The organism is Marinobacterium nitratireducens (assembly GCF_014645375.1).
Taxonomy (GTDB): Bacteria; Pseudomonadota; Gammaproteobacteria; order Pseudomonadales; family Balneatricaceae; genus Marinobacterium_A; species Marinobacterium_A nitratireducens.
Genome location: NZ_BMLT01000014.1, coordinates 1 through 55,415, shown reverse-complemented (window position 1 = coordinate 55,415; position 55,415 = coordinate 1). Strand labels below are relative to the sequence as shown.

Sequence of the window (55,415 nt, the reverse complement as noted above, 5' to 3'; positions counted from 1 at the left end):
GACGTCCGGGCGCAGGTACTTGACGTAGACGGCAATGCCGGCGATCAGACCGCCGCCGCCGACCGGCACGAAGATGGCCTCGATCGGGCCGCTGTCCTGATGCAGCAGCTCCATCCCGATGGTGCCCTGTCCGGCGATGACGTCGGGGTCGTCGTAGGGAGGCACGTAGGTCAGTCCCTTTTCCCTGACGAGCTTCTCGGCATGCGACTTGGCTTCCTCGAAACTGTCGCCGTGCAGCACCACCTTGCCGCCCATGGCCTTGACGTTGCTGACCTTGATCTCCGGCGTGGTCTTGGGCATCACGATGGTCGCCTTGACCGACATGTGACGCGCCGAGAAGGCCAGTCCCTGGGCGTGGTTGCCGGCAGATGCCGTGACCACGCCCCGTGCCTTTTCGTCCTCGCTGAGCTGCGCCATCTTGTTGTAGGCGCCACGCAGCTTGAACGAGAAAACCGGTTGCAGGTCTTCGCGTTTCAGCATTACCCGGTTGCCCAACCGCTCCGACAGGCTGCGGGCATGGTCCAGCGGAGTTTCTATCGCGACGTCGTAAACGCGCGCTTCGAGAATCTTCTTGATGTAAGGGTGCGCCATAGGGGGGGAAGCCTTTCGTTGGATCGCACAGCAGCCGGACCGCCGCTGCAAATAGCAGGAAATGGTATAAGCTGACATTGCTTTCGTCTACAAGCGCACGGGCGCTATGCGTATAATTTGCGCGCCCGATGGCGGGCGCAGCGTAAACGAAACACTCTGGCCGGCAGTTGCCGCCGGCTCTATTCAGGCAGACGGATTGAAGCGGATGACGCAGGATGAAATGAAAAAGGCGGTCGCGCAGGCGGCCGTGGAGCTGATCAGGAGCCGGCTCAGTGCCGATTCGATTGTCGGTGTGGGCACCGGCTCGACCGCCAATTTCTTTATCGATGCCCTGGCGGAGCTCAAGCACCTCTTCGATGGTGCCGTCGCCAGCTCCGAAGCCACCGCCGAGCGGCTGAAGGGGCACGGTATCCCGGTCTATGACCTAAACAGCGTATCCGGCCTCGACCTTTACATCGATGGCGCCGACGAGTTCGATGCCGGCCTCAACCTGGTCAAGGGTGGTGGCGGCGCGCTGACGCGGGAGAAGATCGTCGCTGCGGCGGCCAAGGAGTTCGTCTGCATCGTCGATGCCTCCAAGCGGGTGGATGTGCTGGGGGCTTTTCCGCTGCCGGTCGAGGTGATTCCGATGGCACGTTCGCTGGTGGCGCGGGAACTGGTGAAACTGGGTGGGCAGCCGGAGTTGCGCGAGGGTTTCGTCACCGATAACGGCAACCTGATCCTGGATGTCTATAACCTGGAGATCCGAGAGCCCAAGGCGCTCGAGGCAGAACTGAACAATATCGTCGGCGTTGTCACCAACGGCCTTTTTGCCCGTCGTGGCGCCGATGTGGTGCTGATGGGAACGGAGAACGGCGTCGAGAAGGTGTTGCCGTAAAGGAGGCGCCCAGCGGGCGCCATAACAGGCTTGTCGCTTGCAGCCTCAAGCCTGTCGCGTGATTTCGCTTACCACTGCACGATCTTGGTCAGTGCAATGCTGACCGGCATGGTGATCCAGAGCAGTGCCAGGATATTAACGAAAAGCCAGCCGAAGCCGGCAGGATCGCGGAAGTTCGCGTCGTGCTGAGCCATGATTTTCACCCTGATAATAGTTGTTGAACAGCATAGAAAGGCCGGGATTTTACCAGCAAAGCCAAAGGCCGGCTATTCCCTGCACAGCTCCAATCCGCCGCCTCACCCGTAGCTATACTCAGTGAACTGCAAGGAATTGACGGACCACAGGGCTATGAAAGCGATCAAGTGGGGACTGGGGATATTTCTGGGGCTGCTGCTGATACTGCAGACCGCGCCCTATATCGTCAGGGATCAGGCGGTCATCTGGCTGCATCAGCAGGGGGCCGAGGACGCGGGTCTCAAGGCGCTGAAGCTCAAGTGGTGGCGGGGCCGGGTCGAAGTGGACCGCCTGTACGCCCGGGCGCCGGGCCGTCTGCCGCTCGATATCGGCAAGCTGGTACTGGATATCGACCTTTCAGCGTTGTTCGATCAGCGCCTGCTGGTCAGCGAGCTGTCACTGGCGGACGTCGATTCCGGGGTGCGCCTGCGCGATGACCAGCTCTGGTTCGGTCCGGTCAATGTCACCGCTTTGCAGGGACCGGCGGAGGAGCCCGAAGACAGCGAAGCCGGGTCCGCTGAACCGACGGCCTGGCGCTTCGGTATCGACAGGGTCCGTATCGACCGCTTCGACTGGCGTACCGAACTGCCCGACCAGTCGCATCACCTCGAGCTGACCCTCGCCGAGCTGAACGAACTCTACCAGTGGCGCGACCAGGAGCGCAGCCGGCTGCGCCTGCAGGGGCGTCTGAACGGCGCCCCGCTGGATCTCGATACCGAGTCGGTGCCGCTGCCGGCCGACAAGACCTCCGAGATGCAGCTGGCACTGCAGGGTTTCCCGATCGAGTCGGTCACTGCGGCCTTCGTGCCCGGGCTAAGCGCAGAGCTTTCATTCCAGCTGAGCCTCTCCGCGGAGTTGATCGGCAGCGACGGCAGCGTGCAGCCCAAAGGCCAGATCCGTCTGGACAATCTCAGTTACGACAGTGAAACCTTGAAGCTCGACAACCAGAGTCTGAGCTGGGATGGCGAGATCGGCCTGGAGCTCGAGGGGTTGCTGCCGCACCGGTTGAACATGACCGGAGCCATTGCGGTAGCGCCGCTGACGCTTGAGCAGCCCGGGCAGCTTGAGGCTAAGTTGCAGCAATTCAGCTGGAATGGCGACCTCAATCTGGACTTTGCCAGCAGCGCGCTGCCCCAGACGCTGACGATGAAGGGGGAGCTGGCGTTGCAACAACCGCGTTTCGCTCAGACTTCCGGTCTGGATACGGGGCTGGAAAACCTGAGCTGGAATGGCGACCTGGCTCTGACGTTCGATTCCGGCGCACTGCCACAGGCGCTGACGATGACGGCTGCCGTCGAGATCGCACAGCCGGCCGTTCGACAGGCGTCCGGGCTCGATGCGGGCCTCGAGCGGTTCGGCTGGAACGGAGACATCGGGCTTGAATTCGCCAGTGGTGCGCCTGCCAGTGTCGAGCTGGACGGGGATCTGGCGCTCGATGGCAACCGCGTCAACCTGCCGGAGACAATCGATGGCACTCTGGCCCGCCTGAACTGGAAAGGACGCCTGGCGCTGGCACTCGCCGAAGGGGCGCCCTCGGGCCTTCAGGCCAGCGGCGGCCTCGGGCTTGGCGACACGCAGCTGAGCCTGCCGGGAACCGGCCAGGTGGGTTTGCAGCAGGGGCGCTGGGACGGCGACCTGGATCTGTCTTTCGGCGCCGGCGCGCCGCAGGATCTGGCGCTGTCGGGGGATCTGAATTTCGGAACGCCGCGCCTGCAGCTGTCGGCGCAGCAACTGCAGGCGGGGCTGGCATCGCTGGGCTGGTCCGGATCGGTGAAGCTGCATCTGCCCGAGGCGGCCAGACAGCTCGAGGCCAACGGCACACTGCAGGCGGCCACCCTCAGTGCGCAGTCGCCCCAGTTCGAGGCGTCGCTTGGCGAGCTGAGCTGGCAGGGCGGAACGCGGCTGGTGCAGCAGAGCCTTTCGGCCGAGGGCAATCTCGCGGCTTCGACGCTGGCGTTCAGTCAGCCAAAGCGGCTGAATGCGAGCCTGGCATCGCTCAGTGGCAGTCTGCAGCTCGAGAGCCCGGATCTGGCGGCCTTCGATGCCGAGGTTCCGGCTTTCGCGGCCAGCGGGCTGGACGTCAAGGGGGGGCAGGGCGGTTATCCTCTGGCAACCTTCAAGGCTCTGAACCTGGAAAGCCTCAGCCTGCAGGCCTCGCAGAATCTGGATCTGAAGGCGTTGCGCCTGGAGGGGCTTCGGGTGGCGCAGGCCGGCAAGCAGCCCCTGACCAGGGTCGGCCAGATCCGGCTCAGCGGTTTGCAGTTCGAAAACGGCAAGCAGGCCCGGATTTCGCGCCTGACCCTCAGCGACAGCAGTTCCCTGATCCGCCTCGACAAGGAGGGGCTGCCGGTGGATATCAATGTGCTGACGGCGGTGCTCGACGAGGTTAGCGGTGGCGGCGGTGAGGCCCGCGGGCAGGGGGCAGCCGCTTCGGCGGGTGCCGAAACGGATTCGGCGCTGGCATGGCAGGTCGACCGGCTGGAGCTTGGCGGTGAAAACCAGATCAACTTCGAAGACGCCTCCACCGACCCCGAATTCACGACCGATATGGACATCAGCCGGTTCCAGGTGGAGCGTATCGGCAGCCTCAATACCGAGCCCAGTCCCTTCGAGCTCAAGGCCCGTATCAACGAGTTCAGCGAGCTGGATGCCTCCGGGGCGGTGAACCTGATCGGCGGTGTCAGCGACGGCGAGTGGCAGGCGACCCTGAAAGGCGTCGAGCTGCCGTTCATCAGCCCCTACAGCATTCGCTACACAGGCTACTACATCGACAGCGGTCAGCTGTCTGTCGAGGCGAAAGGCAGTCTCACCGACCGTCAGCTCGATGGTACCAACAACATCCGGCTCAACCGGGTCGCGGTGAACCGGATCGACGCCGAACGCAGCGCCGAGCTCACCCAGCAGCTGTCGATGCCGCTGGAGACCGCTCTGGCCGTGCTGCAGGACGATGATCAGAACATCGAGCTCGACGTGCCGATCAGCGGTTCGCTCGACAGTCCCGATTTCGGTTACCAGAGCGTGATCAACATCATCGTCGAGAAAGGCGTCAAGACCGCGGCGATGGGATTTCTCAGCAACGCGCTGCAGCCTTACGGTGCGCTGATCACGCTGGCCGGGATGGCGGCCGATGCCAGCAGGAGCGGCAGTGCCATCGAGCTGGAACCGATCCCGTTCGAGCCGGGCAGCGCCGAGCTTGGCACTGCCTCGGACGACTATCTGAACAAGATCGCCGGCCTGCTCAAGGAACGCGAAACTCTGCGGCTGAACCTCTGTGGTCAGGCCGTGCTCAGCGACCGTGGCGTGCTCGAGCCGGAGTTGCGGGCGGAGATCCAGCAGGCCCGTCAGTCGCCGGAGGAGGCCGATGTGCAGACGGAACTGAAAAACCGGCTGCAGAAGCTCGCGGATGCCCGCGCTGCGGCGGTCAAGGATTACCTCGACGATCAGGTGGATGGCGAACGGCTGTTTCTGTGTTTCTCCCGCCTGACGCTCGATAAACCCGACGCCGAACCGGTGGTGTTCCTCGGATTCTAAGGCAGTCCTGAACAGGTCCCGCGCGATCGCGCGGGACCTGTTGATGGTGCTAGCCCGCCTTCAGCAAGCCGAAACAGCGCGCCTGGTCCAGCGGCCGGCGTACCAGGGCGCCGAGGGCCAGAAACAGTAGCGCGGACAGCGGCGGCAGCAGCAGCCAGCTCAAGGGGTGCAGGGTGACAGGCGCCTGCAGCATCCGGGTATGGATCAGCGCCAGTACAGCCTCGCTGCACAGCGCCGCCAGCAGGCCGCAGATCAGTCCCAGGCACAGCAGCTCCAGCAGGTCCAGCTGGCGGCTCTGGCGCGGCGAGGCGCCGAGTGTCTGCAGCAGCGCGCTTTCGTATCGTCGCCGTTCCAGTTCCTGCATCAGCGTCACCAGCAACAGCAGCAGGCCGGCCAGCAGAGTCAGCAGCAGGATCAGGCTGGAGCTGTCGATCAGGCGTTCGATCAGAGACTGCGCCTGGTTCAGCAACTGGTCGATATCGATCAGGGTCAGCGTCGGAAACTCCTTGAGCAGCACCCGGGCCAGCCCGCGCTGATCGCCGTCGAGTCGCATCGCGGTGATGTAGGTCGCGGGCATCCGGTCCAGGGCGCCGGGTGAGAAAATAACGTAAAAGTTGGGCTGGAAGGATTCCCATTCAACCGTGCGGATGCTGCTGACCCGCGCTTCTATCTCCTGGGCGCCGATCTGGAAGCCGACCCGGTCTCCCAGACCGACGCCGAGCGCGGTGGCCAGATCCTGCTCCACCGATATCAGCGCGGCGTCGGAGGTATCCGGCGGCCACCAGTCTCCTTCCGGCAGGGCGTTGTTGTCCGGCAGTGACCCGCTCCAGGTCAGGTTCAGCTCGCGGCGCAGGGCGTTGTGCCGTCGCTGCTCTTCGCTCAGTGACAACTCGGCCAGTGGCGTGCCGTTGCGGCTGGTGATGCGGCCCCGCACCATCGGATAGAGGGTTGGCGTAAGCTCCTGCCCGGCCAGGAAGCTGTCGAGCCGCTCGCGCTCCCAGGGCTGGATATTGATCAGAAAATAGTTCGGCGTGTCGGGCGGGAACTGGCTGCGCCATTGCTGCAGCAGGTCGCCGCGGGCGATCAGCAGGGTCGCCATCAGGGTCAGCAGCAGCGTCATGGTGGCCCCCTGCAGGCGGTGCCAACGGCGCTGCTGGCGCACCCGCAGTGCCAGCAGCCGGCCCAGGCGCAGCCGTTCGCGCAGCGCTGTCGCCAGGCGCTGCAGCAGCCACTGCACGGCCAGGCCGACCATCAGGCCGCTCAGGGTCAGGGTACCCAGCAGCATCACCGCCATGGCGACCGAGTCGACGTACAGGCTCATCAGCGCCGCCAGCAGCAGCAGGCCGACCAGGTAGGTCAGCCTGATCCGGGAGCCCGACGGCAGTCGGGTTTCGCGAAACAGCGCCGCCACCGACACCCGGCTGAGACGGTAAAAGGCCGGCAGCCCCAGGGTGGCGAGCAGTAGCAGGCCGATAAGCGCGCCGCTGGCAATGGAGGCGAAGCCGGCCTGCGGCACCGGTTGCGGTAGCAGGTCGCCGACCAGGCCGACCAGCAGTTGCTGCAGCGCGACCGCCAGCAGGGTGCCGGTCAGCGCGCAGGCGACCCAGCCGAACAGCAGCTGGTAGGCGTAGAGCCCCAGCAGCTTGCGGCTGTCGAGGCCGAGGCTCAGCAGCAGCGCGGCCCTGGCGTGCTGGGCGGCATTGTAGCGTCGCAGGCTCAGGGTAATCGTCAGTGCGCCCAGCAGCAGCGCGAACAGCGCGCTGAGTCGCAGGTACAGCTCGGCGTTGCGCAGCGCGCGTCCGGTCATCGGCTGATCGGAATTCAGCGAATACAGACGCTGGTCGCTGCGCAGGTTCGCCGAAAGCGTCTGCTCCAGCGCCGCAATCGCGGCAGCCGGACCGGCGAACAGCTGGCGGTACTGCACCCGGCTGCCCGGTGCTATCACCCCGGTGGCGTCGAGTTCGTTGGCGCGCATGATCAGCCCGGGGCTGAAGGCGCGAAAGCCGCTGCCGCGGTCGGGGGAGCTGATCAGCCGGTGTGTCAGGCGCAGCTCGCTGTAGCCGAGCTGGATGCTGTCGCCCGGTTCGACCTGCAGCATCTCGAACACCCGCGGTTCGGCCCAGGCGGTGCCGGGCTCCGGAATCGCCGGGTGCTGCGCCGGCTCGGTGATGATTTCGCCGCGTAACGGGTAAGGAGCGTCGACCGCGCGCACCGAGGTCAGCAGCATCTCGTCGCCGGCCTCGATCATGGTCGGGAACTGCGCCACCCGGCTGCTGCGCACCCCGGTGTCGGCGGCTATGTTCACCGGCTCCTCGGAGCGCAGCACCAGGTCGGCGCCGAGCAGTTCCGCGGTGCGGCGGTTGAGGCTCTGCTCGAGACGGTCGCCGAGCTGGGTCAGCAGCGAGATCAGCGTGATGGCGACCAGCAGCGCGGCCAGCAAGGCTCGCCACTCCGGGCTGCGCAGACTGCGCCGTGCCTGGCGGCGGGCGAGATTCAGCACGATGCTGTTCATGCCGGCTGTACCTCCTGCAGCTGCCCCTGGCGCAGCCGCAGGCGCCGGCTGCAGCGGTCGGCCAGCTGGGCATCATGGGTGATCAGGATCAGGGTGGTACCCTGCTGCGCGTTGAGCGCGAACAGCTGGTCGACGATCCCGGCACCGGTATCGCTGTCGAGGTTGCCGGTCGGTTCGTCGGCGAACAGGATCTCGGGGCCGGTGGCGAAGGCGCGGGCGATGGCCACGCGCTGCTGTTCGCCTCCGGACAGCTGCGCGGGCAGGTGATCGGCCCGGTCGCTGAGGCCCACCCGCTCGAGCCATTGCCGGGCGGTGTCGGCTGCGTTCCGGTCGCCGCGTATATCCAGCGGCAGGCATACGTTGTCGAGGGCGCTGAGCTCGGGCAGCAGATGAAATGACTGAAACACGAAACTCACCGACCGGCTGCGCAGCAGGGCGCGGTCGCTTTCGCTGAGCTGTGCCAGGTCGTGGCCGGACAGCCGGATCTCGCCACTGCTGGGCTGGTCCAGGCCGGCCAGCAGACTCAGGAGGGTTGACTTGCCGGCCCCGGAGGGGCCGATAATGGCAACGCTCTCGCCCCGGCTGACCTCGAGGTCCAGCTGCTCGAACAGCTTGAGCTCTCCGGCCTGGGTATGGAACTTTTTGCCGACCCTACGGGCCGAAACGACTACCTGGTCTGGATGAGGAATGTCCATGTTCCGCCTTGTGTGTATGTTGTTCCTGTTGCTGACGCCGGCCATCGGTTCGGCGCAGTCGGTACTGGTTCTTGGCGACAGTCTGTCCGCCGCCTATGGTATGCCGGCCAGTCAGGGCTGGGTGGCGCTGCTGCAGCAGCGCCTCGACCAAAGCCTGCCCGGCACCGAGGTCGTCAACGCCAGCATCAGCGGCGAGACCACCCAGGGGGGGCTTACGCGGTTGCCGGATCTGCTCGAGCGTCACCGGCCGGCGCTGGTGCTGGTCGAGCTCGGCGCCAACGATGGTCTGCGCGGTACCCCGTTGCCTGCTATACGGCAGAACCTCGAGCAGCTGATCAGTCGCAGCCAGTCGACAGGCGCGCAGGTGCTGATGATCGGCATGCACCTGCCACCCAACTACGGCCCCCGCTACAGCCAGGGCTTTTACGCGCTTTTTGCCGAAGTATCAGAGTCCTATGGGGTGCCCAGGGTTCCCTTCCTGCTGGAAGGCGTGGCCCTGGAGCCGGAACTGATGCAGGACGACGGTCTGCACCCGAACGCCGCTGCCCAGCCCCGCCTGCTGGAGAACGTCTGGCCGCACCTGGAGCCGCTGTTGCCGGTCCCGGAGGCGGCGACAGGCGTAACGCAGGCGGATTGAAAGCTTTAAGGCGTAGCCTTTGCCGGCCTTCGCGACAGCGGCAAGCAGAACCGGGAAAAACGTAAATCGGATGGGTGGAGCGACGCTCGGTACGGCGTATCCGTCACTGCTGCGGCGAGGGCGTCGTGCAACCCATCTTGGGCGTCGGTTCGGCACTATGCATGTAGCTGATTCCTTGATGGGTTCCCTGATATTTGCTCCTGCAATATCAGGATTCCCACAGGCCCCAGTAGTTGCGCCGCGTCAACCTCGCTGAAAGCGTTAAGCAGGGTGCCAATGCGGCTCCACCTATCCTGCTTTTGGCCCCTGGTTTCACGCTAATCTGCGAACAGATACAAAAAAGGCACCCGGAGGTGCCTTTTTTCATACTGTCGACTGAAGCTTAGCCTGCCAGGTTGGCGTTGACGAAGTCCCAGTTGACCAGCGCCCAGAAGGCTTTCAGGTAGTCCGGACGCACATTGCGGTAGTCGATGTAGTAGGCGTGTTCCCACAGGTCGACGGTCAGCAGTGCGGTCTGGCCGGAGGTCATCGGCGTGGCGGCGTTGCTGGTGTTGACGATTTCCAGGGAACCGTCGGAGTTCTTGACCAGCCAGGTCCAGGAGGAACCGAAGTTGTTGACGGCCTTGTCGTTGAACTCTTCCTGGAATTTCTCGAAGGAGCCCCACTTGGCGTTGATGGCGTCGGCCACGGCGCCCTTGGCCTCACCACCGCCGTTCGGCGACAGGCAGTGCCAGTAGAAGGTGTGGTTCCAGACCTGCGCGGCGTTGTTGAAAACCGGGCCGGCCGGAGCGGACTTGATGATGTCTTCCAGCGACTTGCCTTCGTACTCGGAGCCCGGTACCAGACCGTTCAGCTTGACCACGTAGGTGTTGTGGTGTTTGCCGTGATGGTATTCCAGGGTCTCTTCGGAGATGTGCGGCTCGAGAGCGTTTTTGGCGTAAGGCAGCGGCGGTAGTTCAAAGCTCATAAGTAATCCCCTTTTTAAATTCGACATTTGTCGAGCTGTCGATTCGGCAGAGCAGAGACTATAGCACCCTTGTCCGGCCTTTTCATGGGACAAAAAGTAGTGGCTTTCGCCGTTGCTGCGCGCCGTTACAGAGCCCTGTGGCGGCGTGCAAACAGCCGTTTGACAGCCGCCTGGGGCAGGCTAGTCTGCTTAAGAGCCATGACCGCCGATCAGCCGTCTGCAAGCGGGTCGTGGCCGGCGCGGGCAGGGTGCCGACAGGCTCTCGGGACCGCCCCCGGGCAATGCAGTAGCGACTCCGTGCGGTTTCAGGGTGCCGGAGCGTCTTGGCCGGACCCTTTGACGAATCATGGAGGTACTGCAGATGAAAACCTTACGCAGCGCAGCTTGCCTGCTGGTGCTGGCCGGCAGTATGCAGGCGCAGCCAGGTCTTGCTTTCGACGTTAACACCGGCAAGGCGCCGACAGAGGTCGTGATTCCGAATGTGATACCCGTCATATACGGGTCGGTTTCGCCGACCGCCGGTGACGCGCCGCTGGTGCTGCGAATCACCACGCTGGTCACCAACAGCTGGTTCGACGCCATCGCGCCCTACCACCCGACCGCTGTCGGCGCCTATTCGAACCTGCCGCGCCAGGCACCGGAAGCGGCAACGGATGCCAACCGCAATGTCGCGATTATTTACGCCTCCTACCGCGTACTCAACAGTCTGCTGCCGCAGCACAAGGCAACCTGGGACGCGATGTTGATCGGGGCCGGTCTCGACCCGGACGACGACAGCCAGGACCCGAACACCCCGATCGGTATTGGCAACCTTGCGGGGATGGCCGTTGCTGCGGCGCGGGAGCGCGACGGCATGAATCAGCTGGGTGACGAGGGTGGCCGCACCTACAATCGCCAGCCCTATGCCGACTACACCGGATACGCTCCGGTCAACAGCGCCTACGAGTTGCGCAACCCGTCGCGCTGGCAACCGGCGATCGTGACCTCCGGCAGCGGCATTTTCCGGGTGCAGCAGTTCGTCACGCCACAGCTGCGCAAGACAGAACCCTATTCCTACGACAACCCGCAGGTGTTCCAGACGCCGGTCCCCTTCGCCAGCAACGCCAGTCACCGGCAGGCGTACCGGGCCCAGGCGGACGAGGTGCTGGCGGTTTCGGCAAACCTGACCGACCTGCAGAAAATGACCGCCGAGCTGTTCGACGACAAGCTGCGCAGCCTCGGCTTTTCGGCGCTTTTCGCATCCCAGACCCGGGGGTTGTCGCTGGAGCAACTGGTACAGTACGACTTCGTCACCAATATGGCGGCATTCGACACCGCGATCGCGATCTGGAACGAGAAGCACCGCTATGACGCGGTGCGGCCCTTCAGCGCCATCCGCTACCTCTACGGCGACCGGCCGGTGACGGCCTGGGGCGGCCCGGGCATGGGCACGGTGGACGAGCTGCCGGCATCGCAGTGGACCAGCTATCTTAAGGTCGCCGACCATCCGGAGTACCCGTCGGCCTCGGCGAGCTTCTGCGCCGCCCATGCCGAGGCGAGCAGGCTTTATCTGGGAGACGATGATCTGGGCTGGGCGATCCCGGTGGCTGCGGGCACCTCGCTGGTCGAGCCTGGCGTTACGCCGCAGGCGCCGCTGGCGATAGAGTTTCCGACCTGGACGCAGTTCGAGCGCGACTGCGGCCAGAGCCGGCTCTGGGGCGGGGTGCACTTCCAGGCGTCGATCACCGCCGGCCAGGCGGTGGGGAATGAGATCGGCGGTCTGGCCTACGACTATATGATGCAGCTGCTGAGTGGCGTTTCCGAGTGACCAGAGCCGCCGCCGGCGCAATGCCGGCGGCGGCCGGGTCAGCGGTTTTGGTCGCCGGGCTCTTTGCCGAGAAAGGTGCGCGCCATATACAGGGCGGCGATGGCGCGTCCCTCGCTGAACTCCTCGCGCTCAATCAGCGTCTCGAGATCCGCCAGCGGCCAGTGCACCAGCTCCAGCGGCTCGGGCTCGTCTCCTTCGAGGCGGCTCGGGTACAGGTCCCGTGCCAGCAGTACCTCCATGCGATGGCCCATATAGTTGGGCGCGCCGGTCATCTGCTTGAGATGATCGAGCCGGCGGGTGCCGAACCCCGCTTCCTCCTGCAACTCCCGGTGAGCCGCCTGCTGGGCGTTTTCGCCCGGATCGATCAGTCCCTTGGGGAGGGTCAGGGTGTAATCCTCGAGACCGGCGGCGTATTCGCGGATCAGGATCACCTCGCCGGACTCGAGTACCGGCACGATCATCACCGCGCCGCGGCCCCGGCTGGCAAGCCGCTCGTAAGTGCGTTCGACACCGTTGGAAAAGCGCAGCTGCAGCGTCTCGACATGGAAGAGGCGGCTGCGCGCGACGGTGGAAACCTTCAAAATCTCAGGCTTTACGGGCATACTGAATCTCCGGGAATCTGCCAAGCGTCTCTGGTGTTACAGTGGTGTAAAGCTTGCAGGTTCCAAAGCTGTACACTGACCCGGATATCACCGCCCAATGCTTGACTGGCGCAATATCGATACCGTCCTGCTCGATATGGACGGCACCCTGCTGGATCTTCATTTCGATTCCTACTTCTGGCTCGAGCATCTGCCGCAGCGCTACGCCGAGCTGCACCAGCTGGAACCGCAGGCGGCCCGGGAATGGCTGCATCAGCGTATCATACGCGAGCAGGGCACGCTCAACTGGTATTGCCTCGACTACTGGAGCGAGCAGCTGGGGGTCGATATCACCGCGCTCAAGCACGAAGTCGCCGGGCGCATTGCCTTCCGGCCGCAGGTGAAAGACTTTCTTGTGCGGCTGCGTCGGCAGGGCATGCGATCGGTCATCGTCACCAATGCCCACCGCGGCAGCCTCGGTCTCAAACTGCAGGAAACCGGCCTCGACCAGCGGGTCGACGCCATCGTCTGCTCGCACGACTTCGGGCTGCCGAAGGAAGATGTGGCTTTCTGGCAGCGGCTGCAGGAAATCGAACCGTTCAATCCCGCCAGAACCCTGCTGGTGGATGACAGCCTGCCGGTGCTGCGGTCGGCGCAGCGGTACGGTATCGGTTATCTGCTGTCGATTGTGCAGCCCGACAGCCAGGCGGCGCCGCGCAGCATCGATGAGTTCCGGGCCATCGACAGTTTCGACGATCTCTTTCCCGTTGACGGTGGCGGGCAGTGACAACCGTCCCGTTACCCGATTCAAAAGGTTTTCAGTTCGATGAGTGAGTCCCGAGAAGACAAGGTCCGGCTGGACAAATGGCTCTGGGCGGCCCGGTTCTACCGTACCCGCGCGATCGCCAAGGACATGATCGAAGGCGGCAAGGTGCATTACAACGGCCAGCGCAGCAAGTGCAGCAAGATCGTCGAAGTCGGCGCGCTGCTGCAGATTCGCCAAGGCTTCGACGAGCGGGAGGTCGAGGTGCTGCAAGTCTCCGATCAGCGTCGCGGCGCTCCGCAAGCGCAGTTGCTGTACCGCGAAACCGAAGCCAGCATCGAGCGGCGCGAGAAAGCCGCAGCGGAACGCAAGGCGCTTGGCGGCAGCAGTCTTAATCCGCGCCACCGGCCCAACAAGAAGGACCGGCGCCAGATCCGCGGTTTCAAGGACCAATGGTAATGGCCTTGGGCTGCCAGGCAGGCACTTGCATTGATCAGTCGGGCCAATGATGGGTTACGCCGCCGGTGACCACCACTCAGGTATATAATGCCGTGCCCGTGGCGGCTTCACCCATCCTACCCCCTTTCCATACATGTTAAACTCCCCTCCAAACGTTACCTGCCGGCGCGGCGGTTGCCAGTGCCCTCCCGTGAGATGAATACCGATGAGCAATCCCGATCAGATACAGCGTGTGCTGTTTGAGAAACTCGATATCCGTGGCGTCCTGGTGGGCCTGGAAGAATCCTACCTGCAGGTGCTCGAGCGCCACGACTATCCGCCGGTGGTGCAGCGTGTGCTCGGTGAAATGCTGGCGGCGGTCAGTCTGCTTGCCTCGACGCTGAAGTTCGACGGACGGCTGGTACTGCAGGCGGCCGGTGACGGCGCGCTGTCGATGCTGATGGCGGAGTGCAGCCATCAGCACGACCTGAGGGCGCTGGCCCGCTTTGAAGGCGAGGTCCCCGAGGACGTGCCTTTCTCTCAGCTGCTCAAGAATGGCCGCCTGGCGCTGACCATCGAGCCGGATCAGGGACGCCGCTATCAGGGCGTGGTGCCGCTCGAGGGCGATACGCTGGCGAGCTGCCTGGAGGGATACTTCGGCCAGTCGGAACAGCTGCCGACGCAGGTGCACCTGGCGGCGGACGGCCAGCGTGCGGCGGGTTTTCTGCTGCAGGTCATGCCGGCGGCCGGAACCGGCGAGGAGGACTGGTCGCATATCAGTCAGCTGGGAGCGACGCTCGCGGCCGAGGAGCTGCTGCAGCTGGACAACGAAACGCTGATGTACCGGATGTTCCACGAGGAACACTGCCGCCTGTTCGAAGCGGAAAAGATGCGTTTTCACTGCGATTGCAGCCGCGAGCGCAGCGGCAACGCCCTGCAGTTCCTGACCGAGGAAGAGCTGCTGGCGATCGTCGAGGAGGAGGGCGAAGTGGGTGTCAGCTGTCAGTTCTGCAACCAGCATTACGGTTTCGACGCGGCCGATATCCGAACCATGTTTTCCAATTCTGCCAATGTTCCGCGCTCGGATCAGTTGCACTAAACCGGGCGCGGGAGGGCACGGCCCGAGGACCGGTGGTAAGGCTGTTAATTTTTGTGCGATAATTCGCCTCCCCTGAAAAAGCACGATAAAGCGAAAGGGGCGCGCACTAGGGTCTTTCATCTGCAAGACAGGTAACGTTATTGGCGCCTATGCCAAGGGAATCCAGTAATGACCAAAGAAACTGAGAATACCGTACACCTCAACCTGAGCCGGGCGGAACTGGTTGAACAGGCAATCGCACGTGGTGAGGGCCAGCTGGCCGACACCGGCGCGCTTGTCGTCACCACTGGTAAGCGCACCGGGCGCTCGCCGATGGACCGTTTTATCGTCAAGGAACCGAGTACCGCTGACGAGATCGACTGGGGCAATATCAACCGTCCGTTCGACGCGGACAAATTCGATGCCCTCTGGGAGCGCGTTGAGGACTACCTGGCCGGCCGCGAGAGCTTCGTCTCCCACGTCCACGTCGGGGCCGACCACAGCCACTACCTGCCGGTCAAAATGACCACCGAGACTGCGTGGCAGAATCTCTTTGGCCAGAATCTTTTCATCCGTCCGCACGATTACAATCCCAAGTCCAAGGAAGAGTGGCAGATCCTCAATGTCGCCGGCTTCCCTTGCGATCCGGAGCGCGACGGCACCAACACCGATGGCTGCGTCATCCTCAACTTCGCCAAGCGCAAGGTGCTGATCGCCGGCATGCGTTACGCCGGTGAAATGAAGAAGGCGATGTTCTCGGTGCAGAACTTCCTGCTGCCGGAAAAGGATGTCCTGCCGATGCACTGCTCGGCCAATATCGGCGAAGATGGCAGCACCACTCTGTTCTTCGGCCTGTCCGGTACCGGCAAGACCACGCTGTCGGCCGACCCTGAACGTTACCTGATCGGCGATGACGAGCACGGTTGGGGCAAGGGCGTCGTCTTCAATATCGAAGGCGGCTGCTATGCCAAAACCATCAACCTGAGCAAGAAGAACGAGCCGATCATCTGGGACGCTATCCGTTTCGGTGCCATCGTCGAAAACGTCAAGCTGGACGGCAAGCGCCACGCCGACTACAACGACGTATCGCTGACCGAAAACGGCCGTTGCGCCTACCCGCTCGAGCACGTTGAAAAGCGCTCCGCCACCAACATGGGCGATGAGCCGGACGCCATTATCTTCCTGACCTGCGACCTGACCGGCGTACTGCCGCCGGTGTCGATCCTGAGCAAGGAAGCGGCGGCGTATCACTTCCTGTCCGGTTACACCGCGCTGGTGGGTTCGACCGAAGTTGGCGCAGGTCCCGGCATCAAGTCGACCTTCTCCACCTGCTTCGGCGCGCCGTTCTTCCCGCGCCCGGCCCGCGTTTACGCGGACCTGCTGATCAAGCGTATCGAGGAGTTCGGCTCCCGCGTCTACCTGGTCAACACCGGCTGGACCGGCGGTTCCTACGGTAGCGGCGAGCGTTTCAGCATTCCGACTACCCGCAGCATCATTTCGGCAATCCAGAGCGGTGCTCTGGTCGATATCGAGACCGAGTCACTGGAAGGGCTCAACCTCGAGGTGCCGAAGTCGGTACCGGGCGTCGACACCAAGCTGCTGAACCCGCGCAACACCTGGAGCGACAAGGGCGCCTACGACGCCACCGCCAAGGACCTGATCGGTCAGTTCGTCGAGAACTTCAAGAAGTTCGAAGGCGTGTCCGAGTCGATCGTCGCGGCAGGCCCGAAGCAGTAAGGCTTTAAGCGCTGTACAGGCTAAAAAAACCCGCAGTGACCTGAGTCTCTGCGGGTTTTTTGGATCTGAAAGATCGTTACGCGTAACTTGTCACCCGTCACCCGTCACCCGTCACCCGTCACCCGTCACCCGTCACCCGTCACCCTGTATGCCGGGCGGCCCGTTACGCCACCTGCAACTTGAGATTGAATGCCTTGAGATAGTCGGCTTCCTGCTCGAGGTCGGCCTTGGTGAGCGGGTGGTTATCGAGCCAGCCGCGGGGGAAGCTCAGGTACAGGCGTTTGGCGGCGAACTCGAGGCGAAACTCGGGCAGGCGGGCGCTGCTGCGGTTGCGGTGCAGCAGGGCCGCGAGGCGCAGCAGCACGGTCAGGCGGCGACAGGTCTCCTGTTTGCTCTTGGGCAGCAGCTTGAACTCGTCCTTGGGGATCTTGCGGCGGTGGCTGCGCACCAGCAGCGCCAGTTGCAGGCGGTCGAGGTCGGTAAATCCGGCCATGTCGGAGTACTGCAGCAGGTAAGCGCTGTGCTTGTGGTAGCCCGAGTGAGACAGCGACAGCCCGACCTCGTGGGTGGCGGCGGCCCAGCGCAGCATCTGGCGCTGATGGGGCTGGTCCAGCTGCCAGGGCGCCTGGAGCTGATCCAGCGCCCTGAGCGCGGTTCGTTCCACCCGTTCGGCCTGGTGGCGGTCGACGTGGTAGCGGCGCGTCAGGGCATCGAGGCTGCGTTCACGGATGTCTTCATGGTGCAGCCGGCCGACCATTTCGTACAGCAGTCCCTCGCGCAGAGCACCGTCGGAATATTCCATTTCGTCTATCCCCAGAGAGTCGAAGGCGGCGCAGAGGATGGCCAGGCCCGCCGGCAGCACGGGCCGGCGTTCGAGCTTCACTTCCGTTATTTCGTCGACTCTGCGGTAGCCGAGAATACGCTGCCTGAGCTTGTGCAGCGCCTGGGCGCTGATACGTTCTTCGGTGTAGCCCAGGCTGACGCAGGCGTTGCGTATCGCCTTGATGGTGCCGGATGAGCCGACGCAGTGCGACCAGCCGAGGCGCCGGTAACGTTTCTGGATCGACAGCAGTTCGCGAAGGGCGGCGTAGGTCGCCTTCTGGAAGGCTTCTTCGCTGATATCGCCGCTGGCGAAAAAGCGCTGGGTGAAGCTTACGCACCCCATCTCCAGGCTCTCCAGTTCGCGTGGAGCGACGCCGCGGCCGACGATGAATTCGGTGCTGCCGCCGCCGATATCGATCACCAGCCGTCGGCCGTCGACCGGTGGCAGCGACTGCGAAACGCCGAGGTAAATCAGGCGCGCTTCCTCGCGGCCCGATATCACTTCCAGCGGCGTACCCAGCACCTCTTCGGCGCGCTCCAGAAACTCGCGCCGGTTGACCGCCTCGCGCAGGGCGTTGGTTCCGACGATGCGCACCGACTGCCGCGGAAGGTCACGCACGCGCTGAGCGAAGCGGGCAAGGCACTCCAGACCACGCAGCTGGGCCGCCTCGCTGAGCCGTTTGTCGGCGTCCAGGCCGGCCGCCAGCTGCACTTTCTCGGACATGATATCGAGCGGTTTGAACTCGCCATCCCGGAGTTGTCCAACCACCATGTGAAAGCTGTTGGAACCCAGGTCTATGGCGGCAAGTTCGGAGGGCTTCTGAACAGGTAGAGCGGAGTCCGGTGCGTCATTCATAGTGCTGGCCTGTTACATTCCCTTAACCAAAATCGATAAAGAGTATTAATCGAGTGTTGCAGAATTAATACGCCGGTTGGTTCAGTAGCCTGTCAGAGTATTTTGTCGCGCCAGTCGATGCAACTGGTCGCGAATTGGCCGCAGAGTTCACTTTTTTTTCGGCGCAATGGTATCATCGTCATCCAGTTGACGAGGTCGCGGTGTATCGAGCCCTGATTGCAGGAGGTTCCAGCCCGCGATTTCCACAAAAGCGCTAATCAGAACGCACCCTGTGTGTTTGGAGAAAGAACCCAATGAGCGAAAACATCGTTAACGTCACCGATGCATCTTTCGAAGAGGAAGTGCTCAAAGCAGAGAGCGCGGTACTGGTTGATTACTGGGCTGAGTGGTGCGGTCCCTGCAAGATGATTGCCCCGGTGCTGGAAGAGATTGCCAAGGATTACGAAGGCAAGCTGAAAGTCTGCAAGCTCAACATCGATGAGAATAATGAGACTCCGCCGAAATTCGGTATTCGCGGTATCCCGACCCTGATGCTGTTCAAGGGCGGTAACGTCGAAGCCACCAAGGTCGGTGCCCTGTCGAAGTCTCAGCTGGCGGCCTTCATCGACGCCAACCTCTGATAACAGGAGAGGAGGGAAGGAAGCCGTCCACCCCCGGCCGGGTATTTTCTTTCCCTCCAGTCTGGACAGTCGCGATTCAAGCCTTTATATTGTTTGCGACTGCTGGGTACTTGTCGCCCCCCTGACAAGCTTCCGAATCCCAGTCGATATTCCTGATTTTCTCCCGTTTTCCACCCTCAACGGTCTCCTTGACCCCTTTTCCAAAGCATATGAATCTTACCGAGCTGAAAACAAAAAGCGTTCCGGAGCTTCTGGAAATCGCGAAAGATATGGGCATGGACAATCTTGCCCGCTCCCGCAAACAGGACGTGATCTTCGCCATTCTGAAGAAGCACGCCAAGAGCGGTGAGGATATCTACGGAGATGGCGTGCTGGAAATTTTGCAGGACGGCTTCGGCTTCCTCCGCTCCGCAGACTCTTCCTACCTTGCCGGCCCTGACGACATTTACGTTTCCCCCAGCCAGATCCGCCGCTTCAACCTCCGCACCGGCGATACCATTTCCGGTAAGATTCGACCGCCCAAGGACGGCGAACGCTACTTCGCGTTGCTCAAGGTCAACGAGATCAACTACGATAAGCCGGAAAACGCCAAGAACAAGATTCTGTTCGAAAACCTGACGCCGCTGTTCCCGCAGCAGCGCCTGCGTATGGAAATCGGCAACGGCAGTACCGAGGACCTGACCGCACGCGTCATCGACCTGGTCTGCCCGATGGGCAAGGGGCAGCGCGCCCTGATCGTGTCGCCGCCGAAGGCCGGTAAGACGCTGATGCTGCAGAACATCGCCAACAGCATCACCCGCAACAACCCGGAATGCCACCTGATCGTGCTGCTGATCGACGAGCGTCCCGAGGAAGTCACCGAGATGCAGCGCACCGTTCGCGGTGAAGTGGTTGCCTCGACGTTCGACGAACCGCCGTCACGCCACGTCCAGGTCGCCGAAATGGTGCTGGAAAAGGCCAAGCGCCTGACCGAGCACAAGAAAGACGTCGTCATTCTGCTCGACTCCATCACCCGTCTCGCCCGCGCCTACAACACCGTGATCCCGTCTTCGGGCAAGGTGCTGACCGGTGGTGTCGACGCCCACGCGCTGGAGCGTCCGAAGCGTTTCTTCGGTGCTGCGCGAAATATCGAGGAGGGCGGCAGCCTGACCATCATCGCCACTGCCCTGGTCGATACCGGCTCCAAGATGGACGAGGTGATCTACGAGGAGTTCAAGGGTACCGGTAACTCCGAGGTACACCTGGACCGCAAGGTGGCCGAGAAGCGCATCTTCCCGGCGATCAACATCCGCCGCTCCGGCACCCGTCGTGAAGACCTGCTGGCGACCGAGGAGGAGATGCAGCGCATGTGGATCCTGCGTCGCCTGCTGGACCCGATGGAAGACACCGCCGCTACCGAATTCGTTATCGACAAACTCAAGGACTTCAAGACCAACAACGAGTTCTTCCTGTCGATGAAACGGGCCTGATGGTTTAATCGGCAATGAGAAAGGGTGAGCAGCTGCTTACCCTTTTTTATGATGGGTGAAAAGTGACATGTTACATGTGACAAGTGACGTGTTACCCGTCACCCGTTACCTGTAACCCTAAACCGGAAAGCGTCGTCCTGCGGCGCGCCAACGTCTATGTCCTCACCCAAATACAAGGATCTGCGCGACTTCATCGCCATGCTCGAGTCGCGCGGCGAGCTCAAGCGCATCAGGGAAGCCATCGATCCCAACCTCGAAATGACCGAGATCTGCGACCGCACGCTGCGGGCCGGCGGGCCGGCGTTGCTGTTCGAGAATCCCAAAGGTTATGACCATCCGGTACTGGCCAACCTGTTCGGCACCCCGGAGCGGGTCGCGCTGGGCATGGGCGAGGAGTCGGTCACGGCACTGCGCGAGGTTGGCAAGCTGCTGGCTCAGCTCAAGGAGCCGGAGCCGCCCAAGGGAATGAAGGATGCCTGGGAGAAGCTGCCGATCTTCAGGCAGGTACTCAATATGGGGCCCAAGGTGGTGAAAAGCGCGCCCTGCCAGACCCATGTTCTGGAGGGCGACGACGTCGACCTCTACCGGCTGCCCATCCAGACCTGCTGGCCCGGCGATGCCGGCCCGCTGGTGACCTGGCCGCTGGTGATCACCCGGGGGCCGAACAAGCCCCGGCAGAACCTCGGCATCTACCGCCAGCAGTTGATTGGCCGCAACAAGCTGATCATGCGCTGGCTGGCTCACCGCGGCGGTGCGCTGGATTTCCGCGAGTGGAAAGAGCAGCACCCGGGCGAGCCGTTCCCGGTGGCGGTTGCGCTGGGCGCGGATCCGGCGACCATTCTCGGCGCTGTCACGCCGGTACCGGATACCCTGTCCGAGTATGCGTTTGCGGGCTTGCTGCGCGGCGGCAAGACCGAACTGGTGAAGTGTCTGGGCAGCGATCTGCAGGTGCCGGCGAGCGCGGAGTTCATCCTCGAGGGTTATATCGATCCCGACGAGATGGCCGACGAGGGGCCCTTTGGCGATCACACCGGCTACTATAATGAGGTGGACCGTTTTCCGGTGTTTACCGTAGAGCGCATAACTCACCGTAACCGGCCGATCTATCACAGCACCTACACCGGCCGGCCGCCGGATGAACCGGCGATTCTCGGCGTGGCCCTGAACGAGGTGTTCGTGCCGATTCTGCAGAAGCAGTTCCCGGAGATCGTGGACTTCTATCTGCCGCCGGAGGGCTGTTCGTACCGGATGGCCGTGGTGACGATGAAAAAGCAGTATCCGGGGCACGCCAAGAGGGTCATGCTCGGTGTCTGGTCGTTCCTGCGTCAGTTCATGTACACCAAGTTCGTCATCGTCTGCGACGATGACGTCGATGCCCGGGACTGGAAGGATGTCATCTGGGCGATCACCACCCGCATGGACCCCCAGCGCGACACCGTCATGATCGACAATACCCCGATTGATTACCTCGACTTCGCGTCGCCGGTATCGGGGCTTGGCTCCAAGATGGGAATGGACGCCACGAACAAGTGGCCCGGCGAGACCAGCCGCGAGTGGGGCGAGCCGATCCGAATGGACGATGCCGTGAAGCGGCGGGTCGATGAAATCTGGGACAGCCTGGGGATTTTCGAGGGCCGTTAGCCGCCAGCGCTGGTCCGCAGCGGCACACCGCTGCTCGATAGCTATCAGATTCAAGATGAAGGGATTGAAGCTCCCTGGAGAGGTATCCGTGAAAAAGCTGAACTCCGATATTACCTCGGTCGAGGTGCTCACCTCCGATGTCTACCGCGTCCGCCTGCACCTGCCGGCCGCCGGGACCGAGGCGGTGAACTTCCATGCCGGGCAGTATCTGGACCTGTTCCTGCCGGACGGCAGGAAAGCCTCCTTTTCCATCGCCTCGGCGCCTGATCAGGGGCGTGATCTGGAACTGCACATCCGGCGCATGCCGGATAGCGAAATGTCCTGCGCGGTCATGGATTACCTGCAGCACAACAAGACGGTCGAACTGGAGCTGCCCAAGGGCAATTGCTGGCTCGACGCCTCGGGTCTGGCGCCCGAGAGCCGGCTGGTGTTCGCCGCTGCCAGCACCGGTTTCTCGCAGATCAAGAGCATGGTCGAGCATCTGCTGGCGAACCAGGTGATGAACCACATCCGCATCTACTGGGGCGCGCGGGATGCCCGTGACCTCTATCACCTGGCGTTGCCGGAGCAGTGGGCGCGGGAACACGCCAATGTCCATTTTGTGCCGGTTGTCAGCGAGCCGGAATTGTCGCCGGACTGGATCGGTCGTACCGGAGTGCTGCCGCAGGCCATTCTCGAGGATCTGGATCACTTCGAGGACACCCAGATCTACGCCAGCGGCTCGCCGGCCATGGTTTATGCGCTGCTGGATGCCTGTGAGGCGCACGGGATGGTCGAGTCGCAGCTGCACTCCGATGTATTCGCCTACGCGCCGCGCCCGGGTAAAGGTTAACCTCGGCCGGCGCGCCTCGCATTGCAAAACAAAAGCCGCTCGAGGGCGGCTTTTGTTTTGGGCGGCGATTCCGGGGCCTGGGACTCAGGCGGTTCAACAGCAGTCGGAACGGACAGGTTCGGGCACTACTGCAGCATACGCAGTATCTGGTCCTTCAGCTGTACCCGGCGTAACTTCATCTGCTCAAAATTTTCATCCGAGGTGGGAATGTTGCGCATCTCGAGACCGCGTACGCTGTGGTCGAGCTTATGGTATTCACTGGCCAGTCTGGCAAAGTTTTCGTCTTCATGCTTCAGCTGCCGGATGCGGTCGGCATACTGGGGAAAGTCGTTGTAGAGACTATGGTTAATGTCGGACATAGAGCGCACTCCATCGGTTAGCCCGGTTCGTGCCGCAGGAGGTCGAATCCGACCTCCCATGTATTCAGTCTAGGCAGAGCCGTGCGGCCTTGCCATGAGCGTTGCCCAAGAGTGAATTCCTCATCCGTCTAATGCCGTGTTCTTTTCCCGGCGTGCCCTAAGCTTAGAGGGCCTGCGAACGACCCCCGGCTGGCCTCGCCGGGCTTGAACCCTGCGTCTGCCGGCCAAACGGCATCGGGGCCTGTTCGCAGAAACCTCCAAGCGCCGGAGCTTTACCATGGACAAGCGACATTTCCCGCCTGACAAGATTCGCAATATCGGCATCATCGCGCATATAGATGCGGGCAAGACCACGGCCACCGAGCGCATGCTGTTTTACAGCGGCTTTGCGCACAAGCTCGGTTCAGTGGACGAGGGCACGACCATCACCGACTGGATGGAGCAGGAGCGTGAGCGCGGTATCACCATCGTATCCGCCGCCATCACCACCCAGTGGCGCGAGCACCAGATCAATATCATCGATACCCCGGGACACATCGACTTCACCGCCGAGGTGCAGCGCGCGCTGCGCGTGCTCGACGGCGGTGTGGTGGTGTTCGACGGCGTTCACGGCGTCGAATCCCAGAGCGAGACGGTCTGGCGCCAGGCCGAGCGTTACCGTGTGCCGCGTATCTGCTTCATCAACAAGATGGACCGCACCGGCGCCGATTTCGACCATGCATTGCAGACGATTCGCGAGCGCCTGCATGCGCAGCCGGTACCGCTCAATATCCCGATGGGCGCGGAGCACGACTTCGCGGGTGTCATCGACCTGATGACAATGGAGGCGATCCGCTGGAGCGACGACCTGGGCGCCAGCCCGGAGCGCGAGCCGATCCCGGAGGCGCTGCGAGAGAGGGCGCAGGCCGCCCGCTCGAATCTGCTCGAGGCGATTTGTGAAACCGATGACACTCTGCTCGAGCGCTATCTGGGTGAAGAGCCCATCGAAGCCGGGGAGTGGGGCGCAGCCCTGCGTCGGGCGACCATCGACAATCGTCTCTATCCGGTGCTCTGCGGCGCAGCCCTGCGCAATGTCGGTATTCAGCCGCTGCTCGATGCGGTGGTGGATTTGCTGCCATCGCCGGAGGATCGCAAGGAAGTGGTCGGGCACCATCCGCAGACCGGAGAGGAGGAGCACTGGCCGCTGCAGCTCGACGAGCCATTGTGCGCACTGGTGTTCAAGACGGTGACCGACCCCTATGCCGGGCAGATGGCCTATGTGCGGGTGTATTCCGGACAGCTCAAAAGCGGCGACCAGGCATACAACCCTCGCACCGGGCGCAAGACGCGGATCGGGCGTCTGGTGCGGGTGTTTGCCGACCGGCGCGAGGATATCGACAGCATACCCGCCGGCGAGATCGACGCTGTGGTTGGGCTCAAGGATGCGCATACCGGCGATACCCTGTGCGCGCTGGACCACCCATTGGTGCTGGAATCGATCCAGTTTCCGGAGCCGGTCCTGAATATCGCCATCGAGCCGGTCGCCACCCGCGACAGAGACGAGCTCGATCGTGCCCTGCATCAGTTGATGGAGGAAGATCCGACCTTTCATGTTCATGTCGACGAGGACAGCGGCCAGACGATTCTGTCCGGGATGGGGGAGCTGCATCTCGAAATTCTGATCAACCGTATCGAACGCGAGCACCAGGTCCGGGTGCGCAGCGGTGTGCCGCGTGTGAGCTACAAGGAGACGGTGCTGGCACCCGTCAGCCGCGTCGAGGGACGCTACGTGCACCAGAGCGGCGGGCACGGCCAGTACGGGCATGTCTATCTCGATCTCAAGCCGGGCGAGCCGGGCTCGGGAGTCGTCTTCTCGCAGCGGATCAAAGGCGGTGTAATACCCAGCGCCTTTATCCCCGCTGTCGAGAAGGGCGTTATCGAGGCGGCGCAGTCCGGGTTGATAGGCGGGCAGGAGATCACCGATGTCGAGGTGGTGCTGGTCGATGGCTCGACGCATCCGGTCGACTCCAGCGAACTGGCGTTCAAGAACGCCGGGGCCCAGGCGTTCAGGGAAGCGGTAAGGCAGGCAGGTCCCAGGTTGCTCGAGCCGGTCTGCAAGGTGCAGGTGGAGACGCCCGAGGAAAATCTCGGCGACGTCCTCGGGCAACTCAATGCGCGTCGCTGCGAGGTGCGCAGCACCGAGCCCCGCTCGGACGGCAGTCACGACATCCAGGGCATGGTGCCGCTGTCCGAGATGTTCGGCTACGCCACCGTCCTGCGCTCGGCGACCCAGGGGCGGGCTCTGTTCACGCTGGAGTTCGATCACTACAGTCCGGTGCCGGACAAGGTGATGGAAAAACTGCAATTGACCTGATAGCCGATCTGGCGGCCGTGTTGGTCGATGCTTGGTTGCGGTTGGCAGGTGGTTGGGCCTGTGTTGGGTTACGGTCCTTCGGACCTAGACCCAACCTACGGGCGATCCGTTCTACGTAGGTTGGGTTAGACGCGCGGGGCAGGGCGCGTCGGGATTGCGCGAATTTCGGGCGCATCGTAACCCAACATGGGTCAATCCGACAGCGGTGCCGGTCGAGACCCCATGGTGGGTTACGGTGCGCGTGCAGACCGCTGCCGGGCGATGTATTTGCGGGTTGCGCATCTAACCCACCCTGCGGGTGATGTGTCCGATGTAGGGTGGGTTAGACGCGCAGGACAGGGCTCGTCGGGATTGCACGAATTTCGGGCGCATCGTAACCCACCATGGGTTTTATCCGGCGCTAAAGCCGATTGAGATCCCAGACTTCTTCCGGTGCGCAGCTGATCGGGCCGTGGCGTCGGTTGCGCATCAGCGCCATGAACTGGTCGTGGTTCAGGTGCACCAGGTGACGGTGGTCGCCGGCCTCGATATAGATGTCGCGATCGCCCGACAGGCTTTCGTCCCACACCAGCTCCAGCCCGAACGGCTGCCCGAGTGCGGGTATGGCGCCGGGCTCGCAGTCGCGAAACAACGGTGCCAGTTCGGATTCCTTCGCCAGTACCAGGCGCCGTCCCAGCAGTTGTTCCACTTCGCTGACCACCAGCCGGTTCATGGCCGGTATCACGGCCATCACGTAGTGATCCTGGTCGTGCAGGACCACGGCCTTGGCGACTTCGCGCAGCGGCAGGTGCGACGCATAGGCGGAGGCAACCGCCGATGTGGTGTAGCCGTGCTCGATCAGATCGTAGCCCGGGGTTTTGCTATCCAGGTAGCGGGTAAGCGTTGCAGATACAGTAGTCATCACAACCTCCTCGGCATCGGCCGGGAAAATGGACTACTGGAAGTATAAGAGAGCCTGCGGATAAGTCCCAATCCGAAGCCCTGGAGGAGTCGGCAACCGAACCGTGGGTGGTTCGGTTGCCGTGGCCGGTCCGGGCGATGCCGCTCAGGCCCGTTCGGGGGACTCTTCCTTGTTGCTGTCCGGCATCGGCAGGCTGGGCAGGCCCGTGCCCGATACCTCAACGCCGGCCTGAAGCATGTCCAGCACCCGCTCATTTTCGCCCAGGTGCTGCAGCAGGCGGCAGAGTTCGGCATAGGCCTCTGCGGACGGGCGCCGTGCGATGCTTTGTTCGAAGTAGTCGATGGCCTTGCCCCAATGCTGGTTGCGCATCGACAACCGGCCCAGTGCCAGCAGCAGCTCCGGGTTCTCAGGCTGACTCTTGAGCCACTTCTTGGCGCTTTCGAGCTGCTTGTGGCTGTCCTCGCCCTGCAGGCGGCCGTACAGGTTGACCAGACTGTCGCTCCAGCTGCGGTTGATCTGCTCGCGCAGAACAGGCTCCGCCCGGGACTCGCCGCCCAGAGCCACCAGCTGTGCGACGTATTGACGGATCAGCGCTTCGTCGCTGCCCAGGCGCGATGGAACCGTCTGCCAGGTCTTGTTGAGCGCCTGCAGGCGGGTCGCGTCGTCGGCTTCGGCCGGCATCAGGAGCTGGCTGTTCTGCAGCAACTCGTCGTAGCAGCGGCGCTCGAGCGTTTCCAGTCGTTCCGTCGGCAGTACCTGGTGCTTGCGCAGGTCGGGTAGCAGCTCGCTCAGGGCCTGCCAGTCGCCGAGCTGCTGCAGGCAGTCCTGCAGCAGACGCAGGACCTGGGTATGCTTCGGCGCGCGCTGGCGCAGCGGCTCCAGCGTTTCTCGGCAGGCCTTGAAGTCGCCACGCTCCAGCTGCATCTGCGCCTGACTCAGGGCGATGGAGGTCGCGGCTTCGGGGTTTCTGGCGCGTGCCTGTTCGTGCAGCTCGTCGGCGGCCTTGGCATCACCCTGCTCCTGGGCGGCGCGGGCTGCGCCCAGGTAGTTGATCAGGGGCAGTTCGGCGCGGGGCGCAGCCTGACCGAGATAGCGCTGGGCCTTCCACCAGTTGCCATCGGCCAGGGCGTTGAGTCCCTTCAGGGTCTTGCGCTGAGCGCTGCGCGAGGCGCGGCGGTCGTTCCAGTTGCGCAGCTGGGTGGTGGGTACGCGGGCCCGGGCCAGCAGGTTCAGCGCCAGGTGGAGGAGGCCGAAAGCCAGCACGGCGATGACCAGCAGTACCCAGAGGCTGGTTTCGATGGTGGTGCTGTCATAGGCGACCAGAACGTAGCCCGGGTCCTGAACCATCTTCTCACCGACCCAGGCGCCGACGAACAGTACGATAAACAGCAGAAGGAGGCGTCTTTTCATCTCAGGCGGCTCCTTCCTGTTTCAGCTTGATCATCTGCTCCAGGTAGGCCTTGAGGGCGTTCAGGGAGCCTGAAATATCCGGCAGTTCCGGCGCCACCTCGAGCTGCTTGAGTTCGGCGATACCGCGCAGCAGGGCATTGGTGGTGGCGTCCTGGGGCTCGAAATAGGTGTCGATCCAGTTCTCGGCCTTGGTCAGTGCGCTGTCGTAGGCGTTCTGCTTGCGCTGCAGCAGGGCCAGCTGGGCCTGCTCGAGCATCAGGTGCAGGTTCTGCTGCAGGAAGAAGTGGTTTTCCGGCGACAGCAACGGTTCGACGGGCTCGTCGCGATGCTGGATTACCACCAGCTGCTCGAGCTTGCCCATGGCGTTGTTCCAGGAGGTCGCCAGGCCCTGGCTCCAGGACTCGGAAACACCATCGGGCGTGATGTCGCTGAGCAGGTCCGGCAGCTGGCGCTGTTCGGTGACGGGAATCAGACGCAGATTGTCGATCTGGGCGCTGAGGGCGCCGAGTTGCAGGTAGGCGCCCTCGGTGTCGAGTCGGGGAACCGCCTCGAGTGCGGCAATATCGGCGGCCAGCGCCTTGCGCACCTCGTAGATGGAGACATCGTCGGTTTCCCTGAGGATCTGGTCGGCGGATTTGAGCAGCGTCAGCGCGCCGACAGGGGTCTGTTCCATCAGAACCCGCTGGTTGGCGAGTCGCAGCAGGTACTCGACCTCGGCCATCAGCCAGTCCTTGCGGCTGGTGTTCTGCTGTGACATCACCTGCTGCATGCTCTGGGTCAGGCGTTGCTGCAGTTCGTCGATATTGCGCTTGTCGGCTTCGGCCTGGCTGCTGATCGTGTCGAGCTGCCGCTTGACGTTGCCAAGCGCCTCGTCGATCCGGTCGCTGCTTTCGTCCTGTGACTGGTCGATGCGGCTGCCGACATCCTGAATCTGCGCGTCGTACTGAGCGCGCCACTGCCAGCCCTGCCAGGCCAGCGCGGCGCCGCCGCCGAGCGCCACAATCGAAAGCACCAGCGCCACCTTGCCGGGCCAGCCGGCTGGCGGTTTGTCGTTTTTCTTGTTGCCTCCGCCGCTGGCGGGGCCCTTGGGCTTGCTGCCGGAGGTCTTGTCTTTCTCAGGGGACGGGACCTCGGTGGCCTCCCCGTCGATGATCTCGGGGTCGCGTTGCTGTGTTTTCTTGTTCCCAGTTTCGCTCATCAGTCTTGTTCCGAGTCGTGTTGAGCCAGTAGCGCCGCGATCATGCTGCGATCGTCGGGGCCGCCGGCAAGTCGTGTCCTTTTGAAGCCGGCCCCGGCTGCCCGCTGGGCAATGCGCTGGCTTGGCACTACCAGCAGGCAGTCGCGCAATCGGCTGGCTGTGTCTGTGCCGTCGAGCAACCGGACCAGGTTGTCCAGGCTTTCGCCGCTGGTGATCAGGATAGCGGATAAGGGGCGGCCATAAATAGTACTTTCGAGAACCTCCGGTTCCGGATCGGGTGCGGCCCGGCGATAGAGGCAGGCGTAGTCGACCCGCGCGCCGCGGGCGCTCAGGTCGCTGGCGAGCTTGTCTCGCCCGCTGTCGCCGCGCACGATCAGGATACGCTCGCCGGCGACCTGACGCAGTGCATCGGAGCTCAGCAGGGCTTCGGAGTCGTAGCCGTCGGGGCTGTGACGAGCCTGGATGCCGTACCCCGCGAGCGTTGCCGCGGTGCTGGCGCCGATCGCCAGCCAGTCGATGCCGACCGGCAGCTGGGGCCAGTAGTCGTCGATCAGCTCCGCGCCAAGGCGGGCCGCGTTGGCGCTGACGAAGATCACCGCGCGGTAGAGGTCGAGGTCGAGGATGCAGCGGCGTGCGTCGGCGAACGCCGGGTCCGCCTCCGTCAGCGGTTCGATCTCGAGTAAGGGCAGCAGCACCGGTTCCGCGCCGAGCTCGCGCAGGCGCCGGGCCTGGCCGTCGGCCTGGTGGCGAGGCCGGGTGACCAGCACCCGCTGGCCCGCGAGATTAGGCTCCGGCGTCATTGTCGCCGTAGACCGCGGCCAGGATACGATCGGCGCCGGCGTCGAGCAGGCGCTCGGCGAGGGTCACGCCCAGCGCCTCGCCGTCTTCGGGCAGACCGCGAATCTCGTCGTACAGCACTTCGCTGCCGTCCGGGCGCGCCACCAGGCCGCGCAGCCAGAGTTCGTCGCCGGCGTCGTTGAGCAGCGCGAAGCAGGCGATCGGCACCTGACAGCCGCCTTCCAGGCGGCGGTTCATCGCGCGCTCGGCCAGGACGCACAGGGCTGTGGGCCGGTGATGCAGCGGCGCCAGCAGCTTGCGGGTCTGCTCATCCTCGACACGGCACTCGATGCCGACGGCGCCCTGACCGCCTGCCGGCAGGCTCTGTTCGGGTGCAAGCTCCATGCGGATGCGCTCCTGCAGCTCCAGTCGCAGCAGCCCGGCAGTGGCCAGGATGATGGCGTCGTACTCGCCGTCGTCGAGCTTGCGCAGGCGGGTCTGGACGTTGCCGCGCAGGCTGCGCACCACAAGATCCGGGCGTGCCGCGCGCACCTGTGATTCGCGCCGCAGCGACGAGGTCCCGACCACGGCGCCGGCCGGCAGCTCGTCGAGGCTGGCGTAGCGGTTGGAAACGAAGGCGTCGGTCGGGGTTTCGCGCGGGCAGATGACCGCGAGGCCGAGCCCCGCGGGGAACTCCATCGGCACGTCCTTCATCGAGTGCACGGCGATATCGGCGCTGCCCTCGAGCATGGCGTTTTCCAGCTCCTTGACGAACAGCCCCTTGCCACCGACCTTGGCGAGCGGGGTGTCGAGGATCTTGTCGCCACGGGTGGTGAAGCCGATCAGCTCGACCTTGATGCCGGGGTGATGGCGCTCCAGTTCGGCCTTGACGTATTCGGCCTGCCACAGGGCCAGCAGGCTCTTGCGTGTGGCGATGCGTATTGTCTGTGTAGTCATCGGATTCTCTTGGCGGCCGCTCGGAGGCCTAAACAGGGTTTTGGCGGATTGTAACAGATCGTGCGGCGCGGCTGGACCGGTCGCCGCATGCCACGGTGAAGCGCGGTCAAAGATGGTATAATCCGCCGCAGTTTTCGTTCCGGTGACCCGGCCGGCGCGCCGGTGATCAGTCCAGTCAGAGGTTTTTCCGATGAGCAACAAGACCAACCAGCAGTGGGGCGGCCGTTTCAGCGAGCCGACCGACGCCTTCGTCGCCCGTTTTACCGCCTCGGTCGAATTCGACCAGCGCATGTACCTGCAGGATATCCAGGGTTCGATCGCCCACGCCAAAATGCTGGCGAGCGCCGGCGTGCTGACCGGGCAGGAGCGCGACGATATCATCCGGGGGCTTGGCGAAATCCGCGTCGAGATCGAGCGCGGCGAATTCGAGTGGTCGGTCGAGCTGGAAGACGTGCACATGAACATCGAGGCGGCGCTGACCAAGAAGATCGGCATCACCGGCAAGAAACTGCATACCGGGCGTTCGCGCAACGACCAGGTCGCCACCGATATCCGCCTCTACGTGCGCGACGAAATCGACCGCATCCTGGCGGAAATCAGCCGTCTGCAGCAGGGCCTGCTCGGCGTCGCCGAGCGCGAGGCGGATACCATCATGCCCGGCTTCACCCATCTGCAGACCGCGCAGCCGGTCACCTTCGGACATCACCTGATGGCCTGGTTCGAGATGCTGAGCCGCGACTACGAGCGCTTTGTCGATTGCCGCAAGCGCGTCAACGTGATGCCGCTGGGCGCCGCGGCGCTGGCCGGCACCACCTATCCGATCGATCGTGCCATGACCTGCGAACTGCTGAACTTCTCGGCACCGGCCGGCAATTCGCTCGATGCCGTGTCCGATCGTGATTTCGCCATCGAGTTCTGCGCTGCGGCCAGCCTGCTGCTGATGCACATGACCCGGATGTCGGAAGAGCTGGTGCTCTGGACCTCGGCGCAGTTCGACTTCATCGACCTGCCGGACCGCTTCTGCACCGGGTCGTCGATCATGCCGCAGAAGAAGAACCCGGACGTGCCTGAACTGGTGCGGGGCAAGAGCGGCCGGGTCTACGGTCACCTGATGTCGCTGCTGACGCTGATGAAGTCGCAGCCGCTGGCCTACAACAAGGACAATCAGGAAGACAAGGAACCGCTGTTCGACGCCATCGATACCGTCAAGGGCTGCCTGCGTGCCTTTGCCGACATGGTGCCGGCACTGGCGGCCAAGGCCGACAGCATGCGCGCTGCGGCGATGCGCGGTTTTTCCACCGCCACCGATCTGGCGGACTACCTGGTACGCAAGGGTGTGGCCTTCCGCGACGCCCACGAGATCGTCGGCAAGTCGGTGGCCTTCGGTATCGCCGAGAAACGGGACCTGAGCGAGATGACGCTGGCAGAACTGCAGCAGTTCTCCGACGTTATCGGCGAGGACGTGTTCGAGGTGCTGACGCTGGAAGGCTCGGTGGCGGCACGCAACCATATCGGCGGCACCGCGCCGGATCAGGTGCGGGCGGCGGTCGTTCGCGGCCGTGAGCTGCTCGCCGGCCGCGGCGACGCGGAGTAAATCCGGTTGGCGGGGCGCCTTTCCTGTGGGAGCGGCGCCCTCGCCGCGAATAACCTGCCGAGGCCGCAAAGCTTCGCCGCGAGGGAAGTGCCCGTAAGTTTGGGTACGCGGCTCCCACGGCGTCACTTCTCACCTCAATTCAAGGTGATATCCACCATCAGATCGCTGGCGATATCCTCCAGCGCCTGCTGCAGTTCGCCCAGGTCGAGGTCGGCCGGCGCCATCAGGCTGGCCTCGGCCTTGAACAGCTCTTCGCCGGACATGGACCCCGAGGTCAGCTCGGTGCGCAGCCGCTCGACATTGATATGGCGCGCGGCCAGTGCCTGCGAAATCTCGCGCACGATGCCGGGCTTGTCGTGACCGACCAGGTCGAGCCGGATCGGCTGCAGTGCGGCGCTGTCGCCGGCTTCGTCACTGCGCTCGGCGGTGACCCTGAGCCCCTTGTCCTGCAGACCCGCCAGCGCCTGCTCGAGCGCCTCGACGCCTTCGGCCGGTACCGTAACCACAAGAATGCCGGCGAACTTGCCGGCCAGCCGGGACATGCCCGACTCGAGCCAGTTGCCGCCGTTGTCGGCGATGGTCTGGGACAACAGTTCGACCAGACCGGGCTTGTCCGGGCCGATGACGGTCAACACCAAAGATGTCATCATTTTCTACTCCTGTATGAATGGGCGGGAGTCTGCCGTCCGCCCTGAGGCGGGCGCGGACCTCCGGTGTCGATCGGCCTGTCCCCCGCCGGCGATTGCCGGCGCCCGATCCTGTGAGGCAGTTTGTCGGCTTTGGCCAGCGGGCGCAAGGACTCCTGACGTTAGATCCCCCAGCACTGATAGCATAGGCTCTGGCAACGGGAACTGCGGTTGCAACGGATAGCTGCAAAAGGAAAACGCGATGATACAAATGCTGTCGATGTTGTGGCCGGTATTCGCCTTGCTGATGCTCGGGGTGCTGGCCCGGCGTCTGGACTTTCCCGGCGAGGCTTTCTGGCCACTGGCGGAGAAGGCGACCTATTTCGTGCTGTTCCCGGTGTTGCTGGTATCGCGACTGAGCCAGGCCGACATTTCCGGCGTGTCGGTCGCGGCAATCGGCACCGGGGTGCTGTTGCTGCTGCTGGCGGGTTCGGCCTGTTGCTATCTGCTGCGTCCGCTGTTGCGCCTGCCGGGGCCCTCCTTTACCTCCTTTTATCAGGGCGCGATGCGCTTCAATACCTATGTCGGACTGGCGGCGGTGGCGGCGATCCATGGCGCCACCGGGGTGGCGGTTTCGGCGGTGGTCATTGCCTTCATGATCCCTATGCTGAATGTGCTCTGCGTGCTGGTGCTGTCCTACCATGCCGGCGCCTCGGCCGGGCTTGGTCCGGTGCTGCACAACCTGATCCGCAATCCGCTGATACTCGCCTGCCTGCTGGGCATGCTGCTGAACTACAGCGGTATCGGCATGCCGGCGCCGTTGCGGCCGGTGGCGGAGCTGCTGGGGCAGATGGCGCTGCCGCTGGGCTTGCTGGCGGTTGGCGCGGGGCTCAGCCTGCGGGCGCTGCGCCAGGTGGGGCCGGCGCTGCTGGCGTCGTCGTCAATCAAGCTGCTGCTGTTTCCGCTGCTGGCGCTGGGTATCGCCCGGCTGCTGGGACTGAGCGCGCTCGGTGGCTCGCTGCTGGTGCTGTTCGCCTCGATGCCCACCGCCAGCTCAGCCTACATTCTGGCCCGCCAGCTCGGTGGCGACGCACCGATGATGGCGGCGATCATCACCGGGCAGACGCTGCTGTCGGCGCTGACGATTCCACTGATGCTGGGCTGGCTGGTCAGCTGAGTGGCAGGACAACAGATTAAGGTTTTGCGCCAAGTAGCCGATAAATAATCCATAAATTCTTGTCGCCAGCTGTTGCATTCCTGTCGCATTGTGGAACACTACGTGGCAGCCGGCGACAGCCCCGATTCGGGGCATGCAGCCGTGCGCCCACCAACAAGAAACTCTATTCGAGGATAAAGCGGCATTATGAAGAAGGGTCCGGATCTGATGATGGTGATCGTTCTGGTCTTTGTCGTTGGTTCTGTCATGACCGGCGTATCGCAAAGCGACATTCAGTTCGCCGCGCTGGTCGAGCAGGTCTTCAACAACAGCTGAGCGATCAGCGGCGAAAGCCGTAACGCGCCCTGTCTGTCACTATGCCCGCAAGCGGAATGTCCCAGCTTGCAACGGGCAGCTTCTCTACTCTCTGAAAATCGTGCGCCAACCCGATCAGTGCAGGCCCCTGGGGTCCCTTGCGCTGCTTGAAGGCGAAGGTGCGGTCGTAGTAGCCGCCGCCCATGCCCATGCGCGCGCCGTCGGCGTCAAAGGCGACCAGTGGCAGCAGCACCAGATCCAGCCCCATCGCCGGGCGCCGGGGCGAGGCGCTGACTTTCGGCTCCAGAATGCGATAGATGTTGCGATGCATCGGCGTATTGCGGGTGTAGGGCACGAACCAGAGCCGGTTGTGACGAATCGGATGCAGCACCGGCAGGTAAGTGCGCTTGCCCTGGCGCCAGCAGAACTCGATCAGCGGTGTCGGGTCGATTTCGCCGTCGTTGGGCAGGTAGAGGGCGATGTCGCGGGCGCGATGAAACATCGGCATGGCGGTCAGCCGGCGCAGAAGTTCGCGCGAGGCCTCGCGTTGCTGGCGTGGGCTCAGGGCGCGACGAAGGCGGCGCATTTGCCGGCGCAGCTGCTGGCGTTGGTCGGTGGAGTTCTGAGACATAAGGATTTCGGAAAGGGCTCCCCGGGATGCCGTTGGCGGTCGTGGCCCTGAACCCGAAGGTTCAAGGTGGCGGCCTTGGCTTGCATCAGGCTTTCCGTTAAACGGACATGCTCACCAGCAATCCAAAAAGGCCTCCGGTGGTGTGCTTATCGGCTCGAGGGACGTGACCGACTGGCGAACACCCCAGGGAGTGATGACCATTATACGCATCTGGTGCCGGATGTCAGGACTTGAAATTTATGACAACCTTGCTAACGATGCTTCCAATTGTTTGATATTTAAGCTGTTATTTTGCGATGAATAATTTTCAGTCGCCAGGTTCGGGTGCCGGGCGCTGGCGGGCCTTCAGCGAACTGTCGATCTTGTTGCCCAGCCGGCGAATCTGACTCTCGATATTCTCGCGGCTGTCCTCGCGGCTCTTGAGCAGCTCGTGGGCGATATTCAGGCCCGCCATCACGGCGATGCGCTCGAGGCCCACGGTCTTGCCATTGCCGCGGATGTCGCGCATTTTCTGGTCGAGGTAGTCCGCCGATGCGATCAGCTCGGCCTCGGCGCCATCGGGACAGGCGATCACGTATTCCTTGTCGAGCAGGCGGATGCTGACCTTCTGTTGCTCGCTCTTGCTCATGCGTTCTGCTCCAGTGCCTTGAGTCGCTGAATCATCGCTTCGACCTTGCTGCGCGTCTGGTCGTTCAGCTGCAGCAGGCGGGCGCGCTCTTCCTTAAGGGCCGCTTCCTGTTGGCGCAGGTGGACATTCTCCTGTTCCAGCCTGTGACAGTGATCGAGCAGCTGGTCGATTTTCCGTTCCAGGGCATCGAAATAGTGGTCGCTCATGCTCGGTCCCGACAAAAGATCAATCCGGCAATATTAACAGCCTTCCAATGGGGGTCAATTGGAGTGGCGATGTAGGAGCCCACTCCGTGGGCGAATCAAGGGTGGCACGATACCCGATTCGCTCGCGGAGCGAGCTCCTACGTCTCTGTTCACAAGCGTTAGAGTTCGCCCCGGCGGGCTGCTAGGATAGCAGACATGCCGAAATATGCCCGCAGCCGCCGCGACGGCGGTCAGCCAATAGTTGAAGAGTGAAAATGTCAGATACCGATAACCCCCTCGATTTCGACGACATCGCGAACCTGCTGGTGGCGGAGGGCGTCGTGGCCACTTCTCCGTCGGAGCTGCATGGCCTGGTCTGCGGCTGCCTGTGTGCGGGCGCCCGGCCCGATGCTGCGGCCTGGCTGCAATTGTTCGCGGACTGGCTCGATATTCCCGCCCTGACCCAGGAGGCGTCGAAGGTCGGGATGCTCGAGCTCTGCAGCAGCACGCTGGCACAGCTGGAGGCAACGGATCTGGGCTTCGAGGCGCTGCTGCCCGACGATGACCAGATGCTGATGCAGCGAGTCACTGCGCTGGGTGGGTGGTGCCAGGGTTTTCTCGGTGGCTTCGGCCAGCACGGCAAACAGACCGATGCCTCCCTGTCCGACGAGGCGCGGGAGGTGCTGGGGGATCTCGGCCAGATCGCGCAGATCAGCGCCGAGGACGATGAAAGCGATGACAACGAGTCTGATCTGATGGAAATCCAGGAGTACGTCCGGATGGCGGCGCTGATGCTGTTCGCCGATTGCAACCGGGCGCCGGATGACGACGGCGCAGCCGAACAACCTCCGGAGGTACTGCACTGATCATGCTGAAAACCCTACCGTCAGAGGAATACGCCGAGCGTCGCCGCCGCCTGATGGCGCAGTTGCCTGAGGGCAGTGTGGCCATAGTGCCCGGCGCCCGCATGATGCCCCGCAACCGCGACGTCGAATACCCGTTTCGCCAGGACAGTGACTTCTACTACCTGACCGGTTTCGACGAGCCGGAGGCGGTGTTGCTGTTGCTGCCGGGCCGGAAAGAAGGCGAGACGCTGATTTTCTGCCAGGACAGGGATCCGGAAATGGAAATCTGGAACGGTTATCGCGCCGGTCCAGAAGGCGTCGTTGCCCGTTTCGGTGCCGACGAGGCCTATCCTGTCGATGAGATCGACCAGCGCCTGCCGCCGCTGCTGGACGGGCGCCGCCGCATCTGCTTCGGAGTCGGCGCCGATGCCGCCTTCGACGCCCGGGTGCGGGACTGGCTCAATGCGATACGGGCCAGGGCGCGTCAGGGAGCGAAGGCGCCGACGGAGCTGGTGCTGCTGGATCAGTGGCTGCACGAAATGCGGCTGTTCAAGTCGGACAACGAGATCGAACTGATGCGCGCCGCCGGCGACATTTCCGCCAGGGCCCATGTTCGGGCGATGCAGCAGTGCCGTCCGGGCATGACCGAATACCAGCTAGAGGCTGAAATCAGTCATCACTTTGCCATTCACGGTTGCCGCCAGCCCGCCTACGCGTCCATTGTCGGCGGCGGCGCCAACGCCTGCGTGCTGCACTACACCGAGAACCGCGACGAGCTGCGCGCCGGTGATCTGGTTCTGATCGATGCCGGCTGCGAACTCGACTACTACGCCGGCGACATTACCCGTACCTTCCCGGTAGACGGGCGCTTCAGCCCGGAGCAGAAAGCGCTCTACGAACTGGTGCTGAAGACACAGCTGGCCTGCATCGATCTGATAAAACCCGGGGTGCTCTGGAACGAGGTCCACGACCTTTCGGTCAGGCTGCTGACCGAGGGGCTGGTCGAGCTTGGGCTGCTCGAAGGCGAGCCGGAGGAACTGATCGAGCGGGGCGCCTACCGTGACTTCTATATGCATCGTCTCGGTCACTGGCTCGGCATGGACGTGCACGATGTGGGCGACTATCGCGTCGATGGCGAATGGCGGCCGCTGAAGCCGGGCATGGTGATGACGGTGGAGCCGGGGTTGTATGTCTCGCCGCAAAACGAGGCGGTCGAGGCGCGCTGGCGCGGCATCGGTATCCGCATAGAGGATGATGTGCTGGTGACCGACGCCGGTTGTGAAGTGCTGACCGCGGGGGTCCCCAAAACGGTGGCCGAAATCGAGACCCTGATGGCAGACGCACGGCGGGCGTGATGAAAAGCGAATACGACATCGTTATCGTTGGTGGCGGCATGGTCGGCGCCAGCCTGGCCTGTGCGCTGGTGCCGGTCGCCGAATCGCTGGATCTCGACATCGCCATCGTCGAGCCGGTGCCGCTGCGCCGGGACGGCCTTAACTATCAGCCCAGTTATGACGCCCGCTCCACCGCGCTGGCCTATGGCAGCCGCAGCGCCTACGAGCGCATGGGCGTCTGGCAGACGCTGCGCCGGCACCTGACGCCGATCCGTGACATCCATGTCTCGGACCGGGGGCGTTTCGGCGCCACGAGGCTGTCCGCTGCGCAGCAGCGGGTCCCGGCGCTGGGGTACGTGGTCGAGAACCACTGGCTCGGGCAGGTACTGCTCGACAGACTGCAGCAACCGGATGCGAACCGGGTCGACTACCTCTGTCCGGCGGAAGTCGCGGAGGTGCGCCCCGGCGCCGATGGCATGGCGCTGACGCTGAGCCGGGATGGCCGGGTCGAGCAGCTGCGCGCGCAACTGGTGGTGATGGCCGACGGCGGCCGCTCGGAGCTGCGCGAAGCCCTGGGCATCGGTTATCGCTACGAAACCTATGACCAGCATGCGCTGGTGGCCAACGTCAGTCTGGACAGAGCCCATGGGGGCGTTGCCTGGGAGCGCTTTACCGACCAGGGACCGATGGCGCTGTTGCCGCTGGAAGAACAGCAGGGGCAGCACCGGTGCGGCCTGATCTGGACGCTCTCGGACGATGAGGCCGAGCAGCTGCTGGCGGCTGACGACGCGCGCTTTCTGGCCGAGCTGCAGCGCCGTTTCGGCTACCGCGCCGGCCGCTTTGTCCGCGTCGGCGAGCGCCATGGCTACCCGTTGAAGCTGGTGCTGGCCGAGGAGCAGGTGCGGCCGGGACTGGTAGTGCTGGGCAATGCCGCACATGCGCTGCATCCGATAGCGGGCCAGGGGTACAACCTGGCCCTGCGCGGTCTGGTTGCGCTGGCCGACCACCTGATCGACGCCCGGCGTCAGGGACGGAGACTGGGTGATCTGGAGGTGCTGCAGGCCTATCACGAATGGATGCATCGCGACCAGCGACGCACCATCGGCTTCAGTGACCGCACCATGAAACTGTTCTCCAATGCCAGCCCGTTGCAGGCGCTGGGTCGGGATCTGGGATTGCAGCTGCTGGATCTCTGTCCTGCGGCGAAAACGCTGTTCGCGCGCGCCGCCATGGGTCTCGAGAGCCCGGCACCCATGCTCGGCAGCTTTGTTAAAGGAAACGGCTGATGCAGGATTTCGATGCCGATGTGGTGATCGTCGGGGCTGGCATGGTTGGCCTCACCGCGGCGCTGGCGCTGACCGGCAGCGGTTTGCGGATACTGCTGCTGGAAAGCCGGGAGCTGGATCCGGCGACTTTGCCGGCGGCGGTGAAGGCGCAGCAGGGCGAGGGCTTCGACCCGCGGGTCAGTGCCCTGACCGTGGCGTCGCAGCAGATTTTTCGCTCCTTCGGTGCCTGGGACGCGATCGAGGGGCTGCGGCTGTCGCCCTACACCGATATGGATGTCTGGGACGGCGAGGGTACCGGCCATATCCACTTCAGCGCCGCGCAGCTGCACGAACCCTGTCTCGGGCATATCGTCGAGAACCGGGTCATTCTGGCCGGGCTCTGCGATGCCCTGACGCGACGGCCCGATATCGCGCTGCGCACCGGCGTCGAGGTGCTGCAACTGTCCGAGCCCCGCGATTGTGGTGGCGCAACGGGACGTGAGCTCGGCCTGTCCGATGGCACTTGCCTGAAGGCGAGACTGGTGATCGCCGCCGACGGCGCCCTGTCACGCACCCGGCAGCTGGCGGCGCTGCCGACCTGGGAGTGGGACTACGGCCACCACGCCATTGTCACCACGGTCCGCACCGAGCGTGCCAATCAGGCGACTGCCTGGCAGCGGTTTACCGACGATGGGCCGCTGGCCTTTCTGCCTCTGTGCGATGGCGAGGATGCTCATCTCAGCTCCATCGTCTGGTCGACGTCCCCCGAGCATGCCCGCGAGCTGGAAGGGCTCGACGACGACGCTTTCTGTCGGGCGCTCGGGCGCGCCTTCGAGCAGCGCCTGGGCGAGGTTCTGTGGAGCGACCGCCGTCATCGCATTCCGTTGCGGCAGCGTCATGCCCGGCGTTACGTGCAGGAGTCCTTCGCCGCCATCGGCGATGCCGCCCATACCATTCATCCGCTGGCGGGGCAGGGCGTCAATCTCGGCCTGCTCGATGCCGCGGTGCTGGCGGAAGTGCTGCAGCATGCCGCGGCGCGCGACGACGACATCGGTTCGCTGCGCATTCTGCGGCGCTATCAGCGCCGGCGTCAGGGCGACAATCTGCAGATGGCGGCGACCATGGAGGGTTTCAAGCGGCTGTTCGGCTCGCAGCAGCCGCTGCTGGTGCTGGGGCGCAATATCGGCATGAGCCTGTTCGATCATTCAGGGCCACTGAAAAGCCACCTGGTACAGGCCGCGATGGGGCTTGCCGGCGAATTGCCCGAGCGGGCCCGCAGGCCGGTTGCAGATTGACCGGGGCTTGTCCGCGGCAGGCTGAGGCTTTACATTGTTCGCCCGAGTTCCGAGTGCGGTTCCCGGGGCGCTTTTCGGCTGTTGTTCAGCCGGCCAACGGATTGCCGGGCGTTTTTGGCAAAGCGTCTATACTGGTGAAAATCGGCGCTGGAGCCCGCTCCGCATGCGGCGCGATTATCACAACACTGAAGCCTGAAGGGTAGGAAGCGGATATGAGTGACGTCCCAAATGAGCTGAAATATGTCGCCAGCCACGAGTGGATTCGTGTCGAGAGCGACGGTACCGTGACCGTCGGTGTTACCGATCACGCCCAGGATCTGCTGGGGGATGTGGTCTTTGTCGAACTGCCGGGCGCGGGTACCGAGCTGTCGGCCGGGGACGAGGCCGGTGTCGTCGAGTCGGTCAAGGCGGCATCGGATATCTATGCCCCGCTTTCGGGCGAGGTCATCGAGATCAACGAAGACCTGGAAGAGTCGCCGGAGCTGGTCAACAGCGATCCCTATGGCGACGGCTGGTTCTTCAAGCTCAAACTGAGCGACACCTCCGAACTCGACGATCTGCTCGACGCTGACGGCTACGCCGAGCTGTGCGAGGCCGAGTCCTGATCGCAGCCGCATCGGGGCCTTTGATCCTGTCGCTGTCCCGGCCGCTGGCCGGGACAGTCATTTCAATTTCCGGAAAATATTGCTGGCCTTCCTTATGTCCCTGAACCGCTTAATCCTGAAAACCGGAGCCGAGAAGCGCCTGCGTGCCGGACACCTCTGGATCTACAGCAACGAGGTGGACACCGAACGCACACCGCTCAAGGGTTTCGTCGCCGGCGAGCAGGTGCTGGTCGAGTCGGACCGGGGCAAATCCCTCGGTATCGCCTACGTTAACCCCAACACTTTGATCTGCGGCCGTCTGGTCAGCCGCGACAGTGATTATGCGCTCAACCGCTCGTTGCTGGTGCACCGTATCAAGGTGGCGCTGTCATTGCGCGAAATGTGCTTCGCCGATCCCTGCTACCGGCTGGTCTACGGCGAGTCGGACGGCCTGCCGGGTCTGGTCATCGACCGTTTCAACGATGTCTTCGTGGTGCAGATCTCCACCGCCGGAATGGAGGCGGTGATCGACGAGGTGGTCGAGGCGCTCAACAAGGTCTTCCAGATCAAGGCGATCCTGCTGCGCAACGACGGCAAGATGCGCGAAATGGAAGGTCTCGAAACCTATGTCGAACTGGTGCAGGGTGATCTGCCGGAACTGTCGCCGCTGACCGAGAACGGCGTCGATCTGCTGGCGCCATTGCAGCGCGGGCAGAAAACCGGCTGGTTCTACGATCACCGCGCCAACCGCGCGCGCATGCAGCAACTGGTCGCGGGCAAGCGGGTGCTGGATTTGTTCAGCTATGTCGGAGGCTGGGGCGTTCAGGCACTGGCGGCCGGTGCCGATATGGTGAGCTGCGTCGATGCCTCGCACTTTGCGCTCGAAGTGGCGCGGGAAAACGCTCGTATCAACGGCAAGGAAGAGCGCTTCGATCCGCTGCACGGCGATGCTTTCGATATCTGCAAGGCGCTGGTGGCGGAGAAGGAAAAATACGACCTGGTCATCGTCGACCCGCCGGCCTTCATTCAGAAGAAGAAGGATATCCGCAACGGCGAGCGCGCCTATGCCCGCATCAACAATTTCGCCATGCGTCTTTTGAAGAAGGACGGCATTCTGGTGTCGGCATCCTGCTCCATGCATCTGCAGCGCGACCGGCTGATCGATATCATTCGCAGCAACAGCCGCGAGCTCGACCGCAACGCGCAGATTTTCGAACAGGGTCACCAGGGGCAGGATCATCCGCTGCACCCGGCGATTCCGGAAACCGACTACCTCAAGGCCTTTTTTGCGCGGGTGCTGCCCGGCAGTTGATATTTCAGCTGCGCGCCCCTGTTTGAGCGCAAATGCTGCATCAGGATTGCGGGGCGCGCCAGGTTCACAAAACGGGAAACACGAATGCAATATCGCCAGCTCGGACAGAGTGATCTCAATGCCAGCCTGATCTCGCTCGGCACCATGACCTTCGGCAGCCAGAACACCGAAGCCGAGGCGTTCGACCAGCTCGACTATGCCGTCGCGAGCGGCATCAATCTGCTGGATACCGCAGAGATGTATCCGGTACCGACGGACCCGCAGTATCAGGGCGACAGCGAAGCCGTTATCGGGCGCTGGATGAAGGCACGCGGCAATCGCGAGCAGCTGATCGTGGCAACCAAGGTTGCCGGTCCCGGCGAGATGTGCCGTTATATCCGGCCGGATATCGGGCTCGGGCGGCGTGCGATCCAGGAAGCGGTCGACCTGAGCCTGGCCCGGCTGCAGACCGATCGCATCGACCTGTACCAGCTGCACTGGCCGGAGCGCCGGACCAACTACTTTGGCCAGCTGGGGTACCGTCCCGCAGAGGAGGGCAGTGACGGCGTCGCACTGGAAGAAACACTGGCTGCGCTGAAGGGCCAGGTCGATGCCGGCAAGGTGCGCTACGTCGGGCTGTCCAATGAGACCGCCTGGGGCACGATGAAGTGCCTGCAGCTGGCGCAGGATCTCGGCTTGCCGCGGGTGGTGACGGTGCAGAATCCCTACAGCCTGCTCAATCGCAGCCTGGAGGTCGGGCTTGCCGAGGTGATGCTGCGCGAGCGGGTCGATCTGCTGGCCTATTCGCCGCTCGCCTTCGGCACCCTGTCGGGCAAGTACCTCGACGGTGCGCGACCCGACGGCTCGCGTCTGGCGCTCTATCCCCAGTATCAGCGTTACCTGACCGAGCAGGGTCAGGCGGCGACCGCCGAATACGTGGCCCTGGCGCGGGAGGCCGGGCTGGATCCGGCGCAGATGGCGCTCGCCTATGTCAACAGCCGGCCGTTCCTCGGCAGCAACATCATCGGTGCCTCGACGATGGCGCAGCTGCGCAGCAACATCGCCTCGGCCGATCTTGAGTTAAGCGGCGATGTGCTCGAGCGGATCGAGGAAATCCACACTCGCTTTACCTATCCCTGCCCGTAGGGTGCTGCTGAATGGAATGAAGCGCACCGTGCAGCGCCGATATCGGTGCTGCGGTGTGCTCCGCTTACCGGCACCCTACTGTCACCTGTCACCTGTCACCTGTCACCTGTCACCTGTCACCTGTCACCCGTTCCGGAGCCGCCGCGCCCTGGCTGAAGCCCGTCACTCAAGCAGACTGATCACCGGCCAGCCCCGCGCGCCGGCGAAGCTCCTCAGGGTCTCGTCCGGGTCCACCGCCACCGGGTGATCCACCCGTTCCAGCAGCGGCAGATCGTTGTGGGAGTCGCTGTAAAAGTGGCTGCCGGCGAGACTATGACCGGTTTCCTGCAACCAGTCATCCAGGCGCTCCACCTTGCCTTCGCGAAAGCAGGGCGTGCCTTCGACACGGCCGGTGTAGTGTCCGTCCCGCATTTCCGGGTCGGTTGCCAGCAGTAAGTCTACGTCGAGCCTGGCGGCAATCGGCGCAGTGATGAAGCGATTGGTCGCGGTGATGATCAGCAGCTGGTCTCCACGGCGGCGGTGCTCCGCCAGAAGGCGCCGGGCGCCGGGCTTGATCATGGGGATCACCTTCTTCTGCATGAAGTCCGCATGCCAATCCGCCAGCTGCGCCGGGGTGTGGCGTGCCAGTGGCGCCAGCGCGAACTCGAGGTAGGCCGCCATATCCAGCGTACCGGCCTGGTACTGAGCGAAAAAGCGGTCGTTGTCTGCACGGTACCGGGAGGCATCGACCAGGCCTCGCTCGCAGAGAAACTGTCCCCAGGCGTGGTCGCTGTCGCCGTCGAGCAGGGTGTGGTCGAGGTCGAAGATGGCAAGGCTCAATTGGGCGTCCTCATGATCCGGAAATAGCGGAAATTGGCGATCCGCGGGCGCGGGTCGGCACCCGTTTGCGCTGCGTTAACGCAGCATTGGCGCGGAGTTTGCGGATCAGGCGAAGTGTGGAACAATAGCAGCAAACAGTATCAGGATAACAACAGTGATTGATTCAGATGGGTTCAGACCGAATGTCGGTATCATTCTGGCGAACTCGCTGGGTCAGGTCCTTTGGGCCAAACGCATAGGGCAGGATGCCTGGCAGTTCCCGCAAGGCGGTATTCAGGACGACGAATCCCCCGAGGAGGCGATGTACCGGGAGCTGTTCGAAGAGGTCGGCCTCTCTGCCAGCGATGTCGAGATTGTCGGGGTGACCCGCGGCTGGCTTCGCTATCGTTTACCCAAGCGAATGATTCGGCGCAATTCCCATCCGGTCTGTGTCGGCCAGAAGCAGAAGTGGTACCTGCTGCGCATGCTCAGTGCCGACCAGGCGGTATCGATCGACCACAGCCACTCACCGGAGTTTGACGGCTGGCGTTGGGTCAGCTACTGGTATCCGTTGGGTCAGGTTGTCTCGTTCAAGCGCGAGGTGTACCGCAAGGCCATGAAGGAGCTTTCGCCCAAACTGGCGCGAGTGGTCGCCCGCCTTCGGGAGGGCTAAAGAAACCTGCGAACAAGTCTTTTTTGGCCTGTTGGCAGGTTTCCTGGGTTATCGCGCGACTTCATCAGGGACGATGAGCCGCCCCGGCGAGCACCGCAATCCGGGGCGGGAAGACTATAACAACGACAGGGGTGGGAGATGCTCGAAACACTGCGCAAGATAGTTCAGGAGGTCAGCGCCGCGCCGGATCTGGATACGGTGCTGGATCTCATCGTGCGCAGGATTCAGCGTGCCATGCGCACGCAGATGTGTTCTGTCTACCTGTTCGACGCCAAGAAACAGCGCTACACCCTGATGGCGACCCAGGGTCTCAACAAAGAATCGGTGCGCATGGTCAGTCTGTCGCCCTCCGAGGGGATCGTCGGCCTGGTCGGTGCCCGGGCCGAGCCGATCAATCTCGAGGACGCCGCCAGCCATCCCGCTTTCATTTATCTTCAGGGCACCGGGGAGGAGCGCTTTCACTCCTTTCTCGGCGTACCGATCATCCATCAGCGCGACGTGCTCGGCGTGCTGGTGGTGCAGCAAAAGGAGCGTCGCCGTTTTGACGAAAACGAGGAGGCCTTCCTCGTCACGGTCTCGGCACAGCTGGCGGGCGTGATTGCCCACGCCGAGGCAACGGGCTCCATCCATGCCATCAGCGGAAACCACGAACGGGTGGCGGAAAGCCGTTTCGAAGGGGTGCCGGCGGCCTCTGGCGTTGCCATCGGGACCGGTGTGGTGAAGGCGCCCCCTGCCGACCTGAATGCGGTGCCGGATCGGGTGGCGACCGATATCGATGCCGAAATCGCCCAGTTCAACCGGGCGCTGGCGGCGGTGCGGCGCGATATCCGCGTAGTCGGTCGCAGTCTCGCCAAGCGACTGCGTCACGAAGAACAGGAGCTGTTCGATGTCTACCTGCGCATGCTGGACGACAACGCCCTGGCCGGCGAGGTGGTCGAGCGCATTCGCCGCGGCAGCTGGGCGCAGGGCGCGCTGCGCGATGTGGTGAAGGCGCATGTTCGCGAGTTCAACGCCATGGACGACCCTTACCTGCGTGAGCGCGCGACCGATATCAGGGATCTCGGTCGCCGCGTGCTGGCCTATATGCAGGAGGCCTCGCCGTCCCAGATCGAGTATCCCGACAGCACCATCCTGGTGGCCGACGAGCTGACGCCGGCGATGCTCGGCGAGGTGCCGACCGACAAGCTGGCGGGTCTGGTGTCGGTGCACGGTGCCGGCAACTCCCATGCCGCCATCCTGGCGCGCTCGATGGGCATACCGACGGTTATGGGGGTGGTGGACCTGCCCTATACCCAGCTCGACGGGCGAACCCTGATTCTGGACGGCTATTCGGGGCGGGTCTTCGTCAACCCGAGCGACGAGGTCGCTACGGCCTACGAAGAGATCGTGCGCGAGGACCGCGAAGTCGCGGCGGGGCTCGAACAGCTGCGGGACAAGCCGGCGGAAACCACCGACGGCTTCCGCATGCCGCTATGGGTCAACACCGGCCTGATCGCCGACGTCGAGCGCTCGCTCGAGCGCGGCGCCGAGGGAATTGGCCTGTATCGCACCGAAATTCCCTTCATGGTCAAGGACTTCTTTCCCAGCGAACAGGAACAGACCCAGACCTATCGCGAGCAGCTGGAGGCCTTCGCGCCACGTCCGGTGACGATGCGCACGCTCGACATCGGCGGCGACAAGGCGCTGCCGTACTTCCCGATTTCGGAGGAAAACCCTTTCCTCGGCTGGCGGGGTATCCGCGTGACGCTGGACCATCCGGAAATTTTCCTGGTGCAGGTAAGGGCCATGCTGCGCGCTGCCGAAGGTCTGGACAACCTGCGCATCATGCTGCCGATGGTGACCAGCGTGCACGAGGTGGACGAAGCCAACCGCATGATCGATCGCGCGGTGCGCGAGCTGCGCGAGGAGGGACTGATCACCGACCGTCCGCCGGTGGGTGTGATGGTCGAGGTTCCGGCAGCGGTATATCAGGTCCGTCGCTTCGCCCGTCGTGTCGATTTCATATCGGTGGGGTCCAATGACCTGACCCAGTATCTGCTGGCGGTGGATCGCAACAATCCCCGCGTCGCCGGTCTGTACGCGCCGTACCACCCGTCGGTGCTGCGCGCGCTCGAGTACATCGCCAAGGAAGCGCACAAGGAAAGCGTGCCGGTTTCCATCTGCGGCGAGATGGCCGCCGACCCCGGCGGAGCCATCCTGCTGATGGCGATGGGCTACGACGTGCTGTCGATGAACGCCACCAACCTGCCCAAGGTGAAGTCGGCGATCCGGGGCATCAGCTATGCCCGCGCCGGCGAGCTGCTGGACCGTATCCACCGCATGGACGATGCCGAGGACATTCACATGCTGCTGCGCAACACGCTGCAGGAGCTGGGGCTTGGCCAGCTGACCCGGCCGGTGATTCCGGACTAGGTTGGTTGGTGGTGCGGCATTAAGCGTAAAGCTGCAACTCAGCTTGGCCGGTGTCGTGACTGGAGGATGGGTAGAGCGCTGCTCCGGTACGGACATGACCGGTCCCCATACCGTCCGGGCATCGCGAAACCCGTCAAATCGATCGCAGTACAGATCGATTGGCTTCAGCCGGCAGGGAACAGAAAAGGCAGATGCAGATGCAGGAGCTCTCTCCGCAAGCGAATCGAAGGTTGGCAGCGTGCTGAAAGGCTGTTCGCCCACAGAGTGGGCTCCTACGCTTGGTGTGGGAGCGGCGCCCCGCCGCGAATTCCGGCAGGGTGCCGGGCCATTCGCCGCGAGGCGCGGCTCCTACGCATCGTGCCACCCGTCACCCGTCACGCCTGTCCCCCGATCACCGGCATCCTGAAGCGATAATCCCGGATATCCGTCGGGCCCTCGGCATCGAAGCTCTGCTCGTAGAAGCGGGTATTGCCCTCGTGATCCTGCATGATCACGGAGGTTGCGCGGGTGCCGTATTCCGGTAGCTGGATAAAACAGGACGAGAGCGCCCGTTCCTTTTCGAGCCCGATGCCGGTATCGGGCAGCAGGTCGTCCCCGGGGCGCTGGCGGTCGGCGAGAATGGCGGCCAGCTCGGACGCTTCCAGGTCCTGCGAGGTCAGCAGCTGTGTCAGCGCCTGGCGGGCGCGCAGGAGCTTGGGCCAGGGCGAGTCCAGCAGCGCGTTGCTCAGTCCATAGACACCGGGCCCGAGTTGCTGTGCCGCGCGGCCCCGGTTCGACAGGTAGCAGAGCCCGCTGGCGTCACCCAGCAGCAGGTTGAAGCCGGCGAAGCGGTTGCTCTTTGCGGCGAGCGCTGCGGCGCAGGCGGAGGCCGGTTCCTGGCCAAGCAGGTAGTCGCGCGTCAGGTACCCGCGCGAGCGCAATCCGGTCTCCTGGCTGCGGCCGTCGCGATAGTTGGTCACGGCCGCGAGACGGCCGCTTCGGTGCAGGCCCAGCCAGGTGCCTCCCTGTTCCAGGTCACGTCCGGCCAGCAGTCCGGGTTCTTCGTCCCAGGCCGAGAGGGCGCTTGCCGGGCGTCGGTAGAACTCGTCGCGATTGGCGACCAGGATCAGGTTGTAGCGGGGATGACGGCGGTAGGCAAAGGCGATCAGGCACATGGGCGGTCGAATCTGTTCTCAGGTTGTGCTGCGGGGTCAAAGGCGCAGGCTAATCGGGTATCATGAATCCGGCCTGCGAAATGGGCTGCTGCCGGTTGCATAACAGCGGCAAACGCAGGCGCATGTGCGCAGAAGTGCCGGTTTCTGGCGGGGCGCTGGCCTTTTCGGTGTTGAACCTCCCCGCTTCATGTTTGGGCGCTCGGGTCGATACAGCGCCTTGACTCTACCACGACAGCTACAGGGACGTCCCTCCATGCTTTTGACACTGTTGATGTATCTGCTTCTGGGGGCCGCTGCCGGCGTAACCGCGGGCCTGTTCGGTATCGGCGGCGGACTGCTGATCGTGCCGGTGCTGGTCTTCTCCTTCGGCCTGCAGGGCGTCTCGCCACAGGTGCTGACCCATGCCGCGGTAGCCACCTCGCTTGCCACTATCGTCGTTACATCGATCAGTTCCATCCTGGCCCACCACAAGCGCGGCGCGGTGCGCTGGAAGCTGTTCCGGCCGCTGGCGCTGGGCATCCTGGTCGGCGCCTATTTCGGCGTCCGGACGGCCGGGCGGCTCGAAGGCGAGATGCTGCAGTTGCTGATCGGCTGTTTCGCGCTGGCGGTGGCATTGCAGCTGGCTCTGGGGCTGAAACCGTCGCAGAGCACCGGGCAGGAGCCGTCTGCCGCGAGCCTGGGGGCGGCCGGTGGCGTGATTGGTTGGGCATCGGCGCTGTTCGGTATCGGCGGCGGTACCCTGACGGTGCCCTATCTGAGCTGGCGTCATGTACGCATCCAGGAGGCGATCGCGACCTCGTCGGCCTGTGGGCTGCCGATTGCCCTGATGGGGGCCTGTACCAATATCTACGAGGGGTGGGGGCACGAGGGACTGCCCGAATGGAGCCTGGGTTACGTCTACCTGCCGGCCTTTTTCGGCATAGTACTGACCAGCCCGTTCTTCGCCCGCCTCGGCGCGCACTGGGCCCACAGTCTGCCGGCGTCGCTGCTGCGGCGTGTCTTCGCGGCGTTCCTGGCGCTGGTGGGTTTGCGCTTCATTATCGGGAACCTCATGTGAATCCGCGAGTCTCTCGCCTGTCCTTCGTCCGCACAACCGTTATGAGCAAGGAGTTTTCCGATGTGGGTGCATGATATCGATCCGGTGGCGCTGGATCTGGGATTCATCCAGGTGCACTGGTACGGCCTGATGTACCTGGTGGGCTTTGCTGCCGCCTGGTGGCTCGGCACCTGGCGCGCCAACCGGCCGGGCTCGGGCTGGACCGCACAGCAGGTTTCGGACCTGATCTTCTGGGGCGCAGTCGGTGTGATCATCGGTGGACGGGCCGGTTATGTGCTGTTCTATCACTTCGACTACTTTGTGCAGAAACCGCTGTGGCTGTTCCATATCTGGGAAGGCGGCATGTCATTCCACGGTGGCCTGATCGGGGTGCTGGTGGTGCTCTGGATCTTCGGTCGACACTACCGCAAGAGCTTCTTCGAAATGGGGGACTTCGCCGCGCCATTGATCCCAATCGGCCTCGGTGCCGGGCGGGTCGGCAACTTCATCGGCGGCGAGCTCTGGGGGCGCGCCACCGATCTGCCCTGGGGCGTGGTTTTCCCGCGCGCCGGCGACGGCGTTCCCCGTCACCCGTCGCAGCTCTACGAATTCGTGCTCGAAGGGCTGGTGCTGTTTCTGGTGCTCTGGTGGTATTCGTCGAAGCCGCGGCCGCGTATGGCGGTCTCAGGCCTCTTTTTGCTGCTGTATGGCAGTTTCCGCTTTCTGGTCGAGCTGGTCCGCGAGCCGGACGCCCATCTCGGCTTCATTGCCTTCGACTGGCTGTCGATGGGGCAGGTGCTGTCGCTGCCGATGATCCTTGCCGGCGCGCTGCTTATCGCTCTGGCTTATCGCCGTGGCGGGGTGGTGGCGTAGGGTGCTGGTAAACGAAGTGAACCGCACCGTTGAACCGGTGCGGTTCGCAGGCTCACCGACACCCTACAGGTTCGAGAAGTTCGGTTGATACTCAGCGGGCGACAAGACGGAGCCGGGCGCATAAAATAGCCCCTGACCGAGACCTTCAAGCGGAGTAGAGATGCAACAGTACCTGGATCTGATGCGCGATATCATCGCCAATGGTACCGACAAGGGGGATCGCACCGGTACCGGTACGCGCTCGGTGTTCGGGCGTCAGCTGCGCTTCGATCTGGCGGCGGGATTTCCGCTGCTGACCACCAAAAAAGTACATGTCCGGTCGGTGGTGTACGAACTGCTCTGGTTTCTCAGCGGCAGTACCGACAACCGCTGGCTGCAGCAGCATGGTGTCAGCATCTGGGACGAATGGGCGCTGGAGAACGGTGACCTGGGGCCCGTTTATGGCAAGCAATGGCGTTCCTGGGCCTGTCCGGATGGTCGCACGGTCGACCAGATCGCCGATCTGGTCGAACAGATCCGGCGCAACCCGAATTCGCGGCGGCTGATCGTCAGCGGCTGGAATCCGGCGGATCTGCCGGACGAGTCCGTCAGCCCTCAGGAAAACGTACGCAACGGCAAGGCCGCGCTGCCACCCTGCCATACGCTGTTCCAGTTTTACGTCGCCGACGGCAGGCTCAGCTGTCAGCTGTACCAGCGCAGCGCCGATTATTTCCTCGGCGTGCCGTTCAATATCGCCTCCTATTCACTGCTGACCCATATGCTGGCGCAGCAGTGTGATCTGGAGGTTGGCGATTTCGTCCATACTTTCGGTGACGTACACTTGTATCAGAACCATCTGAACGACCCGGCCATCGTCGAGGAGCAGCTATCGCGCTCGCCGCGGGAGTTGCCGCGCCTGCGTATCCTGCGCCGGCCCGAGTCGCTGTTCGACTATCGTTTCGAGGACTTCGAGTTCGCCGGTTACGATCCGTTGCCCGGCATCAAGGCGCCAGTGGCGGTGTAGGGGAGGGAGTGATGAGACTGGCGATTATCGTTGCCCAGGCGCAGAACACTGCTCGTATAAAGGGCATAGGCATCGACAACAAGCTGCCCTGGTACCTGCCGGGCGACCTCAGGTATTTCGAAGAAGCGGCGATGGGCAAGTCCGTACTGTCAAAGGAGCGTAAATGAGACTGGCGATCATTGTTGCCCAGGCGCAGAACAGGGTCATCGGCATCGACAACAAGCTGCCCTGGTATCTACCGGGTGACCTCAAGTACTTCAAGCAGGTGACGATGGGGAAACCCGTCGTCATGGGGCGCAAGACCTTCGAGTCAATCGGCCGTGCACTGCCCGGGCGTGCCAATATAGTGGTGACGCGGGATGCGGACTGGCATCATGAGGGCGTACAGGTGGCGCCTTCGCTGGACCAGGCGCTGGAGCTGGCCGAGGCGCATTGCGAAATCGGCGGCTGCGAAGAAGCCATGGTGATCGGCGGTTCCCAGGTCTACGAGCAGGCCTTGCCCCGGGCCGGGCGTCTGTATCTCACCCAGGTGCATGCGGCCGTGGACGGAGACGCCCGCTTCCCGGCCATCGTCGCAACGGAGTGGCGCGAGGTTGCGCGGCAGGACTTCAGCGCCGAAGGCCCCAACCCCTATGATTACAGTTTTGTCGTCTACGACCGGGTTGCGTGACGGCGCTGGCGGCCCGATCGGAACGGGCCGGATTGATTTACCCGCCCGCTGCGCCGGGCGGGTCGAACGCAATAAAGGACTTGCTCTATGACGATCCGATCGTTGTTGTCCATTCTGGCTGACGGCCAGTTCCACTCCGGCCAGGAGCTGGGAGCCGAGCTGAAGGTCAGTCGTAGTGCGATCTGGAAGCAGATGCGGAAGCTCGAGGATTTCGGAATCGAAATCTACAGCGTCAAGGGGCGGGGCTATCGCCTGCCGGGCGGGCTGGATCTGCTCGATGAGGAGCGTTTTCGTCAGGAGCTCGACGACGTCGTAGGCACGCAGCTGAGCGGGCAGTGCTTCGAGCTGTCGATACCGTCCACCAATATGCTGGCGATGCAGCAGCTGCATCAGAACGGCGGCCACGGCCGGCTCTACGTTGCGGAACAGCAGACGGCAGGGCGGGGGCGCCGCGGCCGTCACTGGGTCAGCCCGTTCGCGCGCAATCTGTATTTTTCGCTGGTCTGGCGCTTCCCGCAGGGGGCTGCGTCCCTCGAAGGGCTCAGTCTTGCGGTGGGGCTCGGGCTGGTGCGGGGGCTCAGACGTCTCGGGCTCGAAGGCGCCGAGCTCAAGTGGCCGAACGATCTTCTATGGCAGGGGCGCAAGCTGGCCGGCATTCTGCTTGAAATGAACGGCGAAGCGTCGGGCGACTGTCAGGTCGTCTCCGGTGTGGGCCTCAATATTGCTATGCCCGACGAGCTGGCGGCCGATATCGGTCAGCCCTGGGTCGACCTGCGCCAGATCTGCGGACAGACGCCGTCGCGTACCGAGGTACTGGCGGCGCTGGTCAACGAGCTGGTGCCGGTGATGGAGGCTTTCTCCCGCGATGGTTTCGAGCCGTTCCGCGACGAATGGCATGCGCTCGATGCCTACCGCGATCAGCGCGTCTCCCTCAGCTTCGGGCTCAATGCGGTCGAGGGCGTCTGTCGCGGAGTCTCGGAAAGCGGCGCTCTGATGCTGGAAACCGCCAGCGGCGTCGAAAGCTTCCATGGTGGCGAGGTCAGTCTCAGGCGGCTGTCATGATCCTCGATATCGATGTCGGCAATACCTTTCTCAAATGGCGCTGCAGCGGTGAAGGTCCGCCCACGAGGGGGCGGCTGCTGACCGAGCGACTGCATGACGGCATGCCCGAGTCCTTGCCCGATCAGGTGCAGCGGGTGCGGGTCGCCAGCGTGGCAGGACCCGTGGTGGCGGCGCTGATTACCGGCTATTGCCAGGCGCGCTGGGGTCTGAAGCCCGAGTTCGCCCGCAGCAGCCACCAGGCGGCCGGGGTGATCAACAGCTACGCTGACCCGTCGCGCATGGGGGTCGATCGCTGGCTGGCGATGCTGGCCGGGTTCAACCTCGGCGCGGGCGCCTGCTGCGTTGTCGACTGCGGCAGCGCCATTACTATCGACTTTGTCACCGCAGACGGGCGCCACGACGGGGGCTATATCGTGCCCGGGCTGCGCCTGATGGCGAAAAGCCTGCTGGCCAACACCGCCGAGGTGGTGGCCGAGCGCGAAATAGCCCACTTTGATCTCGCTCCCGGACGCGATACCGCCTCCGCCGTGTTTCACGGTGTCAACTTTGTCTTCGATGCTATCCAGCGCCAGCTCATCGAGCGTCTGGACCGTGACGGCGGTGAGTTCCGGCTGCTGATTACCGGCGGCGATGGCGAACTGTTCCAGCGCTTGGCGGGTCGTGGTGAATACCGGCCCGAGCTCGTAATGGACGGTCTGGAGTGGGCGCTGTAGTCCGAATACTTCATGAAGACGGGCCGGGCGATAAGTCGGCCTGGCTGTAAGGTGATATGGTTTGTATGGAACAAGACATAGACAAGTCCCTATTTGGTTTTACGTCCGAGCTGGCGTCGAATCTTGCACGATCGACCTGGAACCGTAGGCCCCGCTACGCGCCTGCGGTCGATAGTGCAACCTTTCTAGCCAGCTTGGCCCTAAATTCCAAATCCCTCATGAAGTATCCGGGCTGATGCTGCGCTGGTTGTTTCTGCTGCTGTTGCTGGCGAATGCGGTGGTGCTGCTCTGGGCTGCGATGATGCGGCCGGATCAGTCGCGGGAGCCGTTGCCGCCGCCTGCGGATGCCGGGCGCGAGTTGCGGCTTCTGTCGGAGGTATCATCCGGAGCGCTGACGCTGCGTCCGGTGCAGCCGCAGGCGGCGCCCTCCAATCTCTGTCTGGTTTACGAGGGCTTTGCCGACCGTCTGGCCGCCGATCAGGCGGCGGTGCTGATGCGCAGCAATGGCCTGGATCCGCAGGTGGAGGTCGAGACCGAAATGCTGCCCGACGGTTTCGAACTGGTGCTGGATCTGCCGGCGTCATCCGCCGAGCGGCTGGCGTTGATCGAGCGGCTGGACGGGCTGGGGATTGTACCCGAGGGGCGTCCGGACGATGGCGTGCTGAAATTGGGGCGTTTCACCGGCGAAGGCGGTGCCGGGGACGAGCTCGAGCGCTTCGGCGAAGCCGGTCTGGCTCCCCAGCTGCGCCCTCTGGAGCGGCCCAGGGAGCGCTTCCGGCTGCTGATTCCCGCTGCAACTGATCGAGAATTGTTCAACAAAATCAACCGTGTGCTCGAAAATACCCAGCCCGAAATAAAAATTGAGAAAAAAGTTTGCGAAGGGGTTGCAAGCCCCCGGGGCGATCAGTAATATACGCCCCACTTCGACGCTGAGCCGCTCGCTGAGCCGGTATAGCTCAGCTGGTAGAGCAACTGACTTGTAATCAGTAGGTCCGGGGTTCGACTCCTCGTGCCGGCACCAGGTTAAGCGACGAAGTGACATTGTTGGTGAGGTTCCCGAGTGGCCAAAGGGATCAGACTGTAAATCTGACGCGCGAGCTTCGGTGGTTCGAATCCACCCCTCACCACCATCTTCTCTCCGGTTTTCGGCGAGAAAGCTAAAGTAGGCGGGTATGGTATAGTGGCTATTACCTCAGCCTTCCAAGCTGAAGAGGCGGGTTCGATTCCCGCTACCCGCTCCAGCTTTAGTGTTATGCTCATGTAGCTCAGGGGTAGAGCACACCCTTGGTAAGGGTGAGGTCGGCGGTTCAAATCCGCCCATGAGCTCCAATTCAGAAGAAGGGTAGATATAGAAATATGTCTACCCTTTTTCGTATTTGTCGGTTCGAAAATTCATTTACCTTTTTCAGGGATATAGCTGGTGGCTAAGCAATCATTTGAACGTAGCAAACCGCACGTTAACGTCGGCACCATCGGTCACGTT

The 55,415-nt window shown here is 63.5% G+C and carries 52 protein-coding genes, 4 tRNA genes and 1 other RNA gene (1 of these 57 running past the window's edge); 37 read left to right on the top strand and 20 right to left on the bottom strand.

The features are described 5' to 3' along the window. A protein-coding gene (gene ilvA, locus IEX85_RS21020; RefSeq protein WP_188862596.1) for a threonine ammonia-lyase, biosynthetic crosses the window boundary here: on the bottom strand, positions 1 to 591 show its 5' portion. It extends 930 nt beyond the left edge of the window; 591 of the gene's 1,521 nt are visible here — the first part of the coding sequence; it begins with the start codon at positions 589 to 591; its stop codon lies off the left edge, out of view. Positions 592 to 796: 205 nt separating this feature from the next. On the opposite strand from ilvA, the gene rpiA reads away from it, so the two are divergent. Then, complete coding sequence (rpiA, locus tag IEX85_RS21015) at positions 797 to 1,468, top strand: ribose-5-phosphate isomerase RpiA (protein WP_188862595.1); 672 nt, start codon at positions 797 to 799, stop codon at positions 1,466 to 1,468. Between the two features lie 68 nt (positions 1,469 to 1,536). Here rpiA and IEX85_RS24160 read toward each other — a convergent pair whose 3' ends face one another. Continuing rightward, entirely contained in the window at positions 1,537 to 1,662 is a 126-nt protein-coding gene (locus IEX85_RS24160) for a hypothetical protein (RefSeq protein ID WP_268238107.1), read from the bottom strand. Between the two features lie 154 nt (positions 1,663 to 1,816). Here IEX85_RS24160 and IEX85_RS21010 point away from each other — a divergent pair, with 154 nt between their 5' ends. Then, positions 1,817 to 5,233, top strand: a complete 3,417-nt coding sequence (locus IEX85_RS21010; protein WP_188862594.1) for a DUF748 domain-containing protein — start codon at positions 1,817 to 1,819, stop codon at positions 5,231 to 5,233. A 49-nt stretch (positions 5,234 to 5,282) separates the two neighbouring features. On the opposite strand, the gene IEX85_RS21005 is transcribed toward IEX85_RS21010, so the two are convergent. Both IEX85_RS21005 and IEX85_RS21000 read right to left on the bottom strand, forming a co-directional pair. Then, entirely contained in the window at positions 5,283 to 7,745 is a 2,463-nt protein-coding gene (locus IEX85_RS21005) for an ABC transporter permease (RefSeq protein WP_188862593.1), read from the bottom strand. After that, on the bottom strand, positions 7,742 to 8,440 hold the full coding sequence (locus tag IEX85_RS21000; RefSeq protein ID WP_188862592.1) for an ABC transporter ATP-binding protein: 699 nt from the start codon (positions 8,438 to 8,440) through the stop codon (positions 7,742 to 7,744). Before IEX85_RS21000 ends, IEX85_RS21005 begins: the two co-directional genes overlap by 4 nt. Between IEX85_RS21000 and IEX85_RS20995 the strand changes: the two genes are divergently transcribed. Continuing rightward, entirely contained in the window at positions 8,439 to 9,077 is a 639-nt protein-coding gene (locus tag IEX85_RS20995) for an arylesterase (RefSeq protein ID WP_188862591.1), read from the top strand. The genes IEX85_RS21000 and IEX85_RS20995 overlap by 2 nt on opposite strands. A 382-nt stretch (positions 9,078 to 9,459) precedes the next feature. Here IEX85_RS20995 and IEX85_RS20990 read toward each other — a convergent pair whose 3' ends face one another. After that, on the bottom strand, positions 9,460 to 10,044 hold the full coding sequence (locus IEX85_RS20990) for a superoxide dismutase (protein ID WP_188862590.1): 585 nt from the start codon (positions 10,042 to 10,044) through the stop codon (positions 9,460 to 9,462). 361 nt (positions 10,045 to 10,405) lie between these two features. Between IEX85_RS20990 and IEX85_RS20985 the strand changes: the two genes are divergently transcribed. Beyond that, positions 10,406 to 11,851, top strand: a complete 1,446-nt coding sequence (locus tag IEX85_RS20985; RefSeq protein WP_188862589.1) for a vanadium-dependent haloperoxidase — start codon at positions 10,406 to 10,408, stop codon at positions 11,849 to 11,851. A gap of 38 nt (positions 11,852 to 11,889) precedes the next feature. On the opposite strand, the gene nudE is transcribed toward IEX85_RS20985, so the two are convergent. Beyond that, on the bottom strand, positions 11,890 to 12,453 hold the full coding sequence (gene nudE / locus IEX85_RS20980; protein WP_188862588.1) for an ADP compounds hydrolase NudE: 564 nt from the start codon (positions 12,451 to 12,453) through the stop codon (positions 11,890 to 11,892). 97 nt (positions 12,454 to 12,550) lie between these two features. Between nudE and yrfG the strand changes: the two genes are divergently transcribed. From yrfG to IEX85_RS20960, 4 genes are all read left to right on the top strand, one after another. Continuing rightward, on the top strand, positions 12,551 to 13,219 hold the full coding sequence (yrfG, locus tag IEX85_RS20975) for a GMP/IMP nucleotidase (protein WP_188862587.1): 669 nt from the start codon (positions 12,551 to 12,553) through the stop codon (positions 13,217 to 13,219). A gap of 39 nt (positions 13,220 to 13,258) precedes the next feature. Further along, positions 13,259 to 13,654, top strand: coding sequence for a ribosome-associated heat shock protein Hsp15 (gene hslR, locus IEX85_RS20970; RefSeq protein WP_188862586.1), 396 nt, complete (start codon positions 13,259 to 13,261; stop codon positions 13,652 to 13,654). Positions 13,655 to 13,859: 205 nt separating this feature from the next. Next, entirely contained in the window at positions 13,860 to 14,732 is an 873-nt protein-coding gene (gene hslO, locus IEX85_RS20965) for an Hsp33 family molecular chaperone HslO (protein WP_188862585.1), read from the top strand. Positions 14,733 to 14,900: 168 nt separating this feature from the next. Next, complete coding sequence (locus IEX85_RS20960; protein ID WP_188862584.1) at positions 14,901 to 16,448, top strand: phosphoenolpyruvate carboxykinase; 1,548 nt, start codon at positions 14,901 to 14,903, stop codon at positions 16,446 to 16,448. Positions 16,449 to 16,611: 163 nt separating this feature from the next. Here the strand turns inward: IEX85_RS20960 and IEX85_RS20955 are convergent, their stop codons facing one another. Further along, complete coding sequence (locus IEX85_RS20955; protein WP_188862583.1) at positions 16,612 to 18,126, bottom strand: Ppx/GppA phosphatase family protein; 1,515 nt, start codon at positions 18,124 to 18,126, stop codon at positions 16,612 to 16,614. 293 nt (positions 18,127 to 18,419) lie between these two features. On the opposite strand from IEX85_RS20955, the gene trxA reads away from it, so the two are divergent. The 4 genes from trxA (at position 18,420) to IEX85_RS20935 (ending at position 22,688) form a co-directional block, all read left to right on the top strand. Further along, positions 18,420 to 18,746: a thioredoxin TrxA gene (gene trxA / locus IEX85_RS20950; protein ID WP_188862582.1), complete on the top strand. Its 327-nt coding sequence runs from the start codon at positions 18,420 to 18,422 to the stop codon at positions 18,744 to 18,746. Positions 18,747 to 18,955: 209 nt separating this feature from the next. Continuing rightward, a complete protein-coding gene (gene rho / locus IEX85_RS20945; protein WP_188862581.1) occupies positions 18,956 to 20,215 on the top strand; it encodes a transcription termination factor Rho in 1,260 nt (419 codons plus the stop codon). A gap of 156 nt (positions 20,216 to 20,371) precedes the next feature. Then, the gene (gene ubiD, locus IEX85_RS20940; protein WP_188862580.1) at positions 20,372 to 21,856 is read left to right on the top strand and encodes a 4-hydroxy-3-polyprenylbenzoate decarboxylase; all 1,485 of its coding nucleotides are present in this window, start codon (positions 20,372 to 20,374) and stop codon (positions 21,854 to 21,856) included. A gap of 88 nt (positions 21,857 to 21,944) precedes the next feature. Further along, a complete protein-coding gene (locus IEX85_RS20935) occupies positions 21,945 to 22,688 on the top strand; it encodes an NAD(P)H-flavin reductase (protein ID WP_229722043.1) in 744 nt (247 codons plus the stop codon). 125 nt (positions 22,689 to 22,813) lie between these two features. Here IEX85_RS20935 and IEX85_RS20930 read toward each other — a convergent pair whose 3' ends face one another. Beyond that, entirely contained in the window at positions 22,814 to 23,047 is a 234-nt protein-coding gene (locus tag IEX85_RS20930; protein ID WP_188862578.1) for an HP1242/YdcH family protein, read from the bottom strand. Between the two features lie 277 nt (positions 23,048 to 23,324). Between IEX85_RS20930 and fusA the strand changes: the two genes are divergently transcribed. Continuing rightward, positions 23,325 to 25,400 carry an elongation factor G gene (gene fusA / locus IEX85_RS20925; protein WP_188862577.1) on the top strand — a complete coding sequence of 692 codons (2,076 nt, stop codon included), beginning with the start codon at positions 23,325 to 23,327 and terminating at the stop codon, positions 25,398 to 25,400. Positions 25,401 to 25,800: 400 nt separating this feature from the next. On the opposite strand, the gene IEX85_RS20920 is transcribed toward fusA, so the two are convergent. The 5 genes from IEX85_RS20920 to hemC all read right to left on the bottom strand — a co-directional run bounded on the left by IEX85_RS20920 (position 25,801) and on the right by hemC (position 30,643). After that, positions 25,801 to 26,301 (bottom strand): aminoacyl-tRNA deacylase, encoded by a 501-nt coding sequence (locus IEX85_RS20920; protein WP_188862576.1) that lies wholly within the window; start codon positions 26,299 to 26,301, stop codon positions 25,801 to 25,803. 144 nt (positions 26,302 to 26,445) lie between these two features. After that, entirely contained in the window at positions 26,446 to 27,711 is a 1,266-nt protein-coding gene (locus IEX85_RS20915) for a heme biosynthesis HemY N-terminal domain-containing protein (RefSeq protein WP_188862575.1), read from the bottom strand. A gap of 1 nt (position 27,712) precedes the next feature. Then, positions 27,713 to 28,909, bottom strand: a complete 1,197-nt coding sequence (locus IEX85_RS20910; protein WP_188862574.1) for a uroporphyrinogen-III C-methyltransferase — start codon at positions 28,907 to 28,909, stop codon at positions 27,713 to 27,715. Next, positions 28,909 to 29,709 carry a uroporphyrinogen-III synthase gene (locus IEX85_RS20905; RefSeq protein WP_188862573.1) on the bottom strand — a complete coding sequence of 267 codons (801 nt, stop codon included), beginning with the start codon at positions 29,707 to 29,709 and terminating at the stop codon, positions 28,909 to 28,911. The genes IEX85_RS20910 and IEX85_RS20905 overlap by 1 nt, the downstream gene beginning before the upstream one ends. Then, on the bottom strand, positions 29,693 to 30,643 hold the full coding sequence (gene hemC / locus IEX85_RS20900; RefSeq protein ID WP_188862572.1) for a hydroxymethylbilane synthase: 951 nt from the start codon (positions 30,641 to 30,643) through the stop codon (positions 29,693 to 29,695). The genes IEX85_RS20905 and hemC overlap by 17 nt, the downstream gene beginning before the upstream one ends. Positions 30,644 to 30,833: 190 nt before the next feature. Here hemC and argH point away from each other — a divergent pair, with 190 nt between their 5' ends. After that, the gene (gene argH / locus IEX85_RS20895; protein ID WP_188862571.1) at positions 30,834 to 32,237 is read left to right on the top strand and encodes an argininosuccinate lyase; all 1,404 of its coding nucleotides are present in this window, start codon (positions 30,834 to 30,836) and stop codon (positions 32,235 to 32,237) included. 134 nt (positions 32,238 to 32,371) lie between these two features. Here the strand turns inward: argH and IEX85_RS20890 are convergent, their stop codons facing one another. Further along, positions 32,372 to 32,887, bottom strand: coding sequence for a glycine cleavage system transcriptional repressor (locus IEX85_RS20890; RefSeq protein ID WP_229722042.1), 516 nt, complete (start codon positions 32,885 to 32,887; stop codon positions 32,372 to 32,374). A gap of 238 nt (positions 32,888 to 33,125) precedes the next feature. Here IEX85_RS20890 and IEX85_RS20885 point away from each other — a divergent pair, with 238 nt between their 5' ends. Together IEX85_RS20885 and IEX85_RS24155 are read left to right on the top strand one after the other, a co-directional pair. Then, entirely contained in the window at positions 33,126 to 34,040 is a 915-nt protein-coding gene (locus IEX85_RS20885) for an AEC family transporter (RefSeq protein WP_188862570.1), read from the top strand. A 186-nt stretch (positions 34,041 to 34,226) separates the two neighbouring features. Continuing rightward, positions 34,227 to 34,355, top strand: a complete 129-nt coding sequence (locus IEX85_RS24155) for a hypothetical protein (protein ID WP_268238106.1) — start codon at positions 34,227 to 34,229, stop codon at positions 34,353 to 34,355. Between the two features lie 4 nt (positions 34,356 to 34,359). On the opposite strand, the gene IEX85_RS20880 is transcribed toward IEX85_RS24155, so the two are convergent. From IEX85_RS20880 to IEX85_RS20865, 4 genes are all read right to left on the bottom strand, one after another. Further along, entirely contained in the window at positions 34,360 to 34,965 is a 606-nt protein-coding gene (locus IEX85_RS20880) for a 5-formyltetrahydrofolate cyclo-ligase (protein WP_188862569.1), read from the bottom strand. Between the two features lie 14 nt (positions 34,966 to 34,979). After that, positions 34,980 to 35,158, bottom strand: a non-coding RNA gene (gene ssrS / locus IEX85_RS20875) — 6S RNA. A 114-nt stretch (positions 35,159 to 35,272) separates the two neighbouring features. Beyond that, complete coding sequence (locus tag IEX85_RS20870) at positions 35,273 to 35,593, bottom strand: cell division protein ZapA (protein WP_188862568.1); 321 nt, start codon at positions 35,591 to 35,593, stop codon at positions 35,273 to 35,275. Beyond that, entirely contained in the window at positions 35,590 to 35,799 is a 210-nt protein-coding gene (locus IEX85_RS20865) for a TIGR02449 family protein (protein ID WP_188862567.1), read from the bottom strand. Before IEX85_RS20865 ends, IEX85_RS20870 begins: the two co-directional genes overlap by 4 nt. Before the next feature lie 254 nt (positions 35,800 to 36,053). On the opposite strand from IEX85_RS20865, the gene IEX85_RS20860 reads away from it, so the two are divergent. The 7 genes from IEX85_RS20860 to IEX85_RS20830 all read left to right on the top strand — a co-directional run bounded on the left by IEX85_RS20860 (position 36,054) and on the right by IEX85_RS20830 (position 43,538). After that, positions 36,054 to 36,644, top strand: a complete 591-nt coding sequence (locus IEX85_RS20860; protein WP_188862566.1) for a UPF0149 family protein — start codon at positions 36,054 to 36,056, stop codon at positions 36,642 to 36,644. Positions 36,645 to 36,646: 2 nt separating this feature from the next. After that, on the top strand, positions 36,647 to 37,978 hold the full coding sequence (pepP, locus tag IEX85_RS20855; RefSeq protein ID WP_188862565.1) for a Xaa-Pro aminopeptidase: 1,332 nt from the start codon (positions 36,647 to 36,649) through the stop codon (positions 37,976 to 37,978). Further along, entirely contained in the window at positions 37,978 to 39,243 is a 1,266-nt protein-coding gene (gene ubiH, locus IEX85_RS20850; RefSeq protein WP_188862564.1) for a 2-octaprenyl-6-methoxyphenyl hydroxylase, read from the top strand. The genes pepP and ubiH overlap by 1 nt, the downstream gene beginning before the upstream one ends. Next, positions 39,243 to 40,517: an FAD-dependent monooxygenase gene (locus IEX85_RS20845; RefSeq protein WP_188862563.1), complete on the top strand. Its 1,275-nt coding sequence runs from the start codon at positions 39,243 to 39,245 to the stop codon at positions 40,515 to 40,517. Before ubiH ends, IEX85_RS20845 begins: the two co-directional genes overlap by 1 nt. Before the next feature lie 212 nt (positions 40,518 to 40,729). After that, a complete protein-coding gene (gene gcvH, locus IEX85_RS20840) occupies positions 40,730 to 41,122 on the top strand; it encodes a glycine cleavage system protein GcvH (RefSeq protein WP_188862562.1) in 393 nt (130 codons plus the stop codon). 94 nt (positions 41,123 to 41,216) lie between these two features. Further along, on the top strand, positions 41,217 to 42,413 hold the full coding sequence (locus IEX85_RS20835; RefSeq protein WP_188862561.1) for a class I SAM-dependent rRNA methyltransferase: 1,197 nt from the start codon (positions 41,217 to 41,219) through the stop codon (positions 42,411 to 42,413). An 84-nt stretch (positions 42,414 to 42,497) separates the two neighbouring features. Next, a complete protein-coding gene (locus IEX85_RS20830; RefSeq protein WP_188862560.1) occupies positions 42,498 to 43,538 on the top strand; it encodes an NADP(H)-dependent aldo-keto reductase in 1,041 nt (346 codons plus the stop codon). A 162-nt stretch (positions 43,539 to 43,700) separates the two neighbouring features. On the opposite strand, the gene IEX85_RS20825 is transcribed toward IEX85_RS20830, so the two are convergent. Continuing rightward, positions 43,701 to 44,357, bottom strand: a complete 657-nt coding sequence (locus IEX85_RS20825) for a histidinol-phosphatase (RefSeq protein ID WP_188862559.1) — start codon at positions 44,355 to 44,357, stop codon at positions 43,701 to 43,703. 154 nt (positions 44,358 to 44,511) lie between these two features. On the opposite strand from IEX85_RS20825, the gene rppH reads away from it, so the two are divergent. Next, on the top strand, positions 44,512 to 45,009 hold the full coding sequence (gene rppH, locus IEX85_RS20820) for an RNA pyrophosphohydrolase (protein WP_188862558.1): 498 nt from the start codon (positions 44,512 to 44,514) through the stop codon (positions 45,007 to 45,009). 138 nt (positions 45,010 to 45,147) lie between these two features. Further along, positions 45,148 to 47,421, top strand: a complete 2,274-nt coding sequence (gene ptsP / locus IEX85_RS20815) for a phosphoenolpyruvate--protein phosphotransferase (RefSeq protein WP_188862557.1) — start codon at positions 45,148 to 45,150, stop codon at positions 47,419 to 47,421. Positions 47,422 to 47,795: 374 nt separating this feature from the next. Here the strand turns inward: ptsP and IEX85_RS20810 are convergent, their stop codons facing one another. Beyond that, positions 47,796 to 48,575 (bottom strand): NRDE family protein, encoded by a 780-nt coding sequence (locus IEX85_RS20810; protein ID WP_188862556.1) that lies wholly within the window; start codon positions 48,573 to 48,575, stop codon positions 47,796 to 47,798. A gap of 253 nt (positions 48,576 to 48,828) precedes the next feature. On the opposite strand from IEX85_RS20810, the gene IEX85_RS20805 reads away from it, so the two are divergent. From IEX85_RS20805 to IEX85_RS20750, 12 genes are all read left to right on the top strand, one after another. Further along, on the top strand, positions 48,829 to 49,632 hold the full coding sequence (locus IEX85_RS20805; protein ID WP_188862555.1) for a sulfite exporter TauE/SafE family protein: 804 nt from the start codon (positions 48,829 to 48,831) through the stop codon (positions 49,630 to 49,632). Between the two features lie 60 nt (positions 49,633 to 49,692). Continuing rightward, on the top strand, positions 49,693 to 50,484 hold the full coding sequence (gene lgt, locus IEX85_RS20800) for a prolipoprotein diacylglyceryl transferase (protein WP_188862554.1): 792 nt from the start codon (positions 49,693 to 49,695) through the stop codon (positions 50,482 to 50,484). A 160-nt stretch (positions 50,485 to 50,644) separates the two neighbouring features. Continuing rightward, a complete protein-coding gene (locus IEX85_RS20795; RefSeq protein ID WP_188862553.1) occupies positions 50,645 to 51,487 on the top strand; it encodes a thymidylate synthase in 843 nt (280 codons plus the stop codon). 11 nt (positions 51,488 to 51,498) lie between these two features. After that, positions 51,499 to 51,654: a dihydrofolate reductase gene (locus IEX85_RS20790; protein WP_188862552.1), complete on the top strand. Its 156-nt coding sequence runs from the start codon at positions 51,499 to 51,501 to the stop codon at positions 51,652 to 51,654. After that, positions 51,651 to 52,157, top strand: a complete 507-nt coding sequence (locus IEX85_RS20785; protein ID WP_188862551.1) for a dihydrofolate reductase — start codon at positions 51,651 to 51,653, stop codon at positions 52,155 to 52,157. Before IEX85_RS20790 ends, IEX85_RS20785 begins: the two co-directional genes overlap by 4 nt. An 87-nt stretch (positions 52,158 to 52,244) precedes the next feature. Further along, a complete protein-coding gene (gene birA / locus IEX85_RS20780) occupies positions 52,245 to 53,219 on the top strand; it encodes a bifunctional biotin--[acetyl-CoA-carboxylase] ligase/biotin operon repressor BirA (RefSeq protein ID WP_188862550.1) in 975 nt (324 codons plus the stop codon). Beyond that, positions 53,216 to 53,932 (top strand): type III pantothenate kinase, encoded by a 717-nt coding sequence (locus tag IEX85_RS20775; protein WP_188862549.1) that lies wholly within the window; start codon positions 53,216 to 53,218, stop codon positions 53,930 to 53,932. The genes birA and IEX85_RS20775 overlap by 4 nt, the downstream gene beginning before the upstream one ends. Before the next feature lie 235 nt (positions 53,933 to 54,167). Further along, positions 54,168 to 54,842, top strand: a complete 675-nt coding sequence (locus IEX85_RS20770) for a hypothetical protein (protein ID WP_188862548.1) — start codon at positions 54,168 to 54,170, stop codon at positions 54,840 to 54,842. A 35-nt stretch (positions 54,843 to 54,877) separates the two neighbouring features. Further along, positions 54,878 to 54,953 (top strand) — tRNA-Thr (locus tag IEX85_RS20765). 25 nt (positions 54,954 to 54,978) lie between these two features. Further along, a tRNA-Tyr gene (locus IEX85_RS20760) sits at positions 54,979 to 55,062 on the top strand. Between the two features lie 36 nt (positions 55,063 to 55,098). Next, positions 55,099 to 55,173 (top strand) — tRNA-Gly (locus tag IEX85_RS20755). Positions 55,174 to 55,186: 13 nt separating this feature from the next. Further along, positions 55,187 to 55,261: transfer RNA gene (locus IEX85_RS20750), tRNA-Thr, on the top strand. Positions 55,262 to 55,415: the final 154 nt, after the last annotated feature.

What these genes read in the sequence shown, in the direction of transcription:
- rpiA (WP_188862595.1), top strand. Translation starts at nt 797, where the DNA reads ATGACGCAGGATGAAATGAAAAAGGCGGTCGCGCAGGCGGCCGTGGAG.
- IEX85_RS24160 (WP_268238107.1), bottom strand. Translation starts at nt 1,662, where the DNA reads ATGGCTCAGCACGACGCGAACTTCCGCGATCCTGCCGGCTTCGGCTGG.
- IEX85_RS21010 (WP_188862594.1), top strand. Translation starts at nt 1,817, where the DNA reads ATGAAAGCGATCAAGTGGGGACTGGGGATATTTCTGGGGCTGCTGCTG.
- IEX85_RS21005 (WP_188862593.1), bottom strand. Translation starts at nt 7,745, where the DNA reads ATGAACAGCATCGTGCTGAATCTCGCCCGCCGCCAGGCACGGCGCAGT.
- IEX85_RS20995 (WP_188862591.1), top strand. Translation starts at nt 8,439, where the DNA reads ATGTTCCGCCTTGTGTGTATGTTGTTCCTGTTGCTGACGCCGGCCATC.
- IEX85_RS21000 (WP_188862592.1), bottom strand. Translation starts at nt 8,440, where the DNA reads ATGGACATTCCTCATCCAGACCAGGTAGTCGTTTCGGCCCGTAGGGTC.
- IEX85_RS20990 (WP_188862590.1), bottom strand. Translation starts at nt 10,044, where the DNA reads ATGAGCTTTGAACTACCGCCGCTGCCTTACGCCAAAAACGCTCTCGAG.
- IEX85_RS20985 (WP_188862589.1), top strand. Translation starts at nt 10,406, where the DNA reads ATGAAAACCTTACGCAGCGCAGCTTGCCTGCTGGTGCTGGCCGGCAGT.
- nudE (WP_188862588.1), bottom strand. Translation starts at nt 12,453, where the DNA reads ATGCCCGTAAAGCCTGAGATTTTGAAGGTTTCCACCGTCGCGCGCAGC.
- yrfG (WP_188862587.1), top strand. Translation starts at nt 12,551, where the DNA reads ATGCTTGACTGGCGCAATATCGATACCGTCCTGCTCGATATGGACGGC.
- hslR (WP_188862586.1), top strand. Translation starts at nt 13,259, where the DNA reads ATGAGTGAGTCCCGAGAAGACAAGGTCCGGCTGGACAAATGGCTCTGG.
- hslO (WP_188862585.1), top strand. Translation starts at nt 13,860, where the DNA reads ATGAGCAATCCCGATCAGATACAGCGTGTGCTGTTTGAGAAACTCGAT.
- IEX85_RS20960 (WP_188862584.1), top strand. Translation starts at nt 14,901, where the DNA reads ATGACCAAAGAAACTGAGAATACCGTACACCTCAACCTGAGCCGGGCG.
- IEX85_RS20955 (WP_188862583.1), bottom strand. Translation starts at nt 18,126, where the DNA reads ATGAATGACGCACCGGACTCCGCTCTACCTGTTCAGAAGCCCTCCGAA.
- trxA (WP_188862582.1), top strand. Translation starts at nt 18,420, where the DNA reads ATGAGCGAAAACATCGTTAACGTCACCGATGCATCTTTCGAAGAGGAA.
- rho (WP_188862581.1), top strand. Translation starts at nt 18,956, where the DNA reads ATGAATCTTACCGAGCTGAAAACAAAAAGCGTTCCGGAGCTTCTGGAA.
- ubiD (WP_188862580.1), top strand. Translation starts at nt 20,372, where the DNA reads ATGTCCTCACCCAAATACAAGGATCTGCGCGACTTCATCGCCATGCTC.
- IEX85_RS20930 (WP_188862578.1), bottom strand. Translation starts at nt 23,047, where the DNA reads ATGTCCGACATTAACCATAGTCTCTACAACGACTTTCCCCAGTATGCC.
- fusA (WP_188862577.1), top strand. Translation starts at nt 23,325, where the DNA reads ATGGACAAGCGACATTTCCCGCCTGACAAGATTCGCAATATCGGCATC.
- IEX85_RS20920 (WP_188862576.1), bottom strand. Translation starts at nt 26,301, where the DNA reads ATGACTACTGTATCTGCAACGCTTACCCGCTACCTGGATAGCAAAACC.
- IEX85_RS20915 (WP_188862575.1), bottom strand. Translation starts at nt 27,711, where the DNA reads ATGAAAAGACGCCTCCTTCTGCTGTTTATCGTACTGTTCGTCGGCGCC.
- IEX85_RS20910 (WP_188862574.1), bottom strand. Translation starts at nt 28,909, where the DNA reads ATGAGCGAAACTGGGAACAAGAAAACACAGCAACGCGACCCCGAGATC.
- IEX85_RS20905 (WP_188862573.1), bottom strand. Translation starts at nt 29,709, where the DNA reads ATGACGCCGGAGCCTAATCTCGCGGGCCAGCGGGTGCTGGTCACCCGG.
- hemC (WP_188862572.1), bottom strand. Translation starts at nt 30,643, where the DNA reads ATGACTACACAGACAATACGCATCGCCACACGCAAGAGCCTGCTGGCC.
- argH (WP_188862571.1), top strand. Translation starts at nt 30,834, where the DNA reads ATGAGCAACAAGACCAACCAGCAGTGGGGCGGCCGTTTCAGCGAGCCG.
- IEX85_RS20890 (WP_229722042.1), bottom strand. Translation starts at nt 32,887, where the DNA reads ATGATGACATCTTTGGTGTTGACCGTCATCGGCCCGGACAAGCCCGGT.
- IEX85_RS20885 (WP_188862570.1), top strand. Translation starts at nt 33,126, where the DNA reads ATGATACAAATGCTGTCGATGTTGTGGCCGGTATTCGCCTTGCTGATG.
- IEX85_RS24155 (WP_268238106.1), top strand. Translation starts at nt 34,227, where the DNA reads ATGAAGAAGGGTCCGGATCTGATGATGGTGATCGTTCTGGTCTTTGTC.
- IEX85_RS20880 (WP_188862569.1), bottom strand. Translation starts at nt 34,965, where the DNA reads ATGTCTCAGAACTCCACCGACCAACGCCAGCAGCTGCGCCGGCAAATG.
- IEX85_RS20870 (WP_188862568.1), bottom strand. Translation starts at nt 35,593, where the DNA reads ATGAGCAAGAGCGAGCAACAGAAGGTCAGCATCCGCCTGCTCGACAAG.
- IEX85_RS20865 (WP_188862567.1), bottom strand. Translation starts at nt 35,799, where the DNA reads ATGAGCGACCACTATTTCGATGCCCTGGAACGGAAAATCGACCAGCTG.
- IEX85_RS20860 (WP_188862566.1), top strand. Translation starts at nt 36,054, where the DNA reads ATGTCAGATACCGATAACCCCCTCGATTTCGACGACATCGCGAACCTG.
- pepP (WP_188862565.1), top strand. Translation starts at nt 36,647, where the DNA reads ATGCTGAAAACCCTACCGTCAGAGGAATACGCCGAGCGTCGCCGCCGC.
- ubiH (WP_188862564.1), top strand. Translation starts at nt 37,978, where the DNA reads ATGAAAAGCGAATACGACATCGTTATCGTTGGTGGCGGCATGGTCGGC.
- IEX85_RS20845 (WP_188862563.1), top strand. Translation starts at nt 39,243, where the DNA reads ATGCAGGATTTCGATGCCGATGTGGTGATCGTCGGGGCTGGCATGGTT.
- gcvH (WP_188862562.1), top strand. Translation starts at nt 40,730, where the DNA reads ATGAGTGACGTCCCAAATGAGCTGAAATATGTCGCCAGCCACGAGTGG.
- IEX85_RS20835 (WP_188862561.1), top strand. Translation starts at nt 41,217, where the DNA reads ATGTCCCTGAACCGCTTAATCCTGAAAACCGGAGCCGAGAAGCGCCTG.
- IEX85_RS20830 (WP_188862560.1), top strand. Translation starts at nt 42,498, where the DNA reads ATGCAATATCGCCAGCTCGGACAGAGTGATCTCAATGCCAGCCTGATC.
- ptsP (WP_188862557.1), top strand. Translation starts at nt 45,148, where the DNA reads ATGCTCGAAACACTGCGCAAGATAGTTCAGGAGGTCAGCGCCGCGCCG.
- IEX85_RS20810 (WP_188862556.1), bottom strand. Translation starts at nt 48,575, where the DNA reads ATGTGCCTGATCGCCTTTGCCTACCGCCGTCATCCCCGCTACAACCTG.
- IEX85_RS20805 (WP_188862555.1), top strand. Translation starts at nt 48,829, where the DNA reads ATGCTTTTGACACTGTTGATGTATCTGCTTCTGGGGGCCGCTGCCGGC.
- lgt (WP_188862554.1), top strand. Translation starts at nt 49,693, where the DNA reads ATGTGGGTGCATGATATCGATCCGGTGGCGCTGGATCTGGGATTCATC.
- IEX85_RS20795 (WP_188862553.1), top strand. Translation starts at nt 50,645, where the DNA reads ATGCAACAGTACCTGGATCTGATGCGCGATATCATCGCCAATGGTACC.
- IEX85_RS20790 (WP_188862552.1), top strand. Translation starts at nt 51,499, where the DNA reads ATGAGACTGGCGATTATCGTTGCCCAGGCGCAGAACACTGCTCGTATA.
- IEX85_RS20785 (WP_188862551.1), top strand. Translation starts at nt 51,651, where the DNA reads ATGAGACTGGCGATCATTGTTGCCCAGGCGCAGAACAGGGTCATCGGC.
- birA (WP_188862550.1), top strand. Translation starts at nt 52,245, where the DNA reads ATGACGATCCGATCGTTGTTGTCCATTCTGGCTGACGGCCAGTTCCAC.
- IEX85_RS20775 (WP_188862549.1), top strand. Translation starts at nt 53,216, where the DNA reads ATGATCCTCGATATCGATGTCGGCAATACCTTTCTCAAATGGCGCTGC.
- IEX85_RS20770 (WP_188862548.1), top strand. Translation starts at nt 54,168, where the DNA reads ATGCTGCGCTGGTTGTTTCTGCTGCTGTTGCTGGCGAATGCGGTGGTG.